Here is a 57,485-nt window from a genome sequence, read left to right as displayed (position 1 = left end):
TCACTTCGTGGACGCTCACGAAATACATCATCACGAAGGGCAGCACCGCGAAGGGCGACACCAGAATCGCGGCCTCAACGGTGCATTGAAAAAGCGCTTTCCCCTGGGCACCAAACACAGCGCCGACGACTGTCATGACGACCACGCCTGCCGCCGCACCAAGCGACGCAAGCAGCGATGGCGATTTGCTTTTTTCCGCCCGGGAGCCTCCGCGCGCACGAATGAACCGCACCACCCTCACCCCTTCGATAGCAAGCGTGGGGCTCCGCAGCGAGTCCCGGAAGTCGCTCCAGTTCCGCCCCCGTTCCCAGAAGAAAAAAATGAAATACGCCGTGATCAACGTGGCGAAATATCCGCCTGTCAAGATGAGCATCGCTCGCGGCGCAAGGCCAAGCGTGTCTGCAAGCAGTGCGCACACGGTTGCCGCGAAGAGGCAAAAATTGAGCGGCATAAGGATGCTCATGCCCTGATGATAGGCCGTGTACCCGGTCGCAAAAAAAGCCGCAAACACGGCATACACGAGCGCTGCGCCGAGCATCACAGGCAGCGCCCAGATCAGAACCGGAAAACTCGCCACCGCCAGCGCGCCGAACAACACGTTGAACACAAACATGCCGAGCGGCAGCTTGATAATATTTTTTTCCATGCACCCAGCCTACCAGTGATGCGAACCGGCGAATCGATCCCAGGTGTCGCCGATGCTTTTGCCGTAATAGTGATTCACGGCGACCTGCACGATCAGACCGACGCCAAATCCGACTGCAATCACAGCCAGAACCGGTACCTCGAACGGCAACGCGACAACGACTGCCGGTGGCAGCCATCGTAGTTGACGCTATCCAACATCCACATCCGTCGCATTTAGACTAATCAGATAGAAGTCAGCGAAGCGGCGCTGCTTCGGATTCAGTCCATTGGCAACATCGTCGACGACTTCGCTCGCATCCTTGGCAGATGCTGGCGGCTCGCCAGATCGACGGGAAGGGGACTCGCTTGGGTGCAGCCCTTTCGGGGCGCGTCGCGGCGACTGGCTGAGGCGCGTCGCCGGCAGCACCAGTGACTTGGGTCATTCTTCTGCCAGTTGTTCCGCTTCGCATAAGTCGCGCATGCGCCCTTCGACGGAACAGGAACACCAAGCCGCTCGCCGATGATCTTGACCGCGGTGGCGTAACTCATCGACGCATCGGCTTCCCACTCGTCCCTGGTCGCCTTCCACAGTTGGGGAGAGCAGCGGACGCCCTTGCCATCGCCTTGGCCGCTCGGATCGTCGTTGTTTGGGGCGGAATCGTAGGTGCTCATGCGAACATGTTCGCGTATCGATGAACATGTTCACTGAGACTTTTTCCGTCAGTGAACATGTACCCCTATGATGCGCGCCTTATCTGGCAATCGTTTCGGCGACTTTCCGATTTCCTGCCGAACATGTTCAATCACTTAAAATCACTTGCGATTCAGTATCCTGTGGGATACAATCGTTCTAACGGTTGAGCAAACAACGAAGCAAACGATACGAGCCGATGAACACGATCAACAGCACTGAAGTCTTTGACGAATGGGTTGACGGCCTTGCGGACCGGAAGGCGCGTGCGTTGATCTACATTCGGATCAAGCGAGCAGAGCTGGGCAACTTCGGCGATTCGAAACCGGTTCAGGATGGCGTGCTGGAAATGCGTATCGACTTCGGTCCGGGCTATCGGGTGTATTACGCTCGCGAAGCCCGTGTCGTCTATCTGTTGCTGTGTGGCGGTGACAAGTCCGCGCAGAAGGTGGATATCAAACGGGCAGTTGCAATGTGGACAACGATCAAGAAGGAACGACCATGAGCAAGATCAAGATCTCCCGCTTCGATGTAGCGGAACACCTGGACAGCGAGGAAATGATTGCCGAATACATCAATGCGGCGCTCGAAGAGGGCGACGTCGATGTGTTGATGGCGGCGATCAGTGACGTGGCGAAGGCGCGTGGTATTAGTAAAGTAGCCGCTGATGCTGGAGTTGGGCGCGAAAGCCTGTACAAGACGCTCGCGGGCGGCACGAAACCTAAGGCAGAAACGGTGTTCAAGCTATTGGCGGCATTGGGGGTCAAGCTACAGGCTACGCCTGCGCACGCGTGAAGCCAAACGGGAGTGCACAATAAATTTGAATGAGTTTGTCAAAGAAGTCCTTACAGAAATCGTTGCTGGAGTTCGTGGTGCGCAGGATGCCGAAGGGGGTGCCTTTATCGTCCCAAGCGGTGACGGTGGCCACAAATATGCAGATCACGATCGTTTTTCATCGAGCGCGCGGATCAAATCAACGGTGGTTGACTTTGACATAGCGCTGACCGTCGAAGAGTCCGGCAAGACGGTGGGTGGTGGCCAGATCAAGGTGCGGGGTATTGGGGCCCGGGTAAAGGGCGAGCGATCTTCAAAGGACGCGACCGTCAGTCGTGCAATTTGCCATTCCGATTCTGTTACCCGAGAGTCAAGAAGAGTGGCACAAAGCGCTTAAGAAGTAGCAAGGCCGATTCCATGCTAGGCGCGCCAGATCGCCGCCGTTTTTTATGCTGCTGATGGCGCGCTCTCAACCGTTGTCGGGCGACGGCGCTGCACCTGCGCTGTCACGAGCGATATGGAGCAGCCCTTGGGCTATGACGACGTTCGCGTTGCTCGCCACGTTAATTGCGCCATTCTTCAGCATCACGAGTTGAGCGTGAGCATGAAAGTCGATGGGAATTCTGCGCGTTTTGAGCAATTTACGCGATGGACGTGTAGCCGCGAACCTCATCACGGTTGCTCAAATCTGTTGACGGCAATGAATCCGGTGTTCGATGCTTCGATCGTCTCATCCTCACGGAGTATTTGATGATCAGCGAAATCGTTGACCTCCTTCCGGTTAAAGCGGTTTTGGCAAGCTCACTTTAACCCCGTCGCCCGTCAGGGCGGCGGCAGGAGGCCCGCTAGATGATTTTCAACAGATGGTTCGGTACGTTTCTGTTGAGCATCGACGCCGACCTTGCCGCGCGAGCAAGAGCGAAAAAGGCTGCGCGCACTGCGGCGAAGTATGGGCACCTCAACCCGACCCGGTTCGACCAGTGGGTCTCAAACTCGGCAGTGGGCGCAGTTTGGCCGCAGGGTGCACCGGATATTCAGGGCACAGACGACAAAAAAGCCGCGGGCGGCGGCTTCTAAGTCTTGCTGCATATGGGTTTTTGGCGGAAAGGGTGAGATTCGAACTCACGGTACCCCTAAAGGTACACTGGATTTCGAGTCCAGCGCATTCGACCACTCTGCCACCTTTCCATTTACTGCAACCGCTTTACTGCTTGTTACTGCTCTTTGCGGCCCCCGTTGAGCGGGTCGGTGCTCAGCGAAGAGAAAGATTATAGACGACTCGGAATCGATTTCCAACCCCTTTTCGTGAGCCAGTTACAACACACAGGCTCAATCCGGTTTCGGCACTTCCAGCTTTTCGACCCCACGCAAATACGGCCGCAATGCTGCAGGCACCGTCACCGATCCATCGGCGTTCTGGAAGTTCTCGAGCACGGCAACGAGTGTGCGTCCGACCGCCAGTCCCGAGCCGTTCAGCGTATGGACAAATTCGGGCTTGCCCTGCGCATTCCGGAACCGCGCCTGCATCCGGCGCGCCTGGAACGCCTCCGTGTTCGAACAGCTCGAAATCTCGCGATACGTGTTCTGCGCCGGCAGCCAGACTTCCAGGTCGAATGTCTTCGATGCCGAAAAACCCATGTCGCCGGTGCACAGCGTAATCACGCGATACGGCAGTTCGAGTTTTTGCAGGATCGCTTCGGCGTGGCCGACCATTTCGTCGAGCGTGTCGTACGATTTTTCCGGCGATACGACCTGCACCATTTCCACTTTATCGAACTGATGCTGGCGAATCAGACCCCGTGTATCGCGGCCATACGAGCCCGCTTCGGAGCGAAAGCACGGTGAATGCGCGGTGAGCTTCACCGGCAGCGCGGCGGCGTCGAGAATGCTTTCGCGCACCGTATTCGTCAGCGAAATTTCGGACGTGGAAATCAGATATTGGGTGACCGTGTTTTCCTCGCCGCCCTTCTCCACGCGAAACATGTCGTCCGCGAATTTGGGCAACTGGCCCGTGCCGACCAGAATCTCCGGATTCACGATATACGGCGTGTACGCCTCGGTGTAGCCGTGCTGCTCGGTATGGATGTCGATCATGAACTGCGCAAGCGCCCGATGCAGCCGCGCGATCTGACCGCGCAGCAGCGTGAAACGCGCGCCCGAGAGCTTCGCGCCAGTCTCGAAGTCGAGGCCGAGCGGCGCGCCTACATCGACGTGATCCTTCACTTCGAAATCAAACGAACGCGGCGTGCCCCAGCGGCGAACCTCCACGTTTTCCGTCTCGTCACGGCCGACCGGTACGCTTTCATGCGGCAGGTTCGGTACGCCAAGCATCAGGTCGGAGAGGCGCTTCTGGATGTCCTCGAGTTGCGCCGACGACGCTTTCATCGTGTCGCCAATACCGCCCACTTCCGCCATCACCGCTGACGTGTCCTCGCCACGGCCTTTCATGGCGCCGATCTGCTTCGACAACGTGTTGCGACGCATCTGCAGCTCTTCGGTGCGCGTCTGGATCTCGCGACGTTCGGTTTCCAGTGCCGCAAACGCGGCGACGTCGAGGGTATAGCCGCGTTGGGCCAGGCGCTTGGCAACAGCGTCGGGGTCTTTGCGCAGAAGTTGAATGTCGAGCATGGCAGGGCCGGTTCTTAGTGGGTGCGAATCCGCGATTTTAGCTCAGCACCGACGGGTTATTGGCGCAGGTCGGCCGCGTTAGCCGTTCGGCCTGGCAACGAGGTTGTTTTCGGCACCAACCAGGTCTTCAGGATCTTTCGCGAAACGGGCTACTTTTCGACTCATCCCCGTGACACGGTTACTTCTTCTCGCCCTTGTTTTCGCGCCGCCATTGCGCGTCCATCTCGGCGAGCCGCGCCATCTTCTCGCCGATCTTGCCCTCGAGCCCACGCGGCGTCGGCTCGTACCAATGCGGGTCGCGCATGCCGTCCGGCAAATACGTTTCCCCGGCCGCGTACGCGTCGGGTTCATCGTGGGCGTAACGGTATTCATGCCCGTAACCCAACTCCTTCATCAGCTTCGTCGGCGCGTTGCGCAAATGCACCGGCACGCCGCGTGATTGATCCTTGCTCACAAACCGCCGCGCTTCGTTATAGGCCGTGTAGCCGGCATTCGATTTCGGCGCGACCGCCAGATAAATCAGCGCCTGCGCCAACGCCAGCTCACCTTCTGGCGTACCCAACCGCTCATAGGTTTCAGCGGCATCGAGCGCAATCCGGCCAGCACGAGGATCCGCGAGACCAATGTCTTCCCAAGCCATGCGCACGATGCGCCGCGCCAGATAACGCGGATCCGCGCCGCCATCCAGCATTCGGCAAAACCAGTAAAGCGTCGCGTCCGGATTACTGCCGCGCACCGATTTATGCAGCGCGCTGATCTGATCGTAAAACGCGTCGCCGCCTTTATCGAAACGACGCAGATTCTCTGCAAGCGCACTGCCCAGCAACGCCCCGTCGATGTTCGTCGACTTCTGCTGCGCCGCCGCCCGCGCAACGATCTCGAGATTGTTGAGTAGCTTGCGGCCGTCGCCGTCGGCGGAACCGATCAGCGCGTCACGAGCTTCATCGGTGAACGTAAGGCCACCCAGTTCGCCCTGCGCGCGGTCGAGCAACTCGGTGAGCTCGCTCGCGTCGAGGCTTTTCAGCACATAAACGGCCGCCCGCGACAGCAACGCGCTGTTCACTTCGAACGATGGATTCTCGGTCGTCGCACCCACAAACACGAACAAGCCCGACTCCACGTGCGGCAAGAACGCGTCTTGCTGGCTCTTGTTGAAACGATGCACTTCATCGACGAACACCAGCGTCTGATGCCCGTTCGCCCGATGAATCTGCGCCAGTTCAACCGCCTCGCGAATGTCCTTCACGCCCGATAACACCGCCGAGAGCGAGATGAACTCAGCATGAAACGCCACCGCCATCAGCCGCGCGAGCGTGGTCTTGCCGACGCCGGGCGGCCCCCAGAGGATCATGGAATGCGCTTCGCCGGACTCGAACGCGACGCGCAGCGGCTTGCTCGCGCCGAGAAGGTGTTTCTGGCCGATGACCTCGTCGATAGTGCGAGGACGCAGACGCTCGGCAAGCGGAACATTGGCACGGTTTTCTTCGAACATGGCGCTCTGAAAGGTTTCCAAATAAGTCTGGATAGTGCAGTTTGAGCAAAGACAGCGATAATCGTGCGCTTTTCGAGACGGACGCCGCCGCTGCTTCAAAATAGGCGTTTCGCCTCGATAATCGGGAATCGTGAATCGAGCCGCAACGGGTGATTATGACAGCCGCGGCGCGCTCACAGAAACGCGCATGAACCGGGCCAAGCCCTACAAATAAGGACGAAACGCGAATGGGACAAGAGAACACTACGGCCACGACCGGCGAAACCGGCGCATCGACCTACGCGCCGCTTTTGCCGGTTCCCGACGCGCGCCGCGCGTTTGGCACGTCGGACGCCTTTGCCTTGTGGTTTTCGCTCGGCATCGGCTTGCTGGTGGCGCAGGCCGGCGCGCTGCTCGTGCCGGGCATGTCGCTGCCGCATGCGCTCGCGGCCATTGTGATCGGCACGGTGATCGGCGTGATCTTGCTGGCGCTCGCGGGCGTAGTGGGAACGGACACGGGGCTCGCCGCCATGTCGTCGCTGCGCCCCACATTGGGGCTGCGCGGCGCATCCGTGCCTGCTGTGCTCAACGCAGTACAACTGGTCGGCTGGGGTTCGTTCGAAATCATCGTGATGCGCGATTCCGCCGATGCCCTCGCAAAACAATCGTTCGGCCTCTCGATGCCGCTCATCTGGACGCTGATCTTCGGCGTGCTGGCGACAGCGCTGGCAATCACCGGACCGTTGTCGTTCGTCCGGCGCTTCTTGCGCACGTGGGGCATTTGGCTACTGCTCGGCGGCGCAGGCTGGCTGACGTGGAACTTGCTGTCGAAGCAGGATTTTGGCGCCCTGATGAATCGCCCCGGCACCGGTGAGATGCCGTTCGGCGCGGGTATCGACCTGGTGGTCGCCATGCCGCTCTCGTGGCTGCCGCTGATCGCCGATTACACGCGCTTTGGGCGCAGCGCGGGCGGCACGTTCCGCGGCACGCTGTTCGGCTATGGCATCGCGAATATCTGGTTCTATGCGCTCGGCGCGTTCTACGGCCTGGCGGCGGGTGGCGGCGATGCGCTTCTGACCGTCGCGCTGGCCCAGGCGGCAGGCGGGATTGCGCTGCTGCTCATTCTCATCGATGAGATCGACAACGCCTTCGCCGATATCCATTCAGCCGCCGTATCCACCGGTACGTTCTGGGCAAAAGCAAGCGTGCCGTTGCTGTCGGCGGCATTCGGCGCGTTGTGCACGCTGATCGCGTTGCTCGTGCAGATGGGCAAGTACCAGAACTTCCTGCTGCTGATCGGCTCGGTGTTCGCGCCGCTGTTTGGCGTGGTGCTCGCGGATCACTTTATCGTGAGAAAACGCCGTGTTGAAATTGCCGCGCTCACCGATCCGCACGGACCGTATGGGTTCTCGGGCGGTTGGCACATAAGCGGGTTTATTGCGTGGGCGTTGGGAATCGCCGTGTATCACGCGATCAATCAGTGGCTGCCGAACCTCGGCGCAACGCTGCCGGCCCTTTTGGTGGGTGCGGTGGCTTATCTGGCGTTGGTGGCGGGTCGGCGGGAGGAAAGCCGGCCGTCGGCGGCTTGAGGAATGCTTTATTTGCGCGAGGCGGCAACCGTCTCGCGCGTCAGGCAAACGGTATCAACCGTTGATCACATCCGCGCCCTTCGGCACGACGAACTTGAACTGATCGGCTTTCAGCGGCGGATTCTTCTCGATATTCGAGAACGTCAGCAGCGTCACATTACCGAACACGTCATGCAATTCCATCGCTTCGAGATTGCCGTTCTTGAAGCCGATGCCGACCTGCTGAAATTGCGTGTCCTGCGCTTTCGGTGTCAGTTCCAGCCAGTCGATGCCATCCTTCACGCCCGCGTCGCGCGACGTGAAATTCTTGTCGAGGTCGTTGCTGCCGAAGAGAATCGCGGCCGGACTCGCGCCCAGTGCGTTGCCCAACGGCCGGATAGTGACTTGATTCAGGTCCTTGTCGTAGACGTAAAGTTTGTCGCCGTCGGCCTGCAACACTTGCGCGTAGGGTTTCTCGTACGACCAGATGAACTTGCCGGGCCGCGCGAACGTGAACGTGCCGCTCGACGTACCGCTGATCCTTGAGGCCACGCCCTGCGTGGCCGACGCTGCCTTGCTCGGCGCCTTCACCTCACGCTGGACGAAGGTGCCGTGCGCCGAGTGCACTTGCGCGATGAACGTCTTCAGCTGCTCGGTGCCGCTCGCGAAAGCCTGCGAGGCCAGCAACATCGCAGCGCCGAAAACGACGGCTTTGACCGTGCGGTTACTCGAGCTCAAAGCTGACTTCAAAACTGCCCCCAAAGCCGATCTCAAAACTGACTGCATATAAAAAACTCTCCAGAAAACCTTATTCAGCTTCACGTGCCGGCGTGAGGATTTCGCGATTGCCGTTCGAGGACATCGCGGAAACGAGCCCCGAATTTTCCATTTGTTCGAGCAGTCGCGCTGCCCGGTTATAACCGATCCGCAGATGCCGCTGCACAAGCGAGATCGACGCACGGCGGTTCTTGATCACGATTTCCACCGCCTGGTCGTAGAGCGGATCAGCCTCGCCTTCTGCGCCGCCCGCACCCGCGCCACCCGGCGCACCGTCTTCACCGTCGCCGAGCACACCACCTTCAAGAATGCCTTCAATGTAATTCGGCTCGCCCTGCTCCTTCAGTTTGTTCACCACCCGATGCACTTCTTCGTCCGACACAAACGCGCCATGCACGCGCACGGGCAAGCCGGAGCCGGGCGGCAGATAAAGCATGTCACCCATGCCGAGCAGTGATTCGGCGCCTTGCTGATCGAGAATGGTCCGCGAATCGATCTTCGACGACACCTGGAACGCCATGCGCGTGGGCACGTTGGCCTTGATCAAACCGGTGATCACATCCACCGACGGCCGCTGCGTGGCCAGAATCAAGTGGATCCCGGCGGCGCGCGCCTTCTGTGCAATCCGCGCGATCAGCTCTTCCACCTTCTTGCCGACTACCATCATCAGGTCGGCGAGTTCGTCGATCACGACCACGATGGTCGGCAAGCGGTTCAGCGGTTCCGGTTCATCCGGCGTCAGGCTGAACGGATTAGGAATCTTCTCGTCGCGCTTGGTGGCTTCGTCGATCTTGTTGTTGAAACCAGCGAGGTTACGCACGCCCATCTTGCTCATCAGCTTGTAGCGGCGTTCCATCTCGGCCACCGCCCAGTTGAGCGCATGCCCAGCCTGGCGCATGTCGGTGACGACCGGACAAAGCAGATGCGGAATGCCCTCGTAGACGCTCATTTCGAGCATCTTCGGGTCGATGAGGATCATGCGCACTTCGTCGGCGGTGGCTTTGTACAGCAGCGACAAGATCATCGCGTTGATACCCACCGACTTGCCCGAACCCGTAGTGCCGGCCACCAGCAAGTGCGGCATCTTCGCGAGATCGGCGCATACGGGCTTCCCGCCAATATCCTTGCCCAGGCCCATGGTCAAAGGCGACGCGGCATCGGCATAAACCTGCGAACCGAGAATCTCGGACAAACGCACGGTCTGGCGGCGCTGGTTCGGCAACTCGAGCGCCATGAAATTCTTGCCAGGAATGGTCTCGACCACGCGAATGGAGACGAGCGACAGCGAGCGCGCCAGATCCTTCGCCAGCCCGACGATCTGCGAGCCCTTGACGCCGGTTGCCGGCTCGATTTCGTAGCGCGTCACAACCGGTCCCGGATAGGCGGCAACCACATTCACCTCCACACCGAAGTCCTTGAGCTTTTTCTCGATCAGCCGGGACGTGTATTCGAGCGTGTCGGCGGAAATGGTTTCCTTCACTTCCGGCGCAGCGTCGAGCAGCGCCAGCGGCGGCAGCGTGGAATCGCCGGGAAGATCGGTGAAAAGCGGCACCTGCTTTTCCTTCTCCACGCGCGCCGACTTGGCGGGTGCGACCGGCGGCACGATCATCACCGGTTCCTGCTCCTCTATCTTCACGCGCCCGCGCACGACCTTGCCTTCTCGCTTTTCAGCCGCGGCTTCACCCAGCTTGCGATCGCGGCCCGCCTCGCGGCGCATTCTCGCGCCGGTGATGGTGGCCACGATGGCATCGCCGGTTTTTTCGCAGACGGACAGCCAGGAGAAGTTGAAATACAGCGACAGACCGATCGCCAGCGCGACCAGCAGGAACAGCGTCGCGCCGGTGAAACCCAGCGCGTGGGAGACGCCGTGCGCAATGGTCTCGCCGATCACACCACCCGGTGCACGCGGCACCTGCACCTTGAGCGACCACATCCGCAACGCTTCAATACCGTCGCTCGCGGCCAGCACCAACACGAATGCGAAGGCCTCGGCAAGCCACGTGCGATCCTTCGACAGCGTCTCGTCAGCCGCTTCGTGATTGGTGATGCGCCGATAATTCGCGATGATCCGCCGCACCAGCAGCACAACCCACCAATAAGCCGACAGCCCGAACAAAAGCAGCAGGATGTCTGCTGTCCACGCGCCCACGCGGCCCGCCCAGTTGGCGATCTGGTCGACTTGCGCGGCGTGGGTCCAGCTTGGGTCGTGGCGGCTGTAGCTCACCAGCGCCATCAGCAGGAACACGCAGAGCGCGACCTGCAAGATCCATCGAATCTCGGTGAAAAGGCGCGACATGCGGTGCGGCAATGCCTGCGCGCTTGCAGAATAGGTAGCTTTTGCCATTGATCCGTAAGGCTTTTTGACCCGCTGCACAGGGTGCACCGGGTCGACAGAGTTAATGACGCATTGTAAACGCTGCGTTGCGATGATCGAGTAAAAATGGTCTGCGGTTTCACCCTGTAACACCCGTGTTACACGCCGCGAGCCTTATGCGTGCTATGGCCGCCATTGAAAGGATCACTCGGCGGGCCTTCTTCACGGCCTTTATAATGGCAAATTCGCACCTAACTACAGGTCATCGGCAGCAGTGCGCGGCACGCGGTTCGCCGCCCAAAGCGACTTTCCCCTGTCCGCGCGCTCAAGTCGATATGAATCGTTTATTGGATCAACGGTTCGGCCCTAACCACAACGGATTGCTCTCATGTCTTCGCCCAAACACGCAAAAGTGCTGATTCTCGGTTCCGGCCCCGCCGGCTACACCGCCGCTGTCTACGCGGCGCGTGCCAACCTGTCGCCGTTGCTCATCACGGGCCTGGCGCAGGGCGGTCAGTTGATGACCACCACCGACGTCGAAAACTGGCCCGGCGATGCAAGCGGCGTGCAAGGTCCGGAGTTGATGCAGCGTTTGCTCGATCACGCCGAGCGCTTCAACACTGAAGTTGTCTTCGATCACATCCACACCGCCAAGCTGACCGAACGGCCTATCCGCCTGATCGGCGACTCGGGCGAGTACACCTGCGACTCGCTGATCATTGCGACGGGAGCATCGGCGCAATATCTGGGCGTGCCCTCGGAAGAAGCGTTCATGGGCAAGGGCGTGTCCGCCTGCGCGACCTGCGACGGTTTCTTCTACAAGAACGGCGAAGTGGCCGTGATCGGCGGCGGCAATACGGCCGTGGAAGAAGCGCTGTATCTGTCGGGTATCGCGAAGAAGGTGACCGTTGTTCATCGGCGCGACAAGTTCCGTGCCGAGCCGATCCTGATCGACCGCTTGCTCGCGAAGGAAAAGGACGGCCTGGTCGACATCAAGTGGAACCACGTCCTCGATGAAGTCACGGGCGACAATACCGGCGTGACCGGCCTGCGGATCAAATGCACGGAAACTGGCACGACCAGCGATGTCCCGCTGCAAGGCGTGTTCGTTGCAATCGGCCACAAGCCGAATACCGATCTGTTCGTTGGCCAGTTGGAGATGAAGAACGGCTACATCATCACGAACGGCGGCCTGCAAGGCAACGCGACGGGCACGAGCATGCCGGGCGTATTCGCCGCCGGCGACGTCCAGGATCACATCTATCGCCAGGCTGTCACGAGCGCCGGCACGGGCTGTATGGCCGCACTCGATGCGCAGCGTTATCTTGAAAGCATCGACGAAAACCCCGCCGAACGGTCGATGAGCGCCGAAGCGGAACGGTAAGCGGCCGGGGCGGCGGCGCAGCAAGCGGTCAAGATGACGTTCAGCGCCGCCTGGATACGCCTCGATACCCGGGCACAACGAAACGCCGGTCGCGATCCTCTGGATCGGCCGGCGTTTTCCGTTTCGAACGCGCCCGAAGGTGGTTCAAAAGACCGGCCCGCACCGATTTTCCCGTTTCCCATGTTAAAAGGGGTTTCCGAAAGCGGCGTGAACCGTGTTTCGCCGCCGTGCATTTTCTTCTGCCGTGCAATGCCCAAGAACCTGCCCCATCCGAACGAACCCAAGCTCAAACGCCAGCGCGACGCCGCGCCGAGTGCCGTCGCGACCCTGCCAACAACTACTGCGCCGACGGCGGAGGAATTGTCGGCGGCATTGAAACGCGATGGCCTCGCGGGGCTCGGCTCGTTGCGCCAGTCGCTCGAAGCCGAGGCTGCCAAGCGCAAGATACAGCGCGCCGCCGCCGCGATAATCGAGCGCGAAGCCGTCGCGGACGCCGATGTGTTCCGCCGCGCCATCGGCGAGGTAGAACCGCTGAAAGTCCCGCCGCGCGTGACACCCCCGCGCCTGCCGCCGTCGCCGCTGCCGTTGCAGACGCGTCTCGACGAAGAAGCCGTGCTGCACGAAGCACTCTCCGACGAATACGATCCCGAAAGCCTGCTCGATACCGACGACACCCTCTCCTATTGCCGGCACGGCGTGCGCCAGGAAGTGGTGCGCAAGCTCCGGCGCGGCGCGTGGATCGTGCAGGCGCAACTCGATCTGCACGGCATGCGGCGCGAGGAAGCACGCGAGGCGTTATCGGAATTTATCCGCGAATCGGTGAAACGGGGGCTGCGCTGCCTGCGTGTGATCCACGGCAAGGGACTCGGGTCGATCGGACGTGAACCGGTGCTCAAGGGCAAGGTTCGCGCGTGGCTCGTGCAGAAAGAGGAAGTGATCGCGTTCTGTCAGGCGCGGCCGCACGACGGCGGCTCGGGCGCGGTGCTTGTGCTGCTGCAGCCGGGCGGCTCGCCGCAACATCATGGTCATCCGCAGGACCTGGATCTTCGGGTTCGTGGCGAGGACAAGCGGCACGATCAGCGAAAGGGGCCGTAATCGTGCATCCCAGGCTCACGCTGGCCATCTCGATCATGGAGGCATTCGCGATCTTCGCGTATGCCATTTCAGGGCTGATCGAAGCGAGAAAGCGCCGACTGGATGCCGTCGGTGCGTTCCTGGTGGCGCTTGCCACGGCTTTTGGCGGCGGTACGATGCGTGACGTGCTGCTGTCGCGCCGGCCGTTCTACTGGGTCCAGCATCAGGACTACGTGATCGTCATTTTCGTCATGGCGATTTTTGCGCCGATCCTGTTGCGCACGACCACGCGCTTGTTCGACCAGCGCGCGCTGCTGATCGCCGATGCCATCGGGCTCGGCCTGTTCAGCATTTCGGGAACGTCGATCGCACTCGATGCGCAGATGCCCGCGTTCACGGCGGCCATGATGGGCGTGATGACAGGAGTGTTCGGCGGCATCATGCGGGATGTGCTGTGCAACGAGGTGCCGCTGATCCTGCGCGATTCGCGACCGTATGCGGTGTGCGCGTTCGCGGGCTGCTGGCTGTATCTGGGGCTCGACTGGCTCGGGCTGCAAGGGGTGTACAGCGTGTTGATATCGACCGGATTTATTTTGGTCGCGCGGCTCGTCACGCTTAAGCTGGACGTCCGGCTGCCACACTGACTGGCGCTTTGGCGCTTGTGCCGGCGGCCCGGCCCACGGCCGCGAGCGAAAACGCTTGGCTATTTGCTACAATCTCTCCTCGATTTTCGTCTTATTTCCAGCATTTCATTTACGTCAACTTCACCCCAACGGTCGATCGACCCGCAGACTGAACATGAATATCGAGCAAGCGCGTTTCAACATGATCGAACAGCAGATCCGTCCCTGGGATGTGCTGGACCAGGACGTCCTGAACCTGCTGTCGATCGTCAAGCGTGAAAATTTCGTTCCTGCCGCGTATCGCAACATCGCGTTCGCGGATCTCGAAATTCCGCTGCCCGCCGGCCAGCACATGCTGTTTCCGAGAGTCGAGGCGCGGGTGCTGCAGGAACTGGCCGTGAAAAAGCACGAAGTCGTGCTCGAGATCGGCGCCGGCTCGGGTTACATGGCGGCGTTGCTCGCCGCACGCGGGCGTTCGGTCACGAGCGTCGAGATCGAGCCCGAACTCGCGAAGCTGGCCGAAGAGAATTTGGCGGCGAACGGAGTATCGAACGCGCAGGTCGCGCTCGGTGACGGCGCGCTCGGCTGGAAAGACGGCGAACCGTATGACGTAATCTGCGTCTCGGGCGGCCTGCCGGTGATGCCGCAGGAATTCCTCGATCAATTGAAGATCGGCGGCCGGCTGGCGGCGTTTGTCGGCAGCGCGCCGGTCATGAAGGCGCAGATCATCACGCGCGTGGATGACAAGCAATTTCGCGTCGCCGATATTTTCGAAACGCTGATCCCGCCGCTCAAGAACGCCGTGCAGCCGTCGCGCTTCAAGTTCTGACGCGGCACATTGGAAGAGTCGGACTCGTGCCCGCGCTTGCATCTCCGCTTTCGCGGCGAGTCCGAAGCCTCCCGTAGCAAGCTGTGCGTTTGTTTGTGCCGGTAGCATCGGCGGGCCGCACGGCTCGCTGTTGCTTACCACTTTCACCGGAATCCCATGCAAAACCTGTCCGCACCCGAACTGGCCGAATGGCTCGCCGATTCATCGCGTCCCGCCCCTGTCCTGCTCGACGTCCGCGAACCGTGGGAAATCGAAACCGCCAAGCTCGCCAACATTGTCGCCATCCCGATGCGCGACATTCCGGCCCGCAGCGAAGAACTGGACGACGAAGCGCAAATCGTCTGCATCTGCCACCACGGCGCCCGTAGCGCGCAAGTCGGCATGTTCCTCGAATCGCGCGGTTTTTCGCACGTGTTCAACCTGTTCGGCGGTATTGACGCATGGTCGCGTCAAGTCGATCCGGCCGTGCCCACGTACTGATTTGTTCGCTTTCGCATAACGCGGTGGAGCGCCGCGCGATGCAGCAATAAAAAAACCGCGTGCTTCTTTGACAGAAGCCCGCGGTTTTTTTCAAGGCCTGAAAAAAATCAAACCACGTTCATCGCCAGCGCGCTCTCGCGATAATGCAGGCTCGCTTTTTCGCTATCGCCGAGTTGTTCGTGCAGACGAGCCAGCGCCCGATGCGTGCGGATCTTCAAGGGTTCGTTATCGGCGAGCTTCAATGCCGATTCCAGGAAGGCCTGCGCCTTGCCCCACAACTGCTGATGCAGGCACAGCCGCCCAAGCGTGAACAACAGATCCGCGTCTTCCGTGCGTTCGTTCTGCCACGCTTCGGCGCGCTGGATCAACGGCAACGCATCGCCCGGCGACGCGCAATCCGGATAACGCCGCAACAAGCGCGCGTCCCAGTTGTGATTCAGCGCTTCTTCGACAATCTTGCGCGCATCGTTCCTTCTGTCCAGCGCGATCAGCAACTCGGCAGCAAGGTCAGCGAGACGAGGCGATTGCCGTTCGATCGGCGATAACGATTGCCAGAACTCCAGCAACGCGTCCGGGTTATGACGCCGGTCGCGCAGCAGATTTTCCGAGGCGACCTGACGCAACCGCACCGCGACCGCCGGATGCAGCGCCTCGCGCTTCTCCAGCGTCTTGACCAGCTTCAGCACTTCGCCCCAGTTCTTCAACTGCTGCTGCGCGCGCAGCGCGATCTGCTGCGCATGCAAACGCCGCCCGCCCTGCGCCTGCATCTCGGTCAACGCGACCAGCGCGCCATCGGCGTCGCGGCCATCGGCGCGCATGTCGGCGGTCGCCATCAGACGCGCGTCCTGCCAGTCGCCGTCCGTCACCTTCGCGAGCCATTCGTCGCGGCGCGCGTACTCGTTCATCTCATGCGCCGCCTTCGCACCGATCAGGCCTGCCGCACCCGTGTTTTCATCGGCGATAAGGGAATCGCGCGCCGACTTCTCCGCCTTCGAAAAACGGCCGGCGTACAGATGGCCGATGGCATCGCGTAACGCGGCATTCGCCTTCGCGAGCCGCGAGCGCGTGCGATACGCCGACACCCGTTGCGGCATTTTCAGCACGCTGCGAATGGCGCGGAGCACGGTGTAGATCACGATGAACGACACGACCAGCGCCACCACGAACAGATTCAGCGATACATCCACCCGATACGGCGGCATCACGAACAGCACTTGCCCGCCGTCGAAGACACCGACCAGCGCCAGGGCCGCGGCTGCCGCGAACAGCAGCACAAACCAGATGAGTCCACGCATCGTCATCATCCGCCTCGCTTGAACTGGTGGACCGCCGCGAGACTCGCGTTCAGATCGGGCACGGTGACCGCGAGCGATGCCTGATCGACTTGCTGCAGAAGCAAGCGGACCGCCTTGACCTTGCCCGACGATTGATCGAAGTAGCGGCCGAGCGCGGTATCGGCGGCGTGAAGGTCGGATTTGAGCGCGGGTTCACTGCGCGACAGTAACGACAAACGTGCCGACAACAGGCGCAGCTTCACGTTCTCACGCACGAAATAACCTTGATCGGGAGAGGCGAGCATGGCGTCGGCGTTATCGATACGACGCACCGTCACCAGGCTCGACAACTGCTGCCCGATCCCGGTGGCAATCTGTTGCAGCCACACTTTCCACTGCGGCTGATTGGTCGCCGCCGCGATCGACGCTGTGTTGGCGGGAGCATCCGCGTGCGCCGTAGCCGGGGCGATCGGCGCTTCGCCGGCGAGCGGCAGGCTGTCGATCTGATCGATGGCTGTATCGAGCTTGATGGCCAACCCGGTGAGATCGGTGGATGGCGTTGCGCGCAGCTTGTCCATGTCCTGCGCGATGGCTTTACGGATGGTCACGATCTGCGGACCCGTCGTGGCCGCGAGACGCGTGTCGGCGCTTTGCAGCGCGAACAGCGCAAGCTGCACGTTGCCGGTGAGTTGCAACTGCTGGCTGGCGCTCGACAGGATCTGCTCGACTTCAGCAAGCGTCCAGTCGTCACGATTGCTCGCCAGATCCTGATATTGCTGCTGCAGCGCCTGGCTTTGCGCCTGCGCGTCGGTGAGCTTGCCCTGGAACTGGATGATCTGCGTGTTGATGGCAGACACAGAACTGGCGGCCTGATCGGCCTGCGCGCGCAACGCGGCGGTTTGCGTGTCGCTTGCTTGCAGACGTTGCGCGAGTTGCGCGTCGCGTTGATCGAACTTGCGGTTGAGCATGAAACCGCCCACCCCCGCGACCACCACCACGATCAACAACACCAGCCAGAGCAGCGCAGTGCCCGCACCGCCGCCACGCTGTTTCGGCTGCGACTCGTAAGGCGTGAACGGTGTGTTCGGCGGCAACGGCGGAGTTGACGAGGTGGAGTGAGCGGCGGTTTTACTGGAATCGATCGAATCAGTCATGCGTGATTGAGCCGGTTGGTGAGCCGGCGTTGAAGCCGGCCCGGAATCCGTCGGCGCGGACTCCTGGTTGGTTTGACTGGATTGGCTGAACGGCGCTGCCGTCGAGGCCTTGTATCCATGTTCCTGCGCTTTTGCAACCTGCGCTTCCCGTTCTTCTTGTTGCGCTTTCTGTTCGGTTGCCGGGGCGAAGATACTAACGAGCGCCTGCACGATACGCTCGTCGCCGGCTCCGGACACCGTAATCCTATCAAAACCCGCTTGCCGCGCGGCTTCGGCAATACGCGGATGCGGCGTCACGAGCGGCACGTGCCTGAGCCTCAGGGTTTCATCGACGGTGAGATGTTCTCGGGCAAGTTCTTCGAGATTGCGCACACCTTCCGAGCTCGTCAGCAGCCATGCTTGGGGTTCGCCGGCGAGCAATGCGTGGATGCGTTCCCAGTCGCGCATGGACGGTTCCGGCACGATCCGCCGGTATGCCGCCACCTTCTCCACCTTCGCGCCCGCTGCGCTCAACGCGTCCGCCAGCCACTCGCGGCCGCCGTCGCCACGCACGATCAGGACGCGTTTGTCGTTGAGACCATCGGGGCCGAAATGCGCTTCGATAGCCGCATACAGCGCTTCGGAATCGTAACGAGGGTCCGTGGGGGTTTCAGTCACCGTTGCACCCGCCCCCGGGCTGATGATCGTATAGGCCGGCGGCGTTACGCCTTGTCGCGCGAGCGCGGCCACGCTGCCGGGTCCGACCACGCCGATCGAAACCTGCGAAGGCCACGCGGAGCTGAGCGCGGCGAAAGCGTGATCGATGGCATTCGGCGATACGAACACCGCGAGCGCATACCCAAGTTCAGCGGGCGCGTACAACTCGCTGAGCGCGGCGCGCAGCGGCGCGGCATCGGCCACAGGGCCGATATCGATGAGTGGAAACTCGATTGGCTCGAAACCGGCGTGCTCAAGCAAGGCGAGCAACGCGGCCGACTGGCCCGAAGGACGCGTGACGACAACAGCCGGTCGCTGCGTTGGCCGTTCAGCCGATGAATGGGCAGATCCTTGAGCGCTCGCCATCAGTCAGCAGGCGATGCAGCGGGAGGAAGATGCGCGCCGCTCGCGGTGCTCAACGCACGGACGATGTCCATCGCGCCCTGCGCTTCGAGTTCGGCCGACACGCGGCTGCCGAGATCGAGTGCAGCCTGTAGGTCGGCAGCCTTGGCCGAGCCTTCGGCGCGCAAGACCCGCGTGCCGTCGACAGTCGATACGCAGCCGCGCAGATGCAGCACGCCGTCGCGCCAGTCGGCATACGCGGCGAGCGGCACTTCGCAACTGCCGCCGAGCGAGCGCGACACCATCCGTTCGGCTTCGACTGCCGCCGCCGTTGCTTCATGATGCAAAGGCGAGAGCCACGCGGCGAGATCTTCACGGCCAGCGCGAATTTCGATACCCAGCGCGCCCTGCCCTGCGGCGGGCAAACTGGTTTCAGCCGGCAAGCTCGCACGAATCCGTGATTCAAGGCCGAGCCGCTTCAATCCGGCAGCGGCAAGAATGATCGCGGCGTAATCGCCGCGATCGAGCTTGCCGAGCCGGGTATCGAGATTGCCGCGCAACGGGCGCACGTCGAGATGAGGGAAATGCATGCGCAACATGGCTTCGCGACGCAGGCTGGAAGTCCCCACAATGCTGCCTTCAGGCAATTCCGCGAGCGACGCATAGTGCGGCGAGACGAAGGCGTCGAGGGGATCTTCGCGTTCGAGGATCGTGCTCAGGGTGAAGCCGTTGGGCAATTCCATGGGCACGTCTTTCAGCGAATGCACGGCGAGATCGGCGCGGCCGTCGGCGAGTGCGGCTTCCAGCTCCTTCACGAACAGGCCCTTGCCGCCGACCTTCGATAAGGTCCGGTCGAGAATCTGATCGCCGCGTGTCGTCATTCCGAGGATTTTGACGTCGCAAGATGGATATAATTTGTGCAGCGCAAACCGCACGTGCTCGGCCTGCCACATGGCTAGACGGCTTTCCCGCGAGGCAATAACCAGACTTTCGGGCGGTGGCGTGGAAGGCGTCTCGGAGTTCATTGCAGGTCAATCGAATGACGGGATGGATAACAAACAATGGTAGCACGCACGCCATTGCCCATTTACAGTCGGACCCCGCGCCCAAGCGCCGCGGCACGGGCTTCGAGCGATGCGGCAGGACGGAGACAGCAAGGTTTTGCCGCATCGCGCGGCGTCGCCGGGGCACGCATTTTATTGTGCGGCCGCGGTCAGGCGCCTTCGCATCCCCGGTTTCATCCGTAACGCAGTAATGCAGCATGGCAAAGCAGTCGAACGTCGCACTGGCCGGCGGTGTCGCGCCGGTCTCCGGTGTCCGGCCGCCTCCGTATCCTGTCTCTGGCTTTCAAGAGGAATTCAACGTGACGTCTCCCGGATCGGCGCGCAACGCCCGCCCCCGCCGCAACGCTGTATCGAAGGATGCTTCTTCCACCGCGCCCGTTACGGCGTCCGCCGCCATCAGCCGCGCGGCAACTGTCGCCAAGGCGTCCAAAACCACCGGGACGGCCAAACGCGTGGCGAACGGACGTGCTGCGGCCACTCCCGCGCCCGACGAAACCAGGAAGAACGGCAAGCCGGCCAAAGCCTCGTCGCGCACGCGCGACGACAAGGACCTGCCGCTCTTCGAAGACATCCGCTATCTCGGCCGTTTGCTCGGCGACGTCGTGCGCGAGCAGGAAGGCGACAAAGTGTTCGATGTCGTCGAAACGATTCGTCAGACGGCAGTGAAATTTCGCCGCGAGGAAGACAACGAGGCGTCGCAGACGCTGGAAAAGCGCCTGAAATCGCTCTCGCCCGAGCAGACGGTGAGCGTCGTGCGCGCGTTCAGCTATTTCTCGCATCTGGCGAATATCGCGGAAGACCGGCATCACAACCGGCGCCGCAGGATCCACGCGCTGGCCGGTTCGGCCCCGCAGCCCGGCACGATGGCCTATGCCATCGAGCGCCTGAAGGCGAGCCCGAATGCGGCGTCGGCGAAAGCCACGCTGCAAAAGTTCTTCGATGACGCGCTCATCGTTCCGGTGCTCACCGCCCACCCGACCGAAGTCTCGCGCAAGAGCATTCTGGATGCGCAGCACGAAGTCGCCCGGCTTCTTGCCGAGCGCGATCAGGAATTGACCGCGCGCGAACGGGCGCACAACGAGGCGATGCTGCGCTCGCGCGTCACGTCGCTGTGGCAAACGCGGATGCTGCGCGATGCCCGCCTGACCGTCGCCGACGAAATCGAAAACGCGCTGTCGTATTACCACGCGACGTTTCTCGAAGAGATCCCCGCGCTTTACGCCGATATCGAAGGCGCACTGGCCGAGCACGGCCTGCCCGCGCGCCTGCCGCCGTTCCTGCAGATGGGTAGCTGGATCGGCGGGGATCGTGACGGCAATCCGAATGTCACCGCGCCCACGCTGGTGCACGCCATCACGCGCCAGGCCACGGTGATCTTCGAACACTATCTCGATCAGGTGCATAGGCTGGGCGCGGAATTGTCCGTGTCGCATTTGCTGGCCGGCGCGAGTGATGCGCTGAAGAAACTCGCCGATGCTTCGCCGGATTCGTCGCCGCATCGTATCGATGAGCCTTATCGGCGGGCGTTGATCGGCGTGTATGCGCGGCTGGTGGCCAGTGCCGACGAACGGCTCGGACACGGCGTGGTCGCCGCGCGCAGCCGTCATCCGGCGAAACCGTATGCATCGGCGGCCGAATTTGCCGGCGATCTGAACGTGCTGATCGACTCGCTGGCGACGCATCATGGCGAATATTTGTCGGCGCCGCGGCTCTCGCCGCTCGCGCGCGCGGCCGAGGTGTTTGGCTTCCATCTGGCGAGCATCGACTTGCGTCAAAGCTCGGATATTCACGAAGCGGTGATCGCGGAACTGCTCGCGCGGGCGGGCGTCCAGGACGATTACGCGGCGCTGCCGGAAGCCGATAAGGTCGCGTTGCTGCTGAACGAACTGGCGCAGCCGCGACCGCTACGCCTGCCCTATTTCGAATACTCCGATCTCGCCAAGAGTGAACTCGGCGTGCTGGAAACGGCGCGCGTGACGCGTGAGAAATTTGGTACGCGCGCGGTGCGCAACTACATCATCTCGCACACGGAAACGGTCAGCGATTTGCTGGAAGTGATGTTGCTGCAGAAGGAAACGGGCCTGCTGCATGGCCGCCTGGGACACACAAAAGATCCCGCGCACGATGGCCTGATGGTGATTCCGCTGTTCGAAACCATCGCCGACTTGCGCAATGCGCCGCACATCATGGGCGACTTTTTTGCGCTGCCGGGCGTGGACAAGCTGGTCGAACTGCAAGGCGGCGAGCAGGAAGTCATGCTCGGTTACTCCGATAGCAACAAGGACGGTGGTTTCCTCACATCGAACTGGGAGTTGTATCGCGCGGAACTGGCGCTGGTCGCTTTGTTCAAGCGGCACAAGACCACGCTGCGGCTATTTCATGGCCGCGGAGGCACGGTCGGCCGCGGGGGTGGTCCGACCTATCAGGCGATTCTTTCGCAGCCGCCGGGTACCGTCGATGGCCAGATCCGCACGACCGAGCAAGGCGAAGTGATCGCGAGCAAGTTCGGCAACGCGGAGATCGGGCGGCGCAATCTCGAGCTCGTGGTTGCTGCAACGCTCGAAGCATCGCTTTTGCCGCACGAGAACACGCCGCCGCAACTGCCGTTATTCGAAGCCACCATGCAGACGCTGTCGGATTCGGCGATGGCCGCGTATCGCGCGCTGGTTTATGAGACGCCCGGCTTCAAGGAGTATTTCTTCGAATCGACGCCGATCTCGGAGATCGCGGAATTGAACATCGGCAGCCGGCCGGCATCGCGGAAACTGCAGGATCCGAAGCAACGCAAGATCGAGGATTTGCGAGCCATTCCGTGGGGATTCTCGTGGGGCCAATGCCGCCTGCTTCTCACCGGCTGGTATGGCTTCGGCAGCGCGGTAACCGAGTTCCTCGACAGCTCTCCCGACGCCGCCGAGCGCACCCGCCGTCTCGCCACACTCAAGAAGATGCACAAGACCTGGCCGTTCTTCGCGAATCTGCTGTCGAACATGGACATGGTGCTGGCGAAGACGGACATTGCGGTAGCGTCGCGTTACGCGCAACTCGTCACCGATAAAAAACTCCGCAAGCATGTGTTCGGCCGGATTGTGGCGGAATGGGAGCGTACATCGAGCGTGTTGTCGGAGATCACGGGGAACAACGAGCGGCTCGCAAATAACCCGCTGCTCGCGCGGTCGATTAAAAACCGCTTTCCATATCTCGATCCGCTGAATCACTTGCAGGTGGAGTTGCTGAAACGCCATCGTGCGGGAGATGACAACGTGCGGCTGGGACGTGGGATTCATCTGACCATCAACGGGATTGCGGCGGGGTTGCGCAATACGGGGTGATCCACTCTTGGCAGCGTGATCGCTTCAATGAAAAGCCGGCTTGTGCAGCCGGCTTTTTCTTATTCCGCCTCGATAGGCCGGGACCTTATCGCGACGTTTCACCGATTGTTTTGTCTCGCCGGCGGCAACGTTACAATAAGTGCCCTCTTGTACCGGTACAAGTTGCGCGGTTATTCTGGTATCTAAACTACCTGAGCCGCTGCCGGACTTTCCAAAGCGCGTATTGAGCCTCATGCCCTTGTCACCCACCACACCTGCCGCCGGCAAAATCGATTCCGCGCCGCCCCTCGACGCCACGCCGGCACGTGCGCTCGGCGACTTCATTCGCGCTCATCGAGAAAGACTGTCACCAATGGCCGTCGGCCTGCCGCCTGGCCCGCGCCGCCGCACACCGGGCCTGCGGCGCGAAGAAGTCGCCCAATTGTGCGGCGTCAGTCCGACCTGGTACACGTGGATAGAACAAGGACGGCCGGTGTCCGCTTCCGCCGACGCGCTCGCGCGCATCGCGGTGGCGTTGCAGCTATCGCGGGCCGAGCGGGCTTATCTGTTCGAACTTGCCGCCCAGCGCGATCCCGCCGAACCCGATCCGGCGGCGCAGGACGCGCCGGCAGCGCTGCTGAAATCGGTGGAATTGATCGATGCGCCCGCCTACGTTCTCGACCGCCAGTGGAACGCGTTGCGCTGGAACGCACAAGCATCGGCGTTGTTCGCCGGCTGGCTGGATGGTGCTCAGGACCGCAATCTGCTTAACTTCACATTCACAGCGCCAGGAGCGCAGAGCTTGATCGTGGATTGGGAGACGCGCGCACGACGGCTGGTGGCCGAGTTTCGGGCCGATTCAATCCGTCATCTGAACGATGCCCCCACGCGAGCGCTGATCGATTCGCTCAGTGCCGCCAGCGATGCATTCGCACGTTTTTGGGCATCGCAGGACGTCGGCGAACGGGAAGGCGGTGCGCGGGAATTCAATCATCCGACGCGCGGGCGCCTGGTGTTCGACCAGATCACGTTCAAGCCGGCGCATCGGGAAGATTTGAAACTGGTGATCCTGGTAGGCGCCGACGCGGCGGGACTTCCCAGTCGGTAGCCGATAGTCGATAGCCCCAAAAAAAAGCCCGGCTTATCAGGTCGGGCAAAACCGCATCTCCCCGGCCGCGCCGGAGGAGAACGGGGACACATGGTGAGCCGTGCGTGCCGCGCCGATTGTTTCGCACGCCGCGGGGCTCGCATCCGTTGGTACGCAGGCTGAAGCGAAACGGATGCATCCGGATGCAAAAAAACCGATGCGGTTCGAAATGATTATTTCTGTAAGATCAATCGCGCCGCCCACCCGACCGGTCCCATGACGACAACCCTTCCCCACGACCCGACTCCCGACACCCTCGTGCAATTGCTCGATCGCGTCGCCAGCGAAGATGCCGCCGCATTGCGCGCGCTCTACGATTTAACTTCGTCGAAACTGTTTGGCCTGGCGCTTCGTATATTGGTGAAGCGGGAGTGGGCTGAAGAGGTGTTGCAGGATGCGTTCGTCAATATCTGGCGATACGCGGGCGACTACAAAGCCGGCCTGTCCGCGCCGATGACCTGGATGGCGGCGATTGTCCGCAACCGGGCCCTCGATTATTTGCGGCGGCAAAAGGCCAACGGGGCAAGCGCCGAAACAGAATGGAGCGACGCGTTGGACGATACCTTGCCGGCAAACGAGGCAGATCCCTCCGAGCAGACGTTGATGAGCCAGGAAGCACGGCAACTCGCCATCTGCATGGAGCGGCTCGAGGCCAATCAGCGACAGGCCGTGGCGCTGGCCTACCTGCGCGATCAGAGCCACAGCGAAGTGGCCGATGTCCTGAAAGTACCGCTCGGCACCGTGAAGTCGTGGATTCGGCGCGGCCTCGAAAAACTTAAAACGTGCCTGGGAGGTCTGTGATGGATTTGCATCGACACGCAGGCCTCGTCGATCAACTCGCCGCCGAATATACGCTCGGCGTCTTGCGTGGCGGTTCTCGAAGGCGGTTTGAGAGTATCTCGCAGCGCGATCCGGCGATTCGTCTCGCGGTGGAGAGCTGGCGCTTGCGGCTGACGGCCATGTCCGAACTCGGGCCCGCGGTCGCGCCGCCGCCTGATGTTTGGCCGGCTATCGAGCGGCGCTTGAATCTGGTGAACGCGCGGCGCGATGCGGCGGCGGGGCCGGTTCCGTCTGCTGCCCCGGTTACCCGGTCGAAGCCGAGCTGGTTCGAAAATCTGTCGTTCTGGCGCGGCTGGTCGATCGCGGCCACCGCCATTGCGGCTATTGCGCTGGTCGTGTCCATTCGCGAGCTTTCGACGGTAGCTCCTGTGCCGGCTCCCGTGCCCGCGCCACAAGTCGCGCAGGAACCGCGGATCGGTTATGTGGCTACGCTTGCCGATGACAAATCGAACGCAAGGATGCTCGTGACGTGGGACGACCTGACTTCCGAAGTCACCGTGCGGCGCTTGAGCGGTTCGTCAGATCCCTCCGATAAATCCATGCAGCTCTGGGGTCTGCCCAAGGAAGGGCATCCGGTTTCACTGGGCGTGCTGCCAGTCGGGGGAACCGCACGGTTCAAAGCGGCTTTTGTGAATACGTATCCGGTGTTGGCGGTTTCCGTGGAGCCCGTCGGCGGGTCGCCGAATCCGAATGGGCCAACCGGCCCGGTCGTCTATACGGGTAAGGTGATTCCGGCAGCCTGATAGTGTTGATCCAGGGCTGAGAGGGGCGTCGTGAGGCGTCCCTTTCCTTTTGTGCCTGGCGCTTATGTCTTGTTCAGATTGGGGTGGACTGGGCCGCTTCCCGCCTGCGGATGGCTACGCGTTTGTCATTGCCTGTAAAATCGCCAATTCCGCGGGGTTTTATCCGGATTGCGCTACGCCCGGCCGCCTGCCATCGACTTTCCGTCCTCTTACGAACATCACTATGACGTCCCAACTGCACAAAAAAGGCGAAGCCTGGTCGGCTCGCTTCAACGAACCAATGTCCGATCTGGTCAAGCGCTACACGTCATCGGTGTTCTTCGACAAGCGCCTCGCACTCGTCGATATCGAGGGATCGCTCGCCCACGCAGCCATGCTGGCCGCGCAAAAAATTATCGGCGATGCGGATTTTCAGGCCATCCAGCAAGGCATGACGCAGATTCGCGGCGAAATCGAGCGCGGCGAATTCGAGTGGAAACTCGACCTGGAAGACGTGCACCTGAACATTGAAGCGCGGCTGACGGCGCTCATTGGCGATGCCGGCAAACGCCTGCATACCGGCCGCTCGCGCAACGATCAGGTCGCCACCGATATCCGCCTGTGGCTGCGTGGCGAGATCGATCGCATCGGTGAATTGCTGGTCGCGTTGCGCCGCGCGCTGATCGATATTGCCGAGCAAAATGCCGAAACCATCATGCCCGGCTTCACGCATCTGCAAGTTGCGCAGCCCGTGACGTTCGGTCATCACCTGCTCGCTTACGTCGAAATGTTCAGCCGCGACAGCGAACGCATGCTCGATTGCCGCAAACGCGTGAATCGCCTGCCGCTTGGAGCCGCAGCGCTCGCCGGTACGAGCTATCCGATCGATCGTCACGCCGTGGCCAAGACGCTCGGCTTCGACGGCATCTGCGCCAATTCGCTCGATGCCGTGTCGGATCGCGATTTCGCCATCGAATTCACGGCGGCTGCCGCGCTGATCATGACGCACGTGTCGCGGTTCTCGGAAGAGCTCGTGCTGTGGATGAGCCCGCGCGTTGGGTTTATCGATCTGGCTGACCGCTTCTGCACCGGCTCGTCGATCATGCCGCAGAAGAAGAACCCCGACGTGCCCGAACTGGCGCGCGGCAAGACCGGGCGCGTGAACGGGCATCTGATTGCTTTGCTGACGCTGATGAAGGGCCAGCCGCTCGCGTACAACAAGGACAATCAGGAAGACAAGGAACCGCTGTTCGATACCGTCGATACGGTCTCCGATACCCTGCGCATCTTCGCTGAAATGGCCGCCGGCATCACGGTGAAGCCTGAGGCCATGCGCGCAGCCGCGTTGCAGGGTTTTTCGACTGCAACCGATCTCGCCGATTATCTGGTGAAGCGCGGCCTGCCTTTCCGCGATGCACATGAAGCGGTGGCGCTCGCGGTGCGGATCTGCGTGGACCGCGGCTGCGACCTGGCGGATCTGACACTCGACGAAATGCGCTCGGAATTGCCGAACGTGGCTCATTTGATCGGTGACGATGTGTTCGAGTACCTCACGCTGGAAGGCTCGGTCGCCAGCCGGAACCACGCCGGCGGGACGGCGCCGGAGCAGGTTCGGGCGGCGGCAAAGGCTGCTCGGGCGGCGTTGGGGTAAGCGGGCGATCGGCTTGGTCCGGTGCGAGGCCGATCGTAGCTGAATTGGCTACGATCGTAGCCAATTCAGCTACAGTTTCGCCCGGCAATAGAACACAGGCATGCATTCAACTCCGTTGTTTTCGGTTCGCCCATGATCATCCGTCCCAAACTCAACTGGTTTCGCATGCTGTTCGTCTGGCGCGGATCCGTGCTGCCGCAGCTACTGCCGCGCCTCGCCCTGATCTTCGTGCTCTCGGTTGCTGCCATCTTCATGCATGACCATGTGCGCGACTATCCGGTCGGACTCGGCACGCCGCCGTTCGCGCTGGTCGGCATCGCGCTGGCCGTGTTTCTCGGCTTTCGCAACAGCGCGAGTTACGAACGCTGGTGGGAAGGCCGCAAGCTGTGGGGCGCGCTGCTGATTCACGGCCGCTCGCTGACACGCCAGGCGCTAACGCTGCCGAACGGCGTCAAGAGCGAGGACACGCGCGAGTTCATCGCCGCGATTGGCGCGCTCGGTCATGCGCTGCGTCACGAAATGCGCCGCACCGATCCTCTCCCCGATCTCGCCACACGCCTGCCGCCCGCGCTTTATCAACGCGTGACCCAAGCGCAATATCGCTCGGCTTTGATCCTGCGATGGCTCGGCGAATGGTCAGGCACACGTGCTCGCGAAGGCGCACTCGACGGCTACGGCACGCTCGCGCTCGAGCAGAATCTGAATGAGTTGTCCGCGGTGATCGGCGGCTGCGAACGGCTGGCATCCACACCGCTGCCGTTCTCGTACTCGGTGATGATCCACCGGACCGTGTATCTGTTCTGCGTGATGCTGCCGTTCGGTCTTGTCGATGGCGCGGGTTTGCTGACGCCCTTGTTCGCGCTGCTGGTCGCATACGCGTTCATGTCGCTGGAAGCGATTGCGGCGCAGATCGAAGATCCGTTCGGCCTCGAAGAAAACGATCTGGCGTTGACCGCGTTGTGCGACTCGCTGGAAAACGCGCTCCACGATATGGCCGCCGACCCGGCTTTCACTCGGCCGCCGAAAGCGCTCCTGGCGCCGGGCGTGGAAGACCGGCGGTTTATTGTGACGTAAGTAGTGCAAGTCCAGGCGCCAACGAAAAGGCCCGCAATCTTCGCGGGCCTTTTTCGTTCTCACGCCGTCACATCAGCTTTCGTTCTGCACGCAATCGACGAAATACTCGATACGCCCGTTGATCATCTCCCCGACCAGCCCGTGGATATCCGTATGGAAACCCGGGAAGCGCTCGTTGAACTCACGCGCGAAGCGCAAATAATCGACGATGGTCTTGTTGAATCGCTCACCCGGAATCAGCAACGGAATACCCGGCGGATACGGCGTCAGCAGGATGCTGGTCACACGCCCTTCGAGTTCATCGATAGGCACGCGATCGATCTCCCTATGCACCAGTTTTGCATAGGCTTCAGACGGTTTCATGGCCGGCTCCATGCTCGATAGATACATTTCGGTGGTCAGCCGGGCAATATTGTTGGCCCGATAAACGCTATGAATCTGCTCGCAAAGATCCCTTAATCCCATGCGCTCATACGACGGATGCTGCGCGATGAAATCGGGCAATACGCGCCACAAGGGCTGGTTGTTGTCGTAGTCATCCTTGAACTGCTGCAACTCGGTCACCATGGAGTTCCAGCGGCCTTTGGTAATGCCGATCGTGAACATGATGAAGAACGAATACAGCCCGGTCTTCTCCACGATAATCCCGTGCTCCGCCAGATACTTCGTCACGATCGCGGCAGGAATTCCCGTCTCGCCGAACTCGCCGTCCACATCGAGTCCGGGCGTGATGATGGTCGCCTTGATCGGATCGAGCATGTTGAAGCCCTCGGCAAGCGCCCCGAAACCGTGCCAGCGGTCGTTCGGCTTCAACACCCATTCTTCACGATCGCCAATGCCCTCTTCCGCCAGCGCTTCCGGTCCCCACACCTTGAAGAACCATTCGTCGCCGTATTCGTCGTCGACCTTGCGCATGGCGCGGCGGAAATCGAGCGCTTCCGCAATCGACTCTTCCACCAGCGCCGCGCCGCCCGGCGGCTCCATCATGGCTGCCGCCACGTCGCAGGACGCGATGATCGCGTATTGCGGGCTCGTGGACGTGTGCATCAGATACGCCTCGTTGAAGCGATGTTTGTCGAACGTGCTGTTCTCGGAGTCCTGAACCACGATCTGCGACGCCTGCGAAATCCCCGCCAGCAGCTTGTGCGTGGAGTGCGTGGCGAATACCAGCGCGCCCGTACGCGGACGCCCCGCGCCGATTGCGTGCATGTCCTGATAAAAGTCGTGGAACTCGGCGTGCGGCAACCAGGCTTCGTCGAAGTGGAGCGTGTCGAGCAGGTCGCCGAGCAGGTCCTTGATCATCTCGACGTTGTAGATCACGCCGTCATACGTGCTTTGCGTGATGGTCAAAATGCGCGGTTTTGCCTTCGGATTCTTCGCCAACGCCTCGCGCGCGAACGGATTCGCTTCAATCTTCTTGCGGATGTTTTCTGGCTTGAATTCGTCGCGCGGAATCGGTCCGATAATGCCGAAGTGATTGCGCGTCGGCGTCAAAAAGACGGGGATCGAACCCGTCATGGTGATGGCGTGCAGGATCGACTTGTGACAGTTGCGGTCGACCAGCACGATGTCGCCGGGTGCAACGGTCGCGTGCCAGACGATCTTGTTCGACGTCGACGTGCCGTTGGTCACGAAGAACAGATGATCCGCACTGAAAATGCGCGCCGCGTTGCGCTCGGACGCCGCGATCGGCCCGGTGTGGTCGAGCAACTGGCCGAGTTCATCGACGGCATTGCAGACGTCCGCCCGCAACATGTTCTCGCCGAAGAACTGATGGAACATCTGCCCAAGCGGATTTTTCAGGAACGCGACGCCGCCCGAATGCCCCGGGCAATGCCACGAGTACGAACCCTCTTCCGCGTACTGCACGAGTTCCTTGAAGAACGGCGGCGCGAGCGCGTCGAGGTAGACCTTCGCCTCGCGGATAATGTGCCGCGCGACGAACTCCGGCGTGTCCTCGAACATGTGGATGAAGCCGTGCAGCTCGCGCAGGATGTCGTTGGGCAAGTGCCGCGACGTGCGCGTTTCGCCGTACAGGAAAATGGGGATGTCCGCATTGCGCCGTCGCACTGCCTGCACGAACGCGCGTAACGCGACGATTGCCGACGCCAGCTCCGGTGTATCGCCTTCGGCCACCACGACGTTATCCACGTACGGCAGCAATTCGTCGTCGTCGATCGACAAAATGAAGCACGACGCGCGGCTCGATTGCTGAGCGAACGACGTCAGGTCGCCGTAACTCGTCAGCCCGAGCACCTCGACGCCTTCGCGCTCGATCGCCTCCGCAAGCGCGCGGATGCCGGAACCCGAAATGTTCTCGGAGCGAAAATCTTCGTCGATGATGACGACGGGAAAACGGAACTTCATGCGGCGAATCTCCAAATGGAACGACCGCTGGCCGAGTTGTGCGTGCTCGATTCCAGCGGTCTTTCAAAAAGCGTTGCAATGACGTTTCTAATCAATAAGAAACGTCAGGTTTTCGGCAGTGTCACGCCGATTTGCCCTTGATACTTGCCCCCGCGATCGGCGTACGAGGTCTCGCAGATCTCGTCGCTTTCAAAGAAGAGAACCTGCGCCACGCCTTCGTTCGCGTAGATTTTGGCAGGCAAAGGTGTCGTATTTGAGAATTCGAGCGTCACATACCCTTCCCATTCGGGCTCGAACGGCGTCACGTTCACAATGATCCCGCAGCGCGCGTACGTCGATTTGCCGAGACAAACGGTCAGGCACGAGCGCGGAATCCGGAAATATTCGACTGTGCGCGCAAGCGCGAAGGAGTTCGGCGGAATGATGCAGACGTCGCCCTTGAAGTCGACAAACGATTTCTCGTCGAAATTCTTCGGGTCGACGATCGTGGAATTGATGTTCGTGAAGATCTTGAATTCGTCTGCCACACGAATGTCATAACCGTAGCTGGACGTGCCGTAGCTCACGATCTTGCGGCCATCTTCGGAGACCCGCACCTGATCGCGCACGAACGGCTCGATCATGTTGTGCTCTTCGGCCATGCGCCGGATCCACTTGTCGGATTTGATGCTCATAGGGAACGCTACCCAACGAAAGAGGCGGCCTGGAGAGAGCCGCCGAACTTGAAACAGGGCATGGCCGGAAGCTTGGGATAGATCCAGAAGCACGCCAAAGCCAGCCAGACCAGACGAGAAGCGCGTATTTTACTTGATGCGCTGGCTGCGCGACGCTGCTATGCCCACAGGCCGGGCCGAGCGCCTTAACAGCCTGATTTCATTGAAAGAATGCGGCGACCCGCCGCATCACTGCCGGATCACGCCGCACGCAAGTGCAGGACCGGCGCCATGCGGCGTGAGGGCGTAGGTGTCAGCGGCGTCGCGATGAAGCAGGAGGGCCCGCGACAACACCGATCGCACACCGTCGAGCGACACGTCCGATGCGACGATGAAACCCGTCGCCGAGCCGTTCGCGTCGGCGTGAATGCTGGCCAGATCGCCTTCCACCTTGGAACCGGAGTTGGTGCGTTCGGACGCCGGCGCGAATACGGGACCGCCGTCCGAACCCGAGACGATGCAGTCGCCGCGCTCGTGAATCTGCAGCGCGTGGTCGCTATTGGGCGGCATGCCGGACAGGTTGTAAGACACCTGGACACCGTCGGCGCGTTCGATGAACGTCACCGTCCCGCTCGCCGTGTTGCCGCCGGTGGGCTGCAACGTGGCGTCGGCACGTTTTTCGTGGTGCTGGAACAGGAGGCCGCAGCCGCCGAGCAACATGACGCTGGCCAACAAGCTCAAACTCAGCATCAGGCTCGGGACCGGGTGTATCGCGGCAGGCGGTCTGCGCGACTCAGGCCCGTCGAATCTTTGTTTCATGCGATCCTCATGGCGACCCGCGACCACCCCGTGTGCTCACCTGGCCGCGCCAATCGAAGGCGACATGATACCGCGACACGCGCCGCCAAAATCGCCCGTGCCCCCGCTCCCGCCTAAGTGTTTTGCACTACGATGCTGGGGAACATCGACGTCATGTCCCGCTGGCGCTCGGCAATCGAAATGGCTACCTTGCGTGCAATCGAGCGATAAGCATCGGCAATCTTGCTGTCCGGTTGCGAGATCACAGTCGGCTGGCCCGCATCGGTCTTCTCGCGGATCGCGATATCGAGCGGTAAATGGCCGAGCACGGGCACACCATATTCCTTCGACATCCGCTCGCCCCCGCCCGCGCCAAAAATATGTTCTTCGTGGCCGCAATTCGAGCAGATATGCGTGCTCATGTTCTCCACGATACCCAGGATCGGGATGCCCACTTTCTCGAACATCTTCAGACCCTTCTTGGCGTCGAGCAACGCGATGTCCTGTGGCGTGGTAACGATCACCGCGCCCGTGACGGGCACTTTCTGCGAGAGCGTGAGCTGGATGTCGCCGGTGCCGGGCGGCATGTCGACGACCAGGTAATCTAGGTCCTTCCAGTTGGTCTGGCGCAGCAATTGTTCGAGCGCCGAGGTGACCATCGGGCCGCGCCAGACCATCGGGTTGTCCTGCTCGATCAGGAAACCGATCGAGTTGGCCTGGATGCCGTGGCCAATGAGCGGGTTCATCGACTGGTTGTCGGGCGATTCCGGACGGCCGCTGATGCCGAGCATCATGGGTAAGGACGGCCCGTAGATATCCGCGTCCAGCATGCCGACCGACGCGCCTTCCGCCGCCAGCGCGAGCGCGAGGTTCACGGCGGTCGTGCTCTTGCCGACCCCGCCCTTGCCCGACGCCACCGCGATGATGTTCTTCACGTTCGGCAGCAGCTTCACGCCGCGCTGCACCGCGTGCGCGACGACCTGCGACGACACCGTGACCTGTACGCCGGCCACGCCCGGCACGCCGGCGACGGCGTTGGACACGAGCGCGCGGATGGCGTCGAACTGGCTCTTCGCCGGATAGCCCAGCACGACGTTCACGCTGACGTTGGCCCCGTCCACGGCTACGCTGCGGATGCTTTTCGTGTCCGCGAAAGTGCGGCTGGTATTCGGATCGATCAGGCCGCTGAGCGCGGTATCGATCTGGGCGCGATCAAAACTCATCGAAACTCCAAGGGAACGCTTTTTGCTGTCGCGGATCGAATATTCCGCATGCAAACAATGAAATTGAAAGGAATTGTTGCACGACATTGCGTCGTCATCGTGCGCGATGCACTATCCGACGCTGCCATGATTCGGGGGACGCATCGTTATAATCTCTTGAATCCTTGGCCGTATTGTAGTGGCAGCTGTTACGACTCGCCGGAAGACCCTTTCGGGCTGTCGGTGCTGGCTTTGTATGAATTGGTACCCTGGAGAATTGATAATGAACTCGAAAATGATGACCCGCTTGTCCGTAATCGCCGTGGCCGGCGCGCTTGTCGCCGGCTGCGCGACCCAGCAAGGCAATAACGCCGCCGTTGGCACGGGCATTGGCGCCGCGGCTGGCGCCGGGCTTGGCGCGATCTTCGGTGGCGGCAAGGGCGCGGCCATCGGCGCGGGCGTGGGTGCGGCAGCTGGCGGTATCACCGGCTACAACTGGCAGGCCATCAAGGGCAAGCTGACCGGCGCAACGAAGGGCACGGGCACGCAGGTGACGGAACAGCCGGACGGATCGCTGAAGGTCAACATTCCGAACGCGATCTCGTTCGATACCAACAGCTACGCCATCAAGCCCGGTTTTGCGCCGGTGCTCGACCAGGTCACGCAAACGCTGACGCAGCATCCTGAGTTGATCGCGCAAGTGGTCGGTCATACGGATAGCACGGGCCAGCCGGCGTACAACCAGACGCTGTCGCAAAATCGTGCACAAAGCGTGGCATCGTATCTGGCTGGCCATGGTGTGGCGGGTCAGCGTCTGTCGGCGCAAGGCATGGGCCAGACGCAGCCTATTGCTGACAACACCACCGAAGCTGGGCGCGCGCAGAATCGTCGTGTGGAAATCTATCTGCGCGCGACCGCGCAGCCGGGTCAGGTTCAGTAAAACGTTTGATTTACAAGGGGAATGGCAGCTGCGCCGGGGCCGGGGATTCGATTCGTCTCACGAGAAATTCGCGAACACGAAAAATATTTGAAACTTGGCCGCACGGTAAGTGTCTGTCTTAACGGTAGGTGGCTGGCTTTGCCGCCACGTGCCATTCTCCTCTTGTCGTTGTTGCCCCGGGGCCGCTAATCGCCCCGGTTTTTTTTCGTCTGGAATTTGGACAGGTTTTCTCTGCTTTTTAGTGGTGTGTGGCCGCTTTGCGTGATGGTATTGCGCGGGTTTTATGTCCCTGGGACTGGATCAGTGCCGGGTTGCTGCTTTCGGCGTTAGTGGTCTGCGTGAGTTAGCTGATTTTTTTATCACTATTAGCCACTGTGCGTGGCGGCACGTCATTTCTTTGTCCAACGGCGACAAAGAAATGAAGCAAAGAAAGCGCCTTCCCACCATCGGCGAGTTAGTGTCCCTAGCGTGCAAGCCCCAGTTTTTGGCACCTGATAGCACGGTGCTCGCCAGACTCGATAATGTTTGAACCCCTCCTTCTCGCGAATCCTGACACGAACACGCTTCGCCCCAACGCTCTCGGGCAAGCACCATGACCCCCAGACCAAAACGGCCTGACATGTGCTGATCGCCTCATTTCTTGGTGGGTTGGCTACGTGATCTGCGCAGCTATTTTCGTGGGTGGTTGTTCGCGGATAGCGCGGGGTGTCCCTTGGGCAGGTTCAGTCACTGGTGGCGAATGACGTGCCGCCACGCACAGTGGCTAATAGTGATAAAAAATACTGCTAACTCACGCAGACCACTTCACGCCGAAAGCACCAACCCAGCACCACCCCCGACCACGAGCCCCCCGACCAAAACCCCAAGTGCGAACGAGAAACCCTTGACTGGTAGAATCGTCATTCGCTTTTTCGTGCAATCACTGAATTTTTCAACTGCAGGCCAGCGCCTTATGTCAGCACCCACCTCGTCAACATCCGTCCCCGCAGCGGCGCCAGCCACCCCTGGCCATCGCCGAATTCTTGTCACGTCCGCGCTCCCGTACGCGAACGGTCAGATTCATATCGGCCATATGGTCGAATACATCCAGACGGATATCTGGGTGCGCTCGCTGCGAATGCACGGTCACGAGGTCTACTACGTCGGCGCCGACGATACCCACGGCACCCCCATCATGCTGCGCGCCGAGCAGGAAGGCATCACGCCGAAGCAGCTGATCGAGCGCGTGGGGAAAGAACACAAGCGCGATTTCGACAGCTTCGGCATTTCATTCGACAACTACCATTCAACTGACGCCGAAGAAAACCGCGTGCTGTGCGAGTCCATCTACGGTTCGCTAAAAGCAGCCGGGCTGATCGAAGCGCGCGATATTGAACAGGCCTACGATCCGGTCAAGGAAATGTTCCTACCCGACCGCTTCATCAAGGGCGAATGTCCGAAATGCGGCGCGAAAGATCAATACGGCGATAACTGCGAAGTCTGCGGATCGACGTATCAGCCACTCGATCTCATCAATCCATATTCGGTAGTCTCGGGCGCAACGCCGGTGCGCAAAACATCGACACACTATTTCTTCCGCCTCTCCGATCCGCGCTGCGAAGACTTCCTGCGCGGCTGGGTCAGCGGACTCGCCCAACCCGAAGCCACGAACAAGATGCGCGAGTGGCTCGGCGACAAAGGCGACGCCAAACTCGCCGACTGGGATATTTCGCGCGATTCACCCTACTTCGGTTTCGAAATCCCTGGCGCGCCGGGCAAGTATTTCTATGTTTGGGTGGATGCCCCGGTCGGCTACTACGCGAGCTTCAAGAACCTCGCGGATGCGCGCGGCCTCGACTTCGAGGAATGGATCCGGCCCGGATCGAAGACCGAGCAGTATCACTTTATCGGCAAGGACATCCTGTATTTCCACACGCTGTTCTGGCCCGCGATGCTGCAGTTTTCCGGCCATCGGACGCCGACGAACGTGTTCGCGCACGGCTTTCTCACCGTCGACGGCGCGAAGATGTCCAAGTCGCGCGGCACCTTCATCACGGCGAAAAGCGTGATCGATACGGGTATCAACCCCGAGTGGCTGCGCTACTACTACGCCGCGAAGCTGAACCACACGATGGAAGACATCGACCTGAATCTCGAAGATTTCCAGGCTCGTGTGAACAGCGATCTGGTCGGCAAGTACGTGAATATCGCGAGCCGGGCGGCGGGGTTCCTGATCAAGCGCTTCGAAGGCCGCGTGCAGGACAGCGCGATGAATCATCCGCTGCTGCTGCAATTGCGGGCGGCCATTCCGCAAATCGCGGCGCTGTACGAGTCGCGCGAATACGGCCGGGCGTTGCGCACGACCATGGATCTCGCCGATACGGTCAACGCTTTCGTCGATACCGCGAAGCCCTGGGATCAGGCCAAGGACGAAACCAACGCCGCCGCGCTGCATGAAACGTGCAGCGTGAGCCTGGAAGCGTTCCGGCTGCTGTCGCTGGCGTTGAAGCCGGTGTTGCCGGTGCTGGCGGAATCGGTGGAAGGCTTCCTCGGGATCGCGCCGCTGGTCTGGGCGGATGTTTCCGCGCCGCTCAGTTCTTCGCAGCCGATCAACGCGTACAAGCACTTGATGACGCGCGTCGATCCGAAGCAAATCGAAGCGCTGATCGCTGCGAACCGCGAATCGGTGGCGCCGGGGCAAGCTGCTGCTGCACCGGCTGCTGCAGCTTCAACCTCGAAGAAGGCAGCGAAGGTGAAAGAGCCGGAAGCCGAAGGCGTGATTTCCATCGATGACTTCGCCAAGATCGATCTGCGAATCGCGAAGATCGTGAACTGCACGGCGGTCGAAGGATCGGACAAGCTGCTGCAACTGACGCTGGATGTCGGTGAGGAAAAAACACGCAATGTATTCTCCGGGATCAAGTCGGCGTATCAGCCGCAGGACCTGATCGGCAAGTTCACGGTGATGGTCGCGAATCTGGCACCGCGCAAGATGAAATTCGGGCTGTCGGAAGGCATGGTGCTGGCTGCTTCCTCCGACGACGAAAAAACCGAACCCGGCTTGTACATTCTTGAACCGCACAGCGGAGCGAAGCCGGGAATGCGCGTGAAGTAAGGTTTGCGGGCGCGTTCAGCCGCAAGAAGAAGGGGCCGTTTTCAACTCACGTTGAAGACGGCCCTTTTTGCATTTCATGCGCACAACAAGCTACTTCGTTTCCGACGGCCCATTCCTTCGCGACCATGAATCGAAGCGCCGCGTATAAAGCAGATCGATGCCCTGGAACGTGCCGCCATACGCCGCCACCGACCAGAAGCGCGAAAAATTAAGCGTCGCCTTGATCGCGTTGCTCGCCGACTGCAGACCCTGCTCATACCCAAGCACGAGCCGCTCATTGATCGCTTTCGAGATCATCACGACTTGCGGATCAGTCAGCCCGACCTCGCTCGTCCCGATAGAAAACTCATCCAGCCCAAACGTCTGCGCGATCCGCTTGCCCTGCGAACTGCCCAGCAACGCCAGCGCATTGGTCATCGCGCTCTGTTGACCGATGTTGTTGCCCTGATCGGTGCCATGCCCGAACAGCAGCCACGACAACTTTTCGTTATCCGGCACGTTCGGCTCGGAAATCAGCTTCGCATTCGGTGATTGCACCGTGCCCGTCACCTGCACGCCGGCTTCGACTTCCTGATTGCGCCGCATCGCAAGAATGTTGATGCCGGGATTCGCAACCGGTCCGTTGAACGTGAAAAAGCCGTTCTCGATCCCCAGCTTCCGCCCAAACGCCGTGTACGTGGAACCCGGCGTCACACGCACGTTGCCGATTGCCCGCAACGGCATGTTCGGCGCGCTCATTGCCGTGATCGTGCCGGCCAGGCCAAGATCCGCGCCTGCGCCGCGGAAACGGAATTTCTGGCCGAGATTGATATCGATATTCGCCCGCGGCGCGAACGCGCCCACGGGCTTGTCGCCGGTCGCGACAATCTTCTGATCCTCGCCCTTTACCGTGCCGTCTGGACGCACGATCACGACGTCGTCACCGAGTGACGGCGCCGATTGCTCGGGCAGATCAAACAACGCGCGATCGACCGTGAACTTGCCGTCGATCGCCATGCCGCCCTGCAAACCGGCGTTAGCCACCGAAGCACTACCCGACAGCTGCAACTGCCGATCCGGCGATGCAAACAGTTCGAGCTTGTCCGCAATGATGCTCGCCGTCAGATCCGGCTGCTGCTGATCGAGCCGCACCTTGCCGGTCGCGCGCAACGTGCCGCTCGCGCCGTGAAACTCGACCTGCTGCAGATCGACAAGATTCTCCGACAACGCAATCCGGATCACGCCGTCCTTCAACTGCACGCCCTGATCGATGACCGTGACCGACAGCGCGTCGCCCGTGAGCATGCCGGACAGCGTCGGTTTCGCAACGATCCCCGCAATGGTCAGCTTCAACCCGAGACGGCCATCGAGCAGATAAGCGGGACCGAACAGCCCGCCAGCGGTGCGCAGCGTTGGAACGTTCGCGTCGATGCCCCCGCTCAGCGACGCTTCGTCCGCGACGGTGAGCACCCCGTCGCGCGCTACCAGCGTCGTGTGGACGTTGGCATCGATCACGCCGATCCGCGTTGCCTGCGCATGCAGCGTCGCGTTGAGCCGGTTGCCGCCGGTGAAGTCGGCGCGCGCGGTTATGTCCGTGATGCCGAGCGCCGCAACGCCGCGTGCGGCGTCGATGGAGACATCGCCCGAACGCCGCTTCAATTGCACGTAACCTGTTGCAGTGGAGCCGAGCGCGAAATTCCAGTCGCCATCGAAGACAAGATCGGTCTTGACGGGTGGCGGACCACCTTCCAGTTCCTGGCGGATTTCGAGCAGCCGCGCTACCGACAGATTCGTCAACTGGCCGGCCGAACTGATACGCCCGCTATCGAACGCGAACGATTTCAGGTCGAGCACAGCGCCTTCCGCCGACAGGCGCGTCGCGCCAAGCACCACGTGATTCGGCGCGTAGCTCACGGTAAGCGGCGCGTCGAGACTCACGCTCGGCGTGCCCTTGTTCGATAAGCGCGTCACCGTGCCGTCCCAATGCGCTCCGTCGCGGGCATCGGTCAGGCGGCCGTTCGCGGCCAGCGTCAGGTTGACCGCGTTGCCGCGCACCTTGCCGACGGCAGCAGCGTTGAGCGTGTGGTTAGCGCGCGTGCCGTTGAGGTTCGCGTCAAGGCTCGCGAGATCGACGCCTTCCGCGCTGACATCGCGGGCTTGCAGCGTGAAAACGAGCGCACCGTTCGCGCCGTCGCGTGCGTCCGCCCGCCCTTCTGCATGACCGACACGGTTCGCGCCAAACACCACGCTGTCGGCCTGATAGTTAGCCGCCAGATTCGGATGCGCGAACGAACCGGTGACATCGCCGTCAGCTTTGATGAGACCCGCCAGGCCGAAACCAAGCCGCTCGAGCTGCGGTGCATCGATACGAAAACGCAAGCGGTCACCCGGCGCACCGAAACTGCCGTTGAGATCGACGTCGTTGCCCGCAATTGAAAGCGTCGCCGTGCTTGGCAAGATGCGCGTTCCGGCAACCTGGATCGTGCCCGCGCCGGTGAGCGGCAGGTTGTCGTAGACACTGTCGGCGAGCTTGAATTGCGCCTTGGTCGTAAGCGTTGGAGCGAGTGCGCCGGTGGCGGAAAGCGTGCCGTTCACGCGTGCTTCGATTATGCGGGAGTTCGCCACCGGCTTCGCTTTGGATCCCTTCGCCGGCGGCTGCTTTGCGACCAGTTGTTCGGTCAGCAGCAGCGGATTGAAATCGATGAACTTCGCCTTCAGGTCGTAGCTCGAATGCGTGTCCTTTTGAAGCGCGCCGCTCAACTCGATGCGGCCCTTCCCCGCGCTCAGTTTCACGCCATCGAATGCGGTTTGCCTGGCGTCCAGCGTGACCTTGCCCTGCACGCGCAACGCCGTTTTCGGATCATTGAGGTCTAGCGTAATGGTCTGCTTATCGCCAGTATCGCCGGCGAGATGAATGCCGATCGGCCCGGCGAACTGCGTTGGCCGGATGCTCGATTCGATCGCGTTCAGATCGAGTTTCGCGACCTTCAGGTCAAACTGTCCCGCGCCGCCCTTGAGCGTTCCGCCGCCCGTGACAGTCGCTTCCTTCAGCAGCCGCACGTTCAGATCCGAGATGGTTTGCGCCGATGCATCGAGCTTCACGTTCGCGCGGGCATCGATTAAAGGCAGCAACTGCTTGTCGACCGAACCCGGCTTCGCGTTCACGATCGACACCGGCCCCGTCACCACCAGCGCGTTCGGTGTCGCCGGATCGGGCTTCAGTTCGGCCCGCACCGCGAGATCCGCGAACGGCGCGCTCGGGCTGAACGCCTGCGGATTGACGTGATCGACGGTGACGAGCGCGCGCTTGAGCGGCACGTCGCCGAACGGCGCCGCCTCCACATGCGCCTGGCCCTTGAGCTTCAGGCCGCTGGCGTCGATATCGGCGGTCAGGTTTTCCAGCGAACCCGTCAGATGCGCGGCGACCTGCACGGTCTCACCGCTAACCTGCCCCGAATAGCCGGCATCGCCCGTCAGCGGGAACGGGCGCGCGCCGCCGTCCAGTTTCAACGCGGCGGTGATCGCGCCGAACGGTGTATCGAGACGCTGCACAGTCGCTTCGTGATGACGGCCGTCGCTGTGTCCTTCCAGCGCGAGCCGCGAGAACTCGGTGGTCGTCGCGCCTTGATGGAGACGCAGTTTGTCGAGCGTGATGTCGCTGATGGCAAGCTGGATCGGCAAGCGCAAATCCGTCGGCAACTGGACCGGGCTGGTGTCTTTCGGCGAGGGCGCAATGCGTGCATCGACCGTGCCGACGTGCAAATAATCGATGCTGAACCGCAACGGCGCACGCGTCAGTTCCCATCGGCCGGAAACGCTGTCGACGGCAATGTCCGTTCCGTTGCCCTCGAGGCTTTTCCAGTGCACGTTGCGCAGTCGCAAGCCGGTCGCGATCGCGCCGCCGTCGAGCGTGCCGCTCAGCTGGCCGCCGAGCAGCGAGGTCGCCGCCTGCCAGACGTAACGCGTCCCGCGCTCGCTGTTGAGGGCGTACAGGATCATCGCAACGCCGAGCGCTACGCACAGCACGAGCACAAGAACGAGGCCGCCCAGCCATTTAGCCAGACGCCGCCAGCCGCCGCGCCGCGGCTTGGCAGCGGGCGTTCCGTTTTCAGGCGCACCGTTCCCCCGGTCCTCGGAAGGATCCGGTTGATCTGCGGGGGATTGGCCGTTCTGGTCCGTCATGCGTGAAGAAATAATCCAAACAAATTCATCAAAAAGCGATCCCGAGCGTCAGATACGGGCGGATGTCCCGGTTCTTGAAGCCATACGCAATATCCACGTTCACCGGTCCGACCGGACTGCGCCAGCGCACACCCATGCCCGCGCCCGGCTCGAACACGCGCTCTTTCCAGGTATCGGTGGCTGTGCCTATATCGAAGAACACGGCTCCACCCCAGTCGTGCGTGAACCAGTGCTGATATTCCGAGCTTCCGGTCATCAGGTATTTGGTCGGCAATACCGAGCCATCGACGTCATTACCGATACTCTGATAACCATAACCACGCACCGAATTCGCACCGCCCGCCCGGAACAGCAGCGACGCGGGAATCCCGTTCGAGCTGCCTGCCGTAAATACACCGCCGAATTCCGCGCGAAACACGAATAGGTCGCGCTTGCCCAGCGGCACGTATTGCAGCAGGTTCGTATAAACGCGGCCGAAGGTTTGATCGGTGAGCACCCCCTTCACCGCGACGTCGGCTTCCGCGCGAATCAGGTTGCCCGAGCGCGGAAACAGCGGATCGTCGACATTGCGGCGCACCCATTGCCACGACGGCACGAGCGCACGGCTGGTGGTCGGTGGCCCGGAGTTCTGCGTCAGCCGGTCGACATAGAGCAGCAGCGAGAACGTGGTGTCGATGTTCTGCAGCGAGCGCGAGCGCTGCACGCCGACACGCGCGCTGTAGATGCGCGTGTCGGACACGTTCGTATTCGTGTATGAGGCAAGCACGCTGTTCACCCAGGTGCGGCCATCCGGCGGCATCGCGAGTTGCACCTGACCGTATTGCTGGGTCTGGTCCAGGCGGCCGGATATTGTGAACGGATAAGCCCTGCCGAAGGTATCGAGATAGCTGTACGCGCCCTGGATGTGCGGACCCGTATCCGTCGCGTAACCCACGCCGTAACGCACGCTGTTGTACGGATACTCGCTGACCTTCAGGTGCATCGGCGTTTCGTCCGGCTTGGTGACGTCGTTGTCCGCGTCGATGGCGACCGAAGCGTAGTACGGCGTGTTCTGCAACTGGCGCTGCAATTCGTTCACGCGCGCGACATCGTAGATATCGCCGGGATGGATCCGGTCGACGTTACGAATGATCTGCTCGGGATAACGCCGCACGCCGCTGATGTCGAGCTTGCCGAACGTGAAGGTCGGGCCGCTATCGAAGGTCACCGACAAATCCGCGATGTGCGTCCGCGGATTCACGCGCGCCTTCGATTGCGAGATTTTCGCGCCGAGATAACGGCGCGACTGCAAGGCCTTGAGCGCGGCGTTCTTCGCGTCGTCCCAGGCGCTTTGCGAGAACGGGTCGCCCTCCCTGACCGAAAATGCGAAGCGCGCGGTATTTTCTTGCGCCGGATCTTCGGTCGTGATCGCGCCCTTGAAGGTCAGCGAAACGGAAGCGACCTTGGTCTGTGGACCCGGATCGACGCTGATGGTGACGGATTTTTTATCGCCTTCGTGTTTCACGTCAGTGCGCACGACCGGCGAGAAATAACCGTCGGTCGCGACGAGATCGCGGACTTCCTGCGGCGTGGCGGTGACCAGGAAGTCGAATTGTTCGTCGCTGATATCGTCACGTTTCTTGAAACGCGACAAATCGAGGTGGTCCTTGAGCAGCGACCGGACGCTGCGCGGCGCGTCGATATCCACGTCGTATTTTGCGTGCGCCGGCTGGGCAACCGCAAAGAGCGCCAGCGCATGGAGCGACCAGACGACACGGCGCACGAATGACCACGCACGGGAAGGCGCTTTCGACAACGCGATGGTCGACGGCTCCAGCCGCCGACCATCGGCTTGCCCGCGCTTGAAGCGCAGCGGATCAAACAGGCGCCCCGCCAAACGTGACCTCCAGGGTTGAATTGAGTGGGATTGCTTGGGTGTGCAGGATGGCCGTTGCGCAGTGTCGGGTAAACGCCGAGCGTCGATCCAGCAGGCGCTATTTCACCACACTGGCGCGGCCGGTTGTCCCAAAAAAGACCGGACTAGCCGATTGGGCAACGTTCGAAAGGATCGTCGCAGCGCTTTGGCAAACACCCTCCGAAAATGCCGGAGGTGCGCCTTGGACGGCTCTCCGCGATGCTTGTTCCGTACCTGATTCAATAATTGACAGAGTTTTACCTTGCCGCTCTCCGGGCGCGCTTTCCAGCCGATCCAGTAGACCGAATGGACGATGTCTCCGCTTTCCGGCGACCTTCCGGCGGGTTAACCGCTCCGCTGCCTGATGCTTGCGGTAAAATTGCGATGAATCACGGCGGCGTCTCGCTTGAGTCTCCGCCGCGCCCGTTTTCGAATCGCTCTGAGCCAACGGAAGTCGAATCATGTACCTGTCGGACATCACCCAGTTCATCAATCAGATGAAAGAGCAGAAACCGTCGCTCGAAGCAGAACAGCGCAAGGGCCGTGCGCTGCTGTGGGACAAGCAGCCTATCGACCTCGACGAGCGCTCGGAGCTCAAGACATCGCGGGTCGAACAAACGCCCTACGTCTACTACCAGAACTTCTGAACGTGAGTGCCGCCCGCGAGGCGCAGCAAGCTCCGGAGCGTTCGGGACATTCAGGACGCCCGGGCAAGGATGATCGCGCCGCAGCGCTTGCCGCGCCCGCGACCGACTCCACGCCGAACACCATCGACGGCGTAGCGTTCGCGCACCTGTACGGTGAGCCGCTCTGGAAGCTGCCGACGGACCTGTATATTCCGCCGGACGCCCTCGAGATCTTTCTCGAGGCGTTCGAAGGCCCGCTCGACTTGCTGCTGTACCTGATCCGCAAGCAGAATTTCAACGTCCTCGACATTCCGATGGCCGACGTCACGCGCCAGTACCTGGGCTACGTCGACCAGATTCGCGAATCCAACCTGGAACTCGCGGCGGAATACCTGTTGATGGCGGCCATGCTGATCGAGATCAAGTCGCGCATGCTGCTGCCGGTGAAAAAGGCGGATACCGGCGAAGAAGCTGAAGATCCGCGCGCCGAACTCGTGCGGCGCTTGCTGGAATACGAGCAGATGAAGCTCGCGGCACAGCGTCTGGATCACATTCCGCAACTCGGCCGGGACTTCCTGCGGGCGGAGGTATACGTCGAGCAAAGCTCGGCGCAACGCTTCCCCGACGTCGATGTGAACGACCTGCGCGCTGCCTGGGCCGACGTCATCAAGCGCGCGCGGCTGGTCGAGCATCACAAGATCTCGCGCGAGGAATTGTCGGTGCGGGAGCACATGAGCGTGATCCTGCGGCGCCTGCAGAACAACCGCTTCATGGAATTCGGCGATCTCTTCGACCCATCGCGCGGCGTGCCGGTCGTGGTGGTGAATTTCATCGCGATGCTCGAACTGTCGCGTGAAGCGCTGATTGAAATCACCCAGGCCGAGCCGTATGCGCCAGTCTACGTAAGACTCGCGTATTCGCCGGCTTAAGCGTGTAAGCGGCGTCCATGTGGCGTGGCGCCGTTCCCCTTTTCTTTCCCCTTGGAGCAGCGTTTTCAAAGCTGCCCGCCAGGAGACACCTGCTAGATGAAAGTCATCAGCTCGATCCATGAACTGCGCGACCAGTTGCGCGGCCAGAACCGAACCGCCTTTGTCCCGACCATGGGTAATCTGCACGAAGGCCACTTGTCGCTGATGCGGCTGGCGCGCCAGCATGGCGATCCGGTCGTCGCCAGTATTTTCGTGAACCGGCTGCAATTCGGACCGAACGAAGATTTCGACAAGTATCCGCGCACGCTGCAAGACGACATCGAGAAGCTCCAGGCCGAGAACGTCTACGTGCTGTTCGCGCCGACCGAAGCCGATCTGTATCCCGAACCGCAGCAATACCGGGTGCATCCGCCGACTAATCTGGGCGACATCCTGGAAGGCGAATTCCGGCCGGGTTTCTTTCAGGGCGTGTGCACGGTCGTGATGAAGCTGATGTCGTGCGTGCAGCCACGCGTCGCCGTCTTCGGGAAGAAGGATTACCAGCAACTGATGATCGTGCGGCAGATGTGCCATCAGTTCGCGCTGCCGACGGAGATCATCGCTGCTGAAACCGTGCGCGACGCCGACGGCCTGGCGCTCAGCTCGCGCAATCGCTTTTTGCAGGCCGCCGAGCGCGCCGAGGCGCCGGTGCTGGCGCAAACCCTGAATCGCGTACGCGACGCGGTGCTGGCGGGCAATCGCGACTTTGCATCGATAGAAAAAGAAGCCGTGGAATCGCTCGCGCAGCGCGGCTGGCAGCCGGATTACGTCGCAGTGAGAAAACGCGTGGACCTGCTGCCGCCCGGCCGCGCCGACACCGCCGCCCCGCTCGTGGTGCTGGCCGCAGCGAAGTTGGGCAGTACACGCTTGATCGATAACCTGGAAATTTGAGCGAGAAACGCATGCAGCGAACGCTTTTGAAATCGAAGATTCACCGCGCCACGGTCACGCATTGCGAATTGCACTACGAAGGCTCCTGCGCCATCGACGAGGATTTGCTGGAAGCCGCGAATCTGGTCGAAAACGAGCAAATCGACATCTGGAACGTGAACAACGGTGAGCGCCTCACGACCTACGCCATCAAGGGCGAGCGCGGCAGCGGCATGATTTCGCTGAATGGCTCGGCGGCTCGCCGGGCGCAACTGGGCGACCTGGTGATTATCGCGGCGTTCGCGCTCGTGGACGAGGCGGAGCTGAAGGCGGGCTGGAAGCCGGACCTCGTGTTCGTCGATGAAAAGAACCGCATCAAGGGAAATCGCGATCACGTACCGACGCAGAACTGGACCTGAATCAGGTTCCCCCTTACGCAAAAAAGACGCAAAAAAAAACGCCGGTTGGCTTTCGAAGCCAACCGGCGTTTTTCCTGTCTGAAAGGAGAGTCTAGCGCTTCGACACCCATTCAATAATGGGTTGCCACTGCTCGATATCCTTCTCCACCCGGCTTTTGGCCACATCCCAAATGGTCAGCCCGTGCGCGGCGGCCTGCACGTAGTTCTGCGTATCGCGGATATAACCGAGCACCGGCAGGTCAAGCCCCTCAACGAATCGATGCAGCTGATCCGCCGATTTCGTCCGCGCATCCACCCGCATTCCGACCACACCCACCTCGATAGTGCCCTTGCGGATCGCCTTCTCCTTCTGCAGCCGAGCGAGAAATTCCTGGGTGGCGAGAATGTCGAACATGGACGGCTGGAGCGGCACGATCACCTTGTCCGCCAGCTCCAGCGCAAGCGCGAGGCGTGTGCCGTGAATGCCCGCAGGGGTATCGACGACCGCCTTTTCGAGCCCTTTCGGCGGCTTGGTCGGTGCATCGACGTCCGTTTTCCACTCCTCGATCTTCGGCAGCGTGTCTGGCCGCAACTCGAGCCAGCCGTGCGAAGACTGCTGTTTATCCAGATCCGCGAGCGCGACCCATTCGCCGTTCGCCGCAAAATAGCCCGCCAGATTCGTGGACAGCGTGCTCTTGCCCACGCCGCCCTTCGGATTCGCCACCACGATCACCGTCATAGATTCAATCCACGCGTTCTCGGCCTCGCCCCACGCCCGGCCACCTGACCGTGCTGTAAGCGCTGCAATAAGTGAAAAGTTCGAGGCGTTGATACTATCGGATTTGCCTATTTCAATCCATGCGCGTCAACCACGCAGCTTAAACACCCAAGGACTCCGCAACATGGCAACACTGCGCCCCGACATCACTCTCGACTTTCTGCGCGAACGCCAGCGCGGCCGCCTGCCGGATCTGCTCGGTGTGGAACTGGTATCGCTGGAAAGCGGTACGCTCACCGGCAAACTGACCGTGCGGCCCGAACTCCTGGCGCCGAACGGCTTCCTGCACGCGGCGACCGTGATCGGCCTCGCCGATACCTGTTGCGGCTACGCCTGCATCGCCCATCTGCCCGAGGGTGCGAAGAATTTTACGACCGTCGAATTGAAGAGCAACCACATGGGCACGGCGCGCGAGGGTGTCATCACGGCGAAGGCGACAGCCGTGCATCTGGGGCGCAGCACGCATGTTTGGGACGCGATCGTGACGAACGGCGAGGGTAAAACCATCGCGTTGTTTCGATGCACGCAGATGATTTTGTATTGAGGCGGGGTTTGGGCGAGAAGGGCGGGTAAACCGGGCGCGGCACTTCTCCGCGCGCCGCGTAGCGAATTTCAGCTTCACCAGTTTTCAGGCAAACATCGCGCCCAGTGCGTCCAGATCCAGCGATTGCGCGAGTGTATCGGCGAGACGATCCAGCGACGCTTCCCGCAACACCGGGTAATCAAGCGCTTCGGCCTCGCGCAAACCCGCCCACTCGAGTAACGCCGTACAGGCTTCGGGCGTGTCGAAGATGCCGTGCAGATAGGTCGCGGCGATCTGGTTATCGGCAGAAATCGCGCCGTCCGGGCGCTCACCGTCGAGCATCACAGCGGGCCGGGCGAGCGCCGCGCCCGTCGTGCGGCCCATGTGGATCTCGTAACCGCGCACCGGCGCTGGATCACTGCTTAGCGTCAGCCGTCCGATCACGTTGTCGAGCAATTTGTCCGCGGTCAGCGTGGTATCGAGATCCAGCAGCCCGAGGCCGCTCACGCAACCGGCAGGCCCTTCGAACCCTTGCGGGTCATCGACGGTGTGACCGAGCATCTGCATGCCGCCGCAAATTCCCAGCACTTTGCCTCCGTATCGGAGATGCCGGTCGATCGCGCGATCCCAGCCGTTTTCGCGCAGCCACGCCAGATCGCGTTGCACGCTTTTTGACCCCGGCAACACGATCAGGTCGGCCGGTGGCGGCGCGGTCCCGGCGCGCACGTACGAGAAATCGACCTGGGGATGTGCGCGCAAAGCATCGAAATCCGTGTGATTGCTGATCCGCGGCAACGCCGGCACGATTACTTTTAATACTTCAGCGCCGCCGCCGCGCGTGTGCAACTGGCTTGGCAACATGTCCTCGGCGTCGAGCGTCAGACCGTGAAGATACGGCACCACGCCAAGCACGGGCTTGCCAGTCTGCGCCTCGAGCCAGTCGAGACCGGGCTGCAACAGGCTGATATCGCCACGAAAACGGTTGATCACGAAGCCCCGGATCCGCGCCCGTTCCGTCTCCGATAAACACGCGAGCGTCCCCAGCAAATGCGCGAACACCCCGCCGCGATCGATATCCGCCACCAGCACGACCGGGCAATCCACGCGCTCGGCGAACCCCATGTTGGCAATATCGCGATCTCGCAGGTTCACTTCGGCCGGACTTCCCGCCCCTTCCACGATGATCGCGTCAAAACGCTGCTGAAGCCGGGCGTACGAGGCGAGAACGGCATCGAAGGCAACGGTTTTGAACGCGTGATACGCGCGGGCATCGAGATTGGCGTGCGCGTGACCGTGGATGATCACCTGCGCGCCGCGATCGCTCGTCGGCTTGAGCAGCACGGGATTGAAGTCGATTTCAGCGTCCACACCCGCCGCGATCGCCTGCAGCGCCTGGGCGCGGCCGATCTCGCCGCCGTCCACCGTGACCGCGCTGTTTAACGCCATGTTCTGCGGCTTAAAGGGCGCGACCCGCATGCCGCCGCGCCGCGCGAGCCGGCAAAGGCCTGCCACCAACGTGCTCTTGCCGGCATCGGAAGTCGTGCCCTGGATCATCAGCGTGCCGCGCGGTGCAAATTGCATGGGTGTTTCGATGCTCATCGGTTCTCGAGAAGCCGCTATGGTAGCGCCCGCCGGTACAATATTGCGATGACTTCCCCCGACCTCACCTTCATTCTCGGCGGCGCGCGCTCGGGCAAAAGCGCGTTTGCCGAACGGCTAGCCGCCGACAGCGGTTGGCCCGTTACTTACGTGGCTACCGCTCGCATTGGGGACAGCGAGTTCGCTGCGCGCGTGGAGCAGCATCGTGAACGGCGGCCGGCGCATTGGGCGCTCGTCGAGGCGCCGCTCGATCTGGGCGGCGCGCTGCGTGAACTGGATCGCGAGGGTCACGTCGTGCTGATCGACTGTCTGACGCTGTGGCTCGCCAACCTGCTCTTCCCCGCCGATGACAGCACGCCCGACGGCGCGCCGCTGCAAGCCTTCAGCGCCTTCGACGCCGCGCTCGCCAAGGTACGGGGGAAAATCATCATCGTGAGCAACGAGATTGGACTCGGCGTGGTGCCGATGGGATCGGTGACGCGCCTTTACGTCGATGAACTCGGCCGGCTCAACCAGCGTGTCGCCGCCGCAAGCACGCATGTGACCATGATGGTCGCCGGCCTGCCGCTCGCACTCAAAGGCTGACATGCTGCTGCTCTCCTTCTACGTCACGGCGATGCTCGCCATTGCGGGCGTCGTGATCGACCTGATTTTCGGCGAACCCGCGACGCGCCATCCGCTGGTCGCGTTCGGGCGGCTTGCCACGCGTATCGAAGCAAAGATGAATACGGGGTTCCGGGCGCGGCCGGCGGGCATTCTCGCGTGGCTGCTGGCCGTCGTGCCGCCGGTTGCCGTGAGCTGGATTCTCGTCAGCGTGCTGCCGTTCGCCGCCGCCTGCGCCGTGCATGTCGCGCTGCTGTGGTTCTCGCTGGGCGCGAAAAGCCTGCGCGATCACATCGCGCCGATCGCTCGCGCACTCGGCCTCGGCGACCTCGCGGCGGCGCGCAAGCTGACGGCACGGATCGTATCGCGTGAAACCGCTCACGCCGATGAAGCCGCGCTTTCCCGTGCCGCCGTGGAATCCGCGCTGGAAAACGGCAATGACGCAATCTTCGGTGCGCTGTTCTGGTTCGTGATTGCGGGCGGACCGGGCGCGCTGATGTTCCGCCTCGCCAACACGCTCGACGCGATGTGGGGTTACCGGACGCCACGCTACTTGCGTTTCGGCTGGGCAGCAGCCCGTTTCGACGATGTCCTCAACTTCGTGCCCGCGCGGCTTACGGCAGCGAGTTACGCCCTGCTCGGCGACACCCGCACGGCGTGGCGCTGCTGGCACACGCAGGCGCCGCTGTGGGACAGCCCGAATGCGGGACCGGTGATGGCCGCGGGTGCAGGAAGCCTGAACGTGCTGCTCGGCGGACCGGCGATCTATAACGGCACGCTGGAAACACGGCCGGTGCTTGGTTTTGGCATGACGGCCTCACCACGTCATGTAGTGGCCGCGTTGCGGCTCGTCGAACGCACGACGCTGCTCTGGCTCGCGATCCTGCTGGTGCTCGCTTTCACGGGCGTGGGGCTTCATGGCTGAACCGATCCGGCATGGCGGGAATTTGCGCGAAGCCGCACGTCGATATGGGATCGCGCTGGGTGACTGGCTGGATTTATCGACGGGGATCAATCCACACGCGTATCCGGTGCCGCCTGTGCCCGTGGATGCGTGGCGTCGTCTGCCCGAAGACGCCGATGAGTTGGCAGAGCTTGCAGCGCGGCACTATGGAGCGCCGGCAGCGCTGCCGGTTGCCGGCAGTCAGGCTGCGATTCGTGCGCTGCCGGGTTTGTTGAGGCGCGGCGTCGCGGCGATTGCGCCATTGACGTATGGCGAATACGCGCCGGCATTTGAGCGCGCCGGGCATCGGATCGTCGCACTTGATGTTGCGTCGGCTGCTTTGGAGGATGGCGTCAATCATGTGATCATTGCGAATCCTAATAATCCCACGACTGAGCGCATCGGCCGTGATGTTCTGCTCGGCTGGCACGAGCAACTGGCAGCACGCGACGGAACGCTGATCGTCGATGAAGCCTTCGCCGATGCCTACGGCGACGGGCTCGGCTCACTGGCATCGGAGAGCAGACGCGAAGGTTTGGTCGTGCTGCGCTCGGTCGGCAAGTTCTTTGGCCTCGCGGGGATTCGCGCAGGTTTTGTGCTCGCAGCGGAACCGTTGCGCGATGCTTTGCGCGAGACGCTCGGCGCATGGACGGTAAGCGGCCCGGCACGTCATGCGGTGCAGGCGGCTTTGAGCGATTCTTCGTGGCAAGCCGAAGCACGCGCCACGCTCGCTCGGGATAGCGCAAGGCTGGCGACGCTGATCCGCAACCAAGGTTTCGATCCCTGTTCAACACCCTTGTTCGCATGGTTCGAAACGCAAAATGCAGCGGCGCTGCAGCACACGTTGGCGACACGCGGGATCTGGACCCGGCTGTTCGAGCATGGCGTGGTGCCGAGTTTGCGGATTGGGCTGACGGGATCGGAGGCTGAGTGGGCGAGGTTCGCGGAAGCGTTTGACGCGACTGTGAGGACGATCCGCTGACGGATCACAAAACTCGTTTCCTATACATTGCTCGCCCTGCTCGACGCATCCGAACTAACACTGCTCATGCCCCTCCGTCACTTCCTCGCGCTGACCTTCATCGTTGCGATTTTTTCATCGACGCAAGCTCGAGCCGAAGCCCTCACCGTCACCGACGACACCGGCGCCAGCGTTACTCTCGCCGTTCCCGCACAACGCATCGTGAGCCTCGCGCCGCACGTCACCGAACTCCTGTTCGCCGCGGGCGGCGGTGCGCGAATCGTCGGTGCGGTCAGCTACAGCGACTACCCGCCGCAGGCCACATCGATACCGCGCGTTGGAGATAACAAATCGCTCGACCTTGAGCGCATCGTCGCGATGAAGCCCGACCTGATCGTCGTGTGGCGGCATGGCAATGCGCTGCGGCAAATCGACCGGCTGCGCGAGCTGCACGTCCCGCTGTTTTTCAGCGAGCCGCGTCGGCTGGACGATATTCCCGTCACCATCGATAAGCTCGGCATCCTGCTCGGCACATCGGCTGAGGCGAATAAAGCGTCGAACGCGTTCCATCATGACATCACGAACCTGCGGGCGCGCTATGCAAACCAGCCGCCGATGAGTGTGTTTTATCAGGTCTGGGACGATCCGCTGATGACGCTCAACGGTACGCACATTGTTAGCGAAGTGATCGAGTTGTGCGGCGGACGCAACGTGTTTGCCGACTTGAAACCGCTCGTGCCGACAATCTCGACCGAAGCCGTGCTCGCGGCCGACCCCGAAGCTATCGTCACCGCGACGCCCGGTGCGACGAGTTCGGAGCATGCGTTGCCGTCGCTGGATAGGTGGCGCAAATGGCCTTCGATGAAAGCCGTCGCGCGCGGCAACCTGTTCGGTATCGATGGTGATCTGATCAACCGGCCGACACCGCGTCTGGCGTTGGGAGCAGCGGCGTTGTGTGAGGATCTGGAGGCGGCTAGAACGCGGCGTCCGAAGTAGATTCAAGCATTCCAGCGCACAAGCAGCCACTCGCCGCGCACGCGTTTCAGCCAGACGATCGCGCCGAAATCCAGCGGCCATTGGATCGCGTTTGCGCGCGCAACGCCAAGTAAGTGCGCCGTAAGTACACGCATGACTCCGGCATGCGTCACAACGTGAATCGGACCGTTGGTATCGGCGGTACAAACTGAATCGGCCCAACCCACCACTCGCGCGGCAAACTGCGCCACGCTCTCCCCGCCGTGCTCGCGAGCGTGCTCAAGATCTGCTGCCCAGGCATCGAGCATTGAGCGATCGATGCCGTCCCACGGCAGCCCTTCCCATGTGCCGAAATCGAGTTCCTGCAAACGCTCATCAGCGTGGATGGGACCGAGCGCTTCGGCCAATAATCGGCAGCGGCTCAACGGACTCGTGTACCAGACACCTTCAACCGCAGGCACCTCGAGCAGCCGCAAACGCTCGTTCAGCAGACGCGCCGAATCCGCTGCATCGGCGAGAAGCGAAACGTCGGTGCGGCCATAACAAATCCCGGCATCGATACCCACAGCCGGATGGCGAATCAGGACGAGATCCATCCGAGTCCGATCAAGTAGATAGCGAGTTCAAAAAGTTGCTGCGCGAAGCCGAGGCAATCGCCCGTATAACCGCCGATGCGCCTGACGAAATAGCGCCCGATGACAAACCGCAACGCACCAAGCGCCACGATCATCACGCAGCCCAGCCGCCAGTCGGGCCAGAAAAGCCACGGTAATCCAAACAGCGCAGCTAAAAGAAATGCGCTCGCGCTCATCTTCTGCGCGACCGGTTTTGCTTTGCCAACGGCCCGGACATAGTCGAGCGTGCAGAGATAGCTGATGGCAAACGTGCGGCTTGCCGCATGCGCCGCGACGATCATCCATGCAGTGCGCAGCGGCAGCATCGTGGCCAATGTCTGCCATTTCAACGCAAGCACGACGATCAGCGCAATCGCGCCGAACGCGCCGATCCGCGAGTCGTGCATGATGCGCAGCGCGTCCTCGCGGGTGTATGCGCCGCCGAAGGCATCGGTGCAATCGGCGAGACCGTCTTCATGGAATGCGCCGGTGACAAGAAGTGTTGCCGCCATCGATAACAACACAGCCACGCCGGCCGGAAACACCTGCAGCGCGGCGAGATAGACGAGCGCGCCGAGCCCGCCGACCAGCACGCCGATCAACGGAAAGTACCGCGCCGCCGCGTTCAGATAGTGCGCGTCGAAACCGACCCAACGCGGCACCGGCACGCGGGTGAAGTACCCGAGCGCGGTGAAAAAATATCGGAGTTCCTGCGATGGCCGGTTCATGACGAGATCACGGAGCCTTGTCGGAAACGCCAGCCGATTCGAAGCTCGCCATTTCATTGATGAACGCCACCGCCGCGCGCAACAACGGCAACGCGAGCGCAGCGCCTGTCCCTTCGCCGAGCCGCAATCCGAGTTGGAGCAACGGCGCGGCGCCAAGATGCTCAAGCATCCGCCGATGCCCCGTCTCATCGGATGCATGCGCGAACACGCAGTAATCGAGGACGGCCGGGTTAAGCGCGTGAGCCACAAGCAACGCGGACGTAACGATAAAACCGTCGACGAGAATCGTCATGCGCGCTTCAGCCGCCGCGAGAAACGCGCCCACGATCATCGCGATTTCGAAGCCGCCGAAGGTAGCCAGCGTATCCAGAGGATCCGCGGACGCAGCATGTTTCGCCAACGCCGCAGCAAGCACATCGCGCTTGTGGTTCAAACCGGCGTCGTCGAGTCCGGTGCCACGTCCGACGCATGCATCGATCTCAACGTCGCACATCCGGCTCATCAAACACGCCGCCGCCGATGTGTTCGCGATCCCCATCTCGCCGAACCCGATCACGTTGGTGCCGAGCGCCGCATGATGACGCACGCGCGCAGCGCCGCGCGCGATGGCCTGCAACACCTCGTCGTGCGTCATCGCCGGTTCGTGCGCGAAGTTGCGCGTGCCGCCGCGCCGGATCGCTGCATCGACAAACCCTGACGCCGCCGGCGACGCGTTCGCCACGCCGGCGTCCACCACTTCGAGCGTCATGCCCGCCGCCTTCGAAAACGCGTTGATCGCAGCCCCGCCCGCGATGAAATTCGCGACCATCTGCACCGTCACTTCTTGCGGAAACGGGCTCACGCCCTCGGCCGCAATGCCATGATCGCCGGCAAAAACGATGATCGCCGGACGTTCGATACGCGGTCGCAAAGTCCGCTGAATCAACCCGATCTGAAGCCCGAGCCCTTCGAGCCGGCCGAGACTGCCGGGCGGTTTTGTTTTCGTATCGATCACATGTTGCAGCTCGGACGTCATTGATCGATCGAGCGGTTCTGGACGGGGAAGTGTGTCGTGCATGGTGTTGGTCATGGTGAGGTTGAACGCATCACGGGCACGAGCGCCTCGTGACCGTCCTGTTGAATTAACGTAAGCGGGTAACCGAACGCGGCGCTGGCTCGCTCGGGCGTAAGGACGTCGCGAACCGGGCCTGCATGCGTGTGGCCGGCGCCATCGAGTAACAAAGCGTGCGTGGCGAAACGGCGGGCCAGGTTCAGATCGTGACACGAGAAAATCACGCTGCGTGGCTTCGATCCAATCCATTCACTCAACGCTTCAAGGCAATCGATCTGATGATGCAGATCGAGATGGGCAAGCGGTTCATCAAGCAACAACAATGGCGCGTCCTGGCACAAGGTCGCCGCCAGCGCCACGCGTTGACGTTCGCCGCCCGAGAGCGACAAGACATCGCGTGAAGCTAAGGCAGCGAGGCCTAACGTATCCAAAGCCGAATGCGCCGCCGTGCGATCCTCATCGCTTTCCCAGCCCCAGCCGCTCAGATGCGGAAAGCGGTTGAGCATGACGGTATCGAGAACCGTGGCGCTGAATGCATCGTGCGTGGCTTGCGGCATCAACGCGCGTCGGCGAGCGAGATCATTGGACCGCCATTCGCGAAGTGCCTTGCCATCTATCGAAATCGAACCCGACGCCACCTTCGATAACCCTGCCAGCGCCGCAATCAGCGTCGTCTTGCCCGCACCATTTGGCCCGGCGACGCACCACATTTCTCCGGGTGCGAACGTCTGTGTAAGATCCGCGATCAACACGCGATCCACTACGCGCAACGTTAGTTGACTAGCTTGAAGTCCATTCATGGCGCGCGCCTGAGGAGCATCCACAAGAACACCGGCACGCCGATCAGCGCGGTGATCACGCCCACGGGCAACTGCGCCGGCGCGATCACCGTGCGCGCGATCAGATCCGCTCCCATCACAGCCAGCCCACCGGCAAGCGCCGATGCAGGCAGCAGCATGCGCTGATCGTTACCGAACGCGAGCCGCAACACATGCGGTACCACGAGCCCGATAAAACCAATGGTCCCGGCCGTCGTCACCGCGGCGGCAGCCGCAAGCGATGCAACCAGATACACGCGCAATCTCAAGCGCACGACGGGCACACCAAGCGCTTCGGCCGCGACATCGCCACGCAGCAATATGTTGAGTTGCGGCGCGATCGGCACGATCGCGATCAACACAACGGCCAGCGCGATCAACGCGGTCCACGGCATCGCGACGCCGTTCAGATCGCCTGTCAGCCAGAACACCATGCCGCGCAAACTGTTCTCCGGCGCCACGGCCAACATCAGCGTGATCAACGCGCCCCACCCCGCCGCGATCACCGCGCCGGTGAGCAGCAATCTCGGCGATGCGTCCTGCGGTTCGCCACGCCACAACTCGCGCCGGGCAAGGCCGAGCACGAGCAATATCGATAAGAACGCACCAGCGAACGCAGCAGCATCGACGCTCCACCACGACAGGGAAAACAGCATCGCGGCGAGCGCAAACGCCGCCGCGCCGCCCGATACGCCGAGTACGTACGGTTCCGCCAGCGGATTACGCAGCAAGACCTGGAGCAGCGCACCTGCCATGCCAAGCAATGCACCGCAAGCGAAGCCGCCAAGCGCGCGCGGCAAGCGCAGGCTGAGCACGATTTCATCGATCACGTCCGTCGACTGCGACACGAGCGCGTGGATCACCCGCAGCGGCGACACGGCAATACTCCCCAGCGCCAGCGACGCCACGAACACCACGAGCGCGGCCAGGCCAAGCACCGTCCAGACCGTGGAAGCGCGCCGCGCGTTCATGCGTTTAACGTTCACTGCTGCCAGCCGAGCGTGATATAGGCACCGCGACGCGGCGTGTTGTACGAGTACGCAAGCTGATAGTCCTTGTTGAACAAATTGTCGATGCGCGCGCCGATGTACCACGACTTCGTGATGTCATAACGCGCCGATAGATTCACCAAACCGTACCCGCCGAGCGTGGAATCGAAGTCCTCGCGCGCCCCGCTTGTGATCCACTCGCCGCCAACACGCCAGCCGCCGATCGAACGATTCACGGCAAGCGTCGCAAAGCGGCGGGCGCGGCGCGTCAAATCCTGCTGATCGGTTTCATCGATGGGATTCTGGAACGTGAACGACGCGCGCACGTCGGTTCGTCCCACCTGTCCCGCCCATGATCCTTCCAGCCCCTGCACCTTCGCGCGCCCCACATTCTGCGCGATGAAAAACCCGTTGGCGTCC

General features: G+C 61.7%; 50 protein-coding genes and 1 tRNA gene (2 of these 51 running past the window's edge). 27 read left to right on the top strand and 24 right to left on the bottom strand.

Going from position 1 to position 57,485, the window contains the following annotated elements; genetic code table 11:
- On the bottom strand, window positions 1-646 hold the 5' portion of the coding sequence (locus M0D69_RS02685; RefSeq protein WP_301780526.1) for a hypothetical protein. It extends 134 nt beyond the left edge of the window; 646 of the gene's 780 nt are visible here — the first part of the coding sequence; it begins with the start codon at window positions 644-646; its stop codon lies off the left edge, out of view.
- A gap of 260 nt (window positions 647-906) precedes the next feature.
- Window positions 907-1,299, bottom strand: a complete 393-nt coding sequence (locus tag M0D69_RS02680; RefSeq protein WP_301780525.1) for a hypothetical protein — start codon at window positions 1,297-1,299, stop codon at window positions 907-909.
- 218 nt (window positions 1,300-1,517) lie between these two features.
- On the opposite strand from M0D69_RS02680, the gene M0D69_RS02675 reads away from it, so the two are divergent.
- The 4 genes from M0D69_RS02675 (at window position 1,518) to M0D69_RS02660 (ending at window position 3,169) form a co-directional block, all read left to right on the top strand.
- On the top strand, window positions 1,518-1,823 hold the full coding sequence (locus M0D69_RS02675) for a type II toxin-antitoxin system RelE/ParE family toxin (RefSeq protein WP_301780524.1): 306 nt from the start codon (window positions 1,518-1,520) through the stop codon (window positions 1,821-1,823).
- The gene (locus M0D69_RS02670) at window positions 1,820-2,113 is read left to right on the top strand and encodes an addiction module antidote protein (protein ID WP_301780523.1); all 294 of its coding nucleotides are present in this window, start codon (window positions 1,820-1,822) and stop codon (window positions 2,111-2,113) included. The genes M0D69_RS02675 and M0D69_RS02670 overlap by 4 nt, the downstream gene beginning before the upstream one ends.
- A gap of 25 nt (window positions 2,114-2,138) precedes the next feature.
- Entirely contained in the window at window positions 2,139-2,489 is a 351-nt protein-coding gene (locus tag M0D69_RS02665) for a hypothetical protein (RefSeq protein WP_301780522.1), read from the top strand.
- Window positions 2,490-2,941: 452 nt separating this feature from the next.
- Window positions 2,942-3,169: a hypothetical protein gene (locus tag M0D69_RS02660; protein WP_301780521.1), complete on the top strand. Its 228-nt coding sequence runs from the start codon at window positions 2,942-2,944 to the stop codon at window positions 3,167-3,169.
- 21 nt (window positions 3,170-3,190) lie between these two features.
- On the opposite strand, the gene M0D69_RS02655 is transcribed toward M0D69_RS02660, so the two are convergent.
- From M0D69_RS02655 to M0D69_RS02645, 3 genes are all read right to left on the bottom strand, one after another.
- Window positions 3,191-3,280, bottom strand: a tRNA-Ser gene (locus M0D69_RS02655).
- 141 nt (window positions 3,281-3,421) lie between these two features.
- The gene (gene serS, locus M0D69_RS02650) at window positions 3,422-4,720 is read right to left on the bottom strand and encodes a serine--tRNA ligase (protein ID WP_301780520.1); all 1,299 of its coding nucleotides are present in this window, start codon (window positions 4,718-4,720) and stop codon (window positions 3,422-3,424) included.
- A gap of 178 nt (window positions 4,721-4,898) precedes the next feature.
- Entirely contained in the window at window positions 4,899-6,212 is a 1,314-nt protein-coding gene (locus M0D69_RS02645) for a replication-associated recombination protein A (RefSeq protein ID WP_301780519.1), read from the bottom strand.
- Window positions 6,213-6,439: 227 nt separating this feature from the next.
- On the opposite strand from M0D69_RS02645, the gene cytX reads away from it, so the two are divergent.
- Window positions 6,440-7,780, top strand: a complete 1,341-nt coding sequence (gene cytX, locus M0D69_RS02640) for a putative hydroxymethylpyrimidine transporter CytX (RefSeq protein WP_301780518.1) — start codon at window positions 6,440-6,442, stop codon at window positions 7,778-7,780.
- Between the two features lie 54 nt (window positions 7,781-7,834).
- Here the strand turns inward: cytX and lolA are convergent, their stop codons facing one another.
- Window positions 7,835-8,497 (bottom strand): outer membrane lipoprotein chaperone LolA, encoded by a 663-nt coding sequence (gene lolA, locus M0D69_RS02635; protein WP_301780517.1) that lies wholly within the window; start codon window positions 8,495-8,497, stop codon window positions 7,835-7,837.
- Window positions 8,498-8,567: 70 nt separating this feature from the next.
- Window positions 8,568-10,880: a DNA translocase FtsK gene (locus M0D69_RS02630; RefSeq protein ID WP_301780516.1), complete on the bottom strand. Its 2,313-nt coding sequence runs from the start codon at window positions 10,878-10,880 to the stop codon at window positions 8,568-8,570.
- Window positions 10,881-11,238: 358 nt separating this feature from the next.
- Here M0D69_RS02630 and trxB point away from each other — a divergent pair, with 358 nt between their 5' ends.
- From trxB to M0D69_RS02605, 5 genes are all read left to right on the top strand, one after another.
- On the top strand, window positions 11,239-12,234 hold the full coding sequence (gene trxB / locus M0D69_RS02625; RefSeq protein ID WP_301780515.1) for a thioredoxin-disulfide reductase: 996 nt from the start codon (window positions 11,239-11,241) through the stop codon (window positions 12,232-12,234).
- Between the two features lie 249 nt (window positions 12,235-12,483).
- Window positions 12,484-13,329 carry a Smr/MutS family protein gene (locus M0D69_RS02620; RefSeq protein WP_301780551.1) on the top strand — a complete coding sequence of 282 codons (846 nt, stop codon included), beginning with the start codon at window positions 12,484-12,486 and terminating at the stop codon, window positions 13,327-13,329.
- Between the two features lie 2 nt (window positions 13,330-13,331).
- Entirely contained in the window at window positions 13,332-13,952 is a 621-nt protein-coding gene (locus M0D69_RS02615) for a trimeric intracellular cation channel family protein (protein ID WP_301780514.1), read from the top strand.
- A 154-nt stretch (window positions 13,953-14,106) separates the two neighbouring features.
- Window positions 14,107-14,760, top strand: coding sequence for a protein-L-isoaspartate O-methyltransferase (locus tag M0D69_RS02610; RefSeq protein WP_301780513.1), 654 nt, complete (start codon window positions 14,107-14,109; stop codon window positions 14,758-14,760).
- A gap of 156 nt (window positions 14,761-14,916) precedes the next feature.
- The gene (locus tag M0D69_RS02605; RefSeq protein WP_047896077.1) at window positions 14,917-15,240 is read left to right on the top strand and encodes a rhodanese-like domain-containing protein; all 324 of its coding nucleotides are present in this window, start codon (window positions 14,917-14,919) and stop codon (window positions 15,238-15,240) included.
- Window positions 15,241-15,347: 107 nt separating this feature from the next.
- Here M0D69_RS02605 and M0D69_RS02600 read toward each other — a convergent pair whose 3' ends face one another.
- From M0D69_RS02600 to hemC, 3 genes are read right to left on the bottom strand one after another with little or no spacing between them, the layout of a single operon-like run.
- A complete protein-coding gene (locus M0D69_RS02600; protein WP_301780550.1) occupies window positions 15,348-16,541 on the bottom strand; it encodes a heme biosynthesis protein HemY in 1,194 nt (397 codons plus the stop codon).
- Complete coding sequence (hemDX, locus tag M0D69_RS02595) at window positions 16,541-18,730, bottom strand: fused uroporphyrinogen-III synthase HemD/membrane protein HemX (RefSeq protein WP_301780512.1); 2,190 nt, start codon at window positions 18,728-18,730, stop codon at window positions 16,541-16,543. The genes M0D69_RS02600 and hemDX overlap by 1 nt, the downstream gene beginning before the upstream one ends.
- On the bottom strand, window positions 18,730-19,731 hold the full coding sequence (gene hemC, locus M0D69_RS02590; protein ID WP_301780511.1) for a hydroxymethylbilane synthase: 1,002 nt from the start codon (window positions 19,729-19,731) through the stop codon (window positions 18,730-18,732). Before hemC ends, hemDX begins: the two co-directional genes overlap by 1 nt.
- A 338-nt stretch (window positions 19,732-20,069) precedes the next feature.
- Here hemC and ppc point away from each other — a divergent pair, with 338 nt between their 5' ends.
- The 6 genes from ppc to M0D69_RS02560 all read left to right on the top strand — a co-directional run bounded on the left by ppc (window position 20,070) and on the right by M0D69_RS02560 (window position 28,512).
- Window positions 20,070-23,099 (top strand): phosphoenolpyruvate carboxylase, encoded by a 3,030-nt coding sequence (ppc, locus tag M0D69_RS02585; RefSeq protein ID WP_301780549.1) that lies wholly within the window; start codon window positions 20,070-20,072, stop codon window positions 23,097-23,099.
- A 232-nt stretch (window positions 23,100-23,331) separates the two neighbouring features.
- Entirely contained in the window at window positions 23,332-24,186 is an 855-nt protein-coding gene (locus M0D69_RS02580) for a helix-turn-helix transcriptional regulator (RefSeq protein WP_301780510.1), read from the top strand.
- 255 nt (window positions 24,187-24,441) lie between these two features.
- Window positions 24,442-25,026, top strand: coding sequence for a sigma-70 family RNA polymerase sigma factor (locus tag M0D69_RS02575; RefSeq protein ID WP_301780509.1), 585 nt, complete (start codon window positions 24,442-24,444; stop codon window positions 25,024-25,026).
- Window positions 25,026-25,808 (top strand): anti-sigma factor, encoded by a 783-nt coding sequence (locus M0D69_RS02570; protein ID WP_301780508.1) that lies wholly within the window; start codon window positions 25,026-25,028, stop codon window positions 25,806-25,808. The genes M0D69_RS02575 and M0D69_RS02570 overlap by 1 nt, the downstream gene beginning before the upstream one ends.
- Before the next feature lie 223 nt (window positions 25,809-26,031).
- The gene (argH, locus tag M0D69_RS02565) at window positions 26,032-27,438 is read left to right on the top strand and encodes an argininosuccinate lyase (protein ID WP_301780507.1); all 1,407 of its coding nucleotides are present in this window, start codon (window positions 26,032-26,034) and stop codon (window positions 27,436-27,438) included.
- A gap of 132 nt (window positions 27,439-27,570) precedes the next feature.
- The gene (locus M0D69_RS02560) at window positions 27,571-28,512 is read left to right on the top strand and encodes a bestrophin family protein (RefSeq protein WP_301780506.1); all 942 of its coding nucleotides are present in this window, start codon (window positions 27,571-27,573) and stop codon (window positions 28,510-28,512) included.
- Between the two features lie 72 nt (window positions 28,513-28,584).
- On the opposite strand, the gene M0D69_RS02555 is transcribed toward M0D69_RS02560, so the two are convergent.
- The 4 genes from M0D69_RS02555 to apbC all read right to left on the bottom strand — a co-directional run bounded on the left by M0D69_RS02555 (window position 28,585) and on the right by apbC (window position 33,553).
- Window positions 28,585-30,879, bottom strand: coding sequence for an arginine/lysine/ornithine decarboxylase (locus M0D69_RS02555; RefSeq protein WP_301780505.1), 2,295 nt, complete (start codon window positions 30,877-30,879; stop codon window positions 28,585-28,587).
- A 104-nt stretch (window positions 30,880-30,983) separates the two neighbouring features.
- The gene (gene dcd, locus M0D69_RS02550) at window positions 30,984-31,553 is read right to left on the bottom strand and encodes a dCTP deaminase (protein WP_047896066.1); all 570 of its coding nucleotides are present in this window, start codon (window positions 31,551-31,553) and stop codon (window positions 30,984-30,986) included.
- Window positions 31,554-31,781: 228 nt separating this feature from the next.
- Complete coding sequence (locus M0D69_RS02545) at window positions 31,782-32,282, bottom strand: superoxide dismutase family protein (RefSeq protein ID WP_301780548.1); 501 nt, start codon at window positions 32,280-32,282, stop codon at window positions 31,782-31,784.
- A gap of 182 nt (window positions 32,283-32,464) precedes the next feature.
- A complete protein-coding gene (gene apbC / locus M0D69_RS02540; RefSeq protein WP_301780504.1) occupies window positions 32,465-33,553 on the bottom strand; it encodes an iron-sulfur cluster carrier protein ApbC in 1,089 nt (362 codons plus the stop codon).
- Between the two features lie 262 nt (window positions 33,554-33,815).
- Here apbC and M0D69_RS02535 point away from each other — a divergent pair, with 262 nt between their 5' ends.
- Entirely contained in the window at window positions 33,816-34,472 is a 657-nt protein-coding gene (locus M0D69_RS02535) for an OmpA family protein (RefSeq protein ID WP_301780503.1), read from the top strand.
- 952 nt (window positions 34,473-35,424) lie between these two features.
- Entirely contained in the window at window positions 35,425-37,566 is a 2,142-nt protein-coding gene (gene metG, locus M0D69_RS02530) for a methionine--tRNA ligase (protein WP_301780502.1), read from the top strand.
- Window positions 37,567-37,656: 90 nt separating this feature from the next.
- Here the strand turns inward: metG and M0D69_RS02525 are convergent, their stop codons facing one another.
- Window positions 37,657-41,727, bottom strand: a complete 4,071-nt coding sequence (locus M0D69_RS02525) for a translocation/assembly module TamB domain-containing protein (protein ID WP_301780501.1) — start codon at window positions 41,725-41,727, stop codon at window positions 37,657-37,659.
- Window positions 41,728-41,755: 28 nt separating this feature from the next.
- On the bottom strand, window positions 41,756-43,459 hold the full coding sequence (locus M0D69_RS02520; RefSeq protein ID WP_301780547.1) for an autotransporter assembly complex family protein: 1,704 nt from the start codon (window positions 43,457-43,459) through the stop codon (window positions 41,756-41,758).
- Window positions 43,460-44,079: 620 nt separating this feature from the next.
- Between M0D69_RS02520 and M0D69_RS02515 the strand changes: the two genes are divergently transcribed.
- The 4 genes from M0D69_RS02515 to panD all read left to right on the top strand — a co-directional run bounded on the left by M0D69_RS02515 (window position 44,080) and on the right by panD (window position 46,504).
- Window positions 44,080-44,268 carry a DUF3460 family protein gene (locus tag M0D69_RS02515; protein WP_301780546.1) on the top strand — a complete coding sequence of 63 codons (189 nt, stop codon included), beginning with the start codon at window positions 44,080-44,082 and terminating at the stop codon, window positions 44,266-44,268.
- A gap of 122 nt (window positions 44,269-44,390) precedes the next feature.
- Window positions 44,391-45,176, top strand: coding sequence for a ScpA family protein (locus M0D69_RS02510; protein WP_301780545.1), 786 nt, complete (start codon window positions 44,391-44,393; stop codon window positions 45,174-45,176).
- A 96-nt stretch (window positions 45,177-45,272) separates the two neighbouring features.
- Window positions 45,273-46,106: a pantoate--beta-alanine ligase gene (gene panC, locus M0D69_RS02505; protein ID WP_301780500.1), complete on the top strand. Its 834-nt coding sequence runs from the start codon at window positions 45,273-45,275 to the stop codon at window positions 46,104-46,106.
- Between the two features lie 11 nt (window positions 46,107-46,117).
- Window positions 46,118-46,504 carry an aspartate 1-decarboxylase gene (gene panD, locus M0D69_RS02500; RefSeq protein ID WP_047896052.1) on the top strand — a complete coding sequence of 129 codons (387 nt, stop codon included), beginning with the start codon at window positions 46,118-46,120 and terminating at the stop codon, window positions 46,502-46,504.
- Window positions 46,505-46,595: 91 nt separating this feature from the next.
- Here panD and M0D69_RS02495 read toward each other — a convergent pair whose 3' ends face one another.
- The gene (locus M0D69_RS02495; RefSeq protein ID WP_301780499.1) at window positions 46,596-47,222 is read right to left on the bottom strand and encodes a ParA family protein; all 627 of its coding nucleotides are present in this window, start codon (window positions 47,220-47,222) and stop codon (window positions 46,596-46,598) included.
- A 163-nt stretch (window positions 47,223-47,385) separates the two neighbouring features.
- Between M0D69_RS02495 and M0D69_RS02490 the strand changes: the two genes are divergently transcribed.
- Window positions 47,386-47,805, top strand: coding sequence for a PaaI family thioesterase (locus M0D69_RS02490; RefSeq protein ID WP_301780498.1), 420 nt, complete (start codon window positions 47,386-47,388; stop codon window positions 47,803-47,805).
- 84 nt (window positions 47,806-47,889) lie between these two features.
- Here M0D69_RS02490 and M0D69_RS02485 read toward each other — a convergent pair whose 3' ends face one another.
- Complete coding sequence (locus tag M0D69_RS02485; protein ID WP_301780544.1) at window positions 47,890-49,365, bottom strand: cobyric acid synthase; 1,476 nt, start codon at window positions 49,363-49,365, stop codon at window positions 47,890-47,892.
- A gap of 66 nt (window positions 49,366-49,431) precedes the next feature.
- On the opposite strand from M0D69_RS02485, the gene cobU reads away from it, so the two are divergent.
- From cobU to M0D69_RS02465, 4 genes are all read left to right on the top strand, one after another.
- Window positions 49,432-49,968, top strand: a complete 537-nt coding sequence (gene cobU, locus M0D69_RS02480) for a bifunctional adenosylcobinamide kinase/adenosylcobinamide-phosphate guanylyltransferase (RefSeq protein ID WP_301780497.1) — start codon at window positions 49,432-49,434, stop codon at window positions 49,966-49,968.
- 1 nt (window position 49,969) lies between these two features.
- Window positions 49,970-50,911, top strand: a complete 942-nt coding sequence (gene cbiB / locus M0D69_RS02475; RefSeq protein WP_301780496.1) for an adenosylcobinamide-phosphate synthase CbiB — start codon at window positions 49,970-49,972, stop codon at window positions 50,909-50,911.
- On the top strand, window positions 50,904-51,911 hold the full coding sequence (cobD, locus tag M0D69_RS02470; protein WP_301780495.1) for a threonine-phosphate decarboxylase CobD: 1,008 nt from the start codon (window positions 50,904-50,906) through the stop codon (window positions 51,909-51,911). The genes cbiB and cobD overlap by 8 nt, the downstream gene beginning before the upstream one ends.
- A 66-nt stretch (window positions 51,912-51,977) precedes the next feature.
- Complete coding sequence (locus M0D69_RS02465) at window positions 51,978-52,886, top strand: cobalamin-binding protein (RefSeq protein WP_301780494.1); 909 nt, start codon at window positions 51,978-51,980, stop codon at window positions 52,884-52,886.
- Between the two features lie 2 nt (window positions 52,887-52,888).
- On the opposite strand, the gene cobC is transcribed toward M0D69_RS02465, so the two are convergent.
- The 6 genes in view from cobC to M0D69_RS02435 are tightly spaced (at most 11 nt apart) and all read right to left on the bottom strand, a layout consistent with a single transcriptional unit that may run on beyond the window.
- Entirely contained in the window at window positions 52,889-53,461 is a 573-nt protein-coding gene (gene cobC, locus M0D69_RS02460) for an alpha-ribazole phosphatase (RefSeq protein ID WP_301780493.1), read from the bottom strand.
- Window positions 53,446-54,207 carry an adenosylcobinamide-GDP ribazoletransferase gene (locus M0D69_RS02455; RefSeq protein ID WP_301780492.1) on the bottom strand — a complete coding sequence of 254 codons (762 nt, stop codon included), beginning with the start codon at window positions 54,205-54,207 and terminating at the stop codon, window positions 53,446-53,448. The genes cobC and M0D69_RS02455 overlap by 16 nt, the downstream gene beginning before the upstream one ends.
- Before the next feature lie 7 nt (window positions 54,208-54,214).
- On the bottom strand, window positions 54,215-55,276 hold the full coding sequence (gene cobT / locus M0D69_RS02450; RefSeq protein ID WP_301780491.1) for a nicotinate-nucleotide--dimethylbenzimidazole phosphoribosyltransferase: 1,062 nt from the start codon (window positions 55,274-55,276) through the stop codon (window positions 54,215-54,217).
- A complete protein-coding gene (locus M0D69_RS02445) occupies window positions 55,273-56,058 on the bottom strand; it encodes an ABC transporter ATP-binding protein (protein WP_301780490.1) in 786 nt (261 codons plus the stop codon). Before M0D69_RS02445 ends, cobT begins: the two co-directional genes overlap by 4 nt.
- Window positions 56,055-57,047, bottom strand: a complete 993-nt coding sequence (locus M0D69_RS02440) for an iron ABC transporter permease (protein ID WP_301780489.1) — start codon at window positions 57,045-57,047, stop codon at window positions 56,055-56,057. Before M0D69_RS02440 ends, M0D69_RS02445 begins: the two co-directional genes overlap by 4 nt.
- A gap of 11 nt (window positions 57,048-57,058) precedes the next feature.
- On the bottom strand, window positions 57,059-57,485 hold the end of the coding sequence (locus M0D69_RS02435; RefSeq protein WP_301780488.1) for a TonB-dependent receptor. 1,436 nt of this gene lie beyond the right edge of the window; only the last 427 of its 1,863 coding nucleotides appear in the window; the start codon falls outside the window, past its right edge — the gene reads right to left on this strand; the stop codon is at window positions 57,059-57,061.

Origin of the sequence: Caballeronia sp. SEWSISQ10-4 2 (genome assembly GCF_030464885.1) — a bacterium.
In the GTDB taxonomy this organism is placed as follows: Bacteria; Pseudomonadota; Gammaproteobacteria; order Burkholderiales; family Burkholderiaceae; genus Caballeronia.
This window is presented reverse-complemented; position numbering and strand designations above follow the sequence as displayed.

Bases quoted from the DNA above. Each gene is read 5' to 3' on its own strand.
- M0D69_RS02680 (WP_301780525.1), bottom strand. From the start codon at position 1,299: ATGAGCACCTACGATTCCGCCCCAAACAACGACGATCCGAGCGGCCAA.
- M0D69_RS02675 (WP_301780524.1), top strand. From the start codon at position 1,518: ATGAACACGATCAACAGCACTGAAGTCTTTGACGAATGGGTTGACGGC.
- M0D69_RS02670 (WP_301780523.1), top strand. From the start codon at position 1,820: ATGAGCAAGATCAAGATCTCCCGCTTCGATGTAGCGGAACACCTGGAC.
- M0D69_RS02660 (WP_301780521.1), top strand. From the start codon at position 2,942: ATGATTTTCAACAGATGGTTCGGTACGTTTCTGTTGAGCATCGACGCC.
- serS (WP_301780520.1), bottom strand. From the start codon at position 4,720: ATGCTCGACATTCAACTTCTGCGCAAAGACCCCGACGCTGTTGCCAAG.
- M0D69_RS02645 (WP_301780519.1), bottom strand. From the start codon at position 6,212: ATGTTCGAAGAAAACCGTGCCAATGTTCCGCTTGCCGAGCGTCTGCGT.
- cytX (WP_301780518.1), top strand. From the start codon at position 6,440: ATGGGACAAGAGAACACTACGGCCACGACCGGCGAAACCGGCGCATCG.
- M0D69_RS02630 (WP_301780516.1), bottom strand. From the start codon at position 10,880: ATGGCAAAAGCTACCTATTCTGCAAGCGCGCAGGCATTGCCGCACCGC.
- trxB (WP_301780515.1), top strand. From the start codon at position 11,239: ATGTCTTCGCCCAAACACGCAAAAGTGCTGATTCTCGGTTCCGGCCCC.
- M0D69_RS02620 (WP_301780551.1), top strand. From the start codon at position 12,484: ATGCCCAAGAACCTGCCCCATCCGAACGAACCCAAGCTCAAACGCCAG.
- M0D69_RS02610 (WP_301780513.1), top strand. From the start codon at position 14,107: ATGAATATCGAGCAAGCGCGTTTCAACATGATCGAACAGCAGATCCGT.
- M0D69_RS02605 (WP_047896077.1), top strand. From the start codon at position 14,917: ATGCAAAACCTGTCCGCACCCGAACTGGCCGAATGGCTCGCCGATTCA.
- M0D69_RS02600 (WP_301780550.1), bottom strand. From the start codon at position 16,541: ATGACGATGCGTGGACTCATCTGGTTTGTGCTGCTGTTCGCGGCAGCC.
- hemDX (WP_301780512.1), bottom strand. From the start codon at position 18,730: ATGGCGAGCGCTCAAGGATCTGCCCATTCATCGGCTGAACGGCCAACG.
- hemC (WP_301780511.1), bottom strand. From the start codon at position 19,731: ATGAACTCCGAGACGCCTTCCACGCCACCGCCCGAAAGTCTGGTTATT.
- M0D69_RS02580 (WP_301780510.1), top strand. From the start codon at position 23,332: ATGCCCTTGTCACCCACCACACCTGCCGCCGGCAAAATCGATTCCGCG.
- M0D69_RS02575 (WP_301780509.1), top strand. From the start codon at position 24,442: ATGACGACAACCCTTCCCCACGACCCGACTCCCGACACCCTCGTGCAA.
- M0D69_RS02570 (WP_301780508.1), top strand. From the start codon at position 25,026: ATGGATTTGCATCGACACGCAGGCCTCGTCGATCAACTCGCCGCCGAA.
- argH (WP_301780507.1), top strand. From the start codon at position 26,032: ATGACGTCCCAACTGCACAAAAAAGGCGAAGCCTGGTCGGCTCGCTTC.
- M0D69_RS02560 (WP_301780506.1), top strand. From the start codon at position 27,571: ATGATCATCCGTCCCAAACTCAACTGGTTTCGCATGCTGTTCGTCTGG.
- M0D69_RS02555 (WP_301780505.1), bottom strand. From the start codon at position 30,879: ATGAAGTTCCGTTTTCCCGTCGTCATCATCGACGAAGATTTTCGCTCC.
- dcd (WP_047896066.1), bottom strand. From the start codon at position 31,553: ATGAGCATCAAATCCGACAAGTGGATCCGGCGCATGGCCGAAGAGCAC.
- M0D69_RS02545 (WP_301780548.1), bottom strand. From the start codon at position 32,282: ATGCTGAGTTTGAGCTTGTTGGCCAGCGTCATGTTGCTCGGCGGCTGC.
- apbC (WP_301780504.1), bottom strand. From the start codon at position 33,553: ATGAGTTTTGATCGCGCCCAGATCGATACCGCGCTCAGCGGCCTGATC.
- M0D69_RS02535 (WP_301780503.1), top strand. From the start codon at position 33,816: ATGAACTCGAAAATGATGACCCGCTTGTCCGTAATCGCCGTGGCCGGC.
- metG (WP_301780502.1), top strand. From the start codon at position 35,425: ATGTCAGCACCCACCTCGTCAACATCCGTCCCCGCAGCGGCGCCAGCC.
- M0D69_RS02525 (WP_301780501.1), bottom strand. From the start codon at position 41,727: ATGACGGACCAGAACGGCCAATCCCCCGCAGATCAACCGGATCCTTCC.
- panC (WP_301780500.1), top strand. From the start codon at position 45,273: ATGAAAGTCATCAGCTCGATCCATGAACTGCGCGACCAGTTGCGCGGC.
- panD (WP_047896052.1), top strand. From the start codon at position 46,118: ATGCAGCGAACGCTTTTGAAATCGAAGATTCACCGCGCCACGGTCACG.
- M0D69_RS02495 (WP_301780499.1), bottom strand. From the start codon at position 47,222: ATGACGGTGATCGTGGTGGCGAATCCGAAGGGCGGCGTGGGCAAGAGC.
- M0D69_RS02490 (WP_301780498.1), top strand. From the start codon at position 47,386: ATGGCAACACTGCGCCCCGACATCACTCTCGACTTTCTGCGCGAACGC.
- M0D69_RS02485 (WP_301780544.1), bottom strand. From the start codon at position 49,365: ATGCAATTTGCACCGCGCGGCACGCTGATGATCCAGGGCACGACTTCC.
- cobU (WP_301780497.1), top strand. From the start codon at position 49,432: ATGACTTCCCCCGACCTCACCTTCATTCTCGGCGGCGCGCGCTCGGGC.
- cbiB (WP_301780496.1), top strand. From the start codon at position 49,970: ATGCTGCTGCTCTCCTTCTACGTCACGGCGATGCTCGCCATTGCGGGC.
- cobD (WP_301780495.1), top strand. From the start codon at position 50,904: ATGGCTGAACCGATCCGGCATGGCGGGAATTTGCGCGAAGCCGCACGT.
- M0D69_RS02465 (WP_301780494.1), top strand. From the start codon at position 51,978: ATGCCCCTCCGTCACTTCCTCGCGCTGACCTTCATCGTTGCGATTTTT.
- cobC (WP_301780493.1), bottom strand. From the start codon at position 53,461: ATGGATCTCGTCCTGATTCGCCATCCGGCTGTGGGTATCGATGCCGGG.
- M0D69_RS02455 (WP_301780492.1), bottom strand. From the start codon at position 54,207: ATGAACCGGCCATCGCAGGAACTCCGATATTTTTTCACCGCGCTCGGG.
- cobT (WP_301780491.1), bottom strand. From the start codon at position 55,276: ATGACCAACACCATGCACGACACACTTCCCCGTCCAGAACCGCTCGAT.
- M0D69_RS02445 (WP_301780490.1), bottom strand. From the start codon at position 56,058: ATGAATGGACTTCAAGCTAGTCAACTAACGTTGCGCGTAGTGGATCGC.
- M0D69_RS02440 (WP_301780489.1), bottom strand. From the start codon at position 57,047: ATGAACGCGCGGCGCGCTTCCACGGTCTGGACGGTGCTTGGCCTGGCC.